General features: G+C 71.6%; 44 protein-coding genes. 15 read left to right on the top strand and 29 right to left on the bottom strand.

Annotation, left to right across the window (positions count from 1 at the left end):
* Nucleotides 1-308 precede the first annotated feature (308 nt).
* Complete coding sequence (locus tag AC3WRT_RS09175) at nucleotides 309-572, top strand: GlsB/YeaQ/YmgE family stress response membrane protein (protein WP_492721165.1); 264 nt, start codon at nucleotides 309-311, stop codon at nucleotides 570-572.
* 68 nt (nucleotides 573-640) lie between these two features.
* Here the strand turns inward: AC3WRT_RS09175 and AC3WRT_RS09170 are convergent, their stop codons facing one another.
* Complete coding sequence (locus tag AC3WRT_RS09170; protein WP_492721164.1) at nucleotides 641-1,369, bottom strand: ferritin-like fold-containing protein; 729 nt, start codon at nucleotides 1,367-1,369, stop codon at nucleotides 641-643.
* A 237-nt stretch (nucleotides 1,370-1,606) separates the two neighbouring features.
* Between AC3WRT_RS09170 and AC3WRT_RS09165 the strand changes: the two genes are divergently transcribed.
* Nucleotides 1,607-3,427: a DEAD/DEAH box helicase gene (locus AC3WRT_RS09165; protein ID WP_492721163.1), complete on the top strand. Its 1,821-nt coding sequence runs from the start codon at nucleotides 1,607-1,609 to the stop codon at nucleotides 3,425-3,427.
* A gap of 322 nt (nucleotides 3,428-3,749) precedes the next feature.
* Here the strand turns inward: AC3WRT_RS09165 and AC3WRT_RS09160 are convergent, their stop codons facing one another.
* The 10 genes from AC3WRT_RS09160 to AC3WRT_RS09115 form a co-directional block, all read right to left on the bottom strand.
* Complete coding sequence (locus AC3WRT_RS09160; RefSeq protein WP_492721162.1) at nucleotides 3,750-4,796, bottom strand: NAD(P)-dependent alcohol dehydrogenase; 1,047 nt, start codon at nucleotides 4,794-4,796, stop codon at nucleotides 3,750-3,752.
* A 109-nt stretch (nucleotides 4,797-4,905) separates the two neighbouring features.
* Nucleotides 4,906-5,739, bottom strand: a complete 834-nt coding sequence (locus tag AC3WRT_RS09155) for a ParA family protein (RefSeq protein ID WP_492721161.1) — start codon at nucleotides 5,737-5,739, stop codon at nucleotides 4,906-4,908.
* 90 nt (nucleotides 5,740-5,829) lie between these two features.
* Nucleotides 5,830-7,728, bottom strand: a complete 1,899-nt coding sequence (locus AC3WRT_RS09150) for a glycoside hydrolase family 15 protein (RefSeq protein ID WP_492721160.1) — start codon at nucleotides 7,726-7,728, stop codon at nucleotides 5,830-5,832.
* Nucleotides 7,725-8,621, bottom strand: coding sequence for a glucose 1-dehydrogenase (locus AC3WRT_RS09145; protein ID WP_492721159.1), 897 nt, complete (start codon nucleotides 8,619-8,621; stop codon nucleotides 7,725-7,727). The genes AC3WRT_RS09150 and AC3WRT_RS09145 overlap by 4 nt, the downstream gene beginning before the upstream one ends.
* 158 nt (nucleotides 8,622-8,779) lie before the next feature.
* Nucleotides 8,780-9,664, bottom strand: coding sequence for a RecB family exonuclease (locus AC3WRT_RS09140; protein ID WP_492721158.1), 885 nt, complete (start codon nucleotides 9,662-9,664; stop codon nucleotides 8,780-8,782).
* Between the two features lie 70 nt (nucleotides 9,665-9,734).
* Nucleotides 9,735-10,625 carry a PHP domain-containing protein gene (locus tag AC3WRT_RS09135; protein WP_492721157.1) on the bottom strand — a complete coding sequence of 297 codons (891 nt, stop codon included), beginning with the start codon at nucleotides 10,623-10,625 and terminating at the stop codon, nucleotides 9,735-9,737.
* Nucleotides 10,626-10,833: 208 nt separating this feature from the next.
* Entirely contained in the window at nucleotides 10,834-11,787 is a 954-nt protein-coding gene (locus AC3WRT_RS09130) for a type IV toxin-antitoxin system AbiEi family antitoxin domain-containing protein (RefSeq protein ID WP_492721156.1), read from the bottom strand.
* A 176-nt stretch (nucleotides 11,788-11,963) separates the two neighbouring features.
* Complete coding sequence (locus tag AC3WRT_RS09125; RefSeq protein WP_492721168.1) at nucleotides 11,964-12,578, bottom strand: MaoC family dehydratase; 615 nt, start codon at nucleotides 12,576-12,578, stop codon at nucleotides 11,964-11,966.
* Nucleotides 12,579-12,627: 49 nt separating this feature from the next.
* A complete protein-coding gene (locus AC3WRT_RS09120) occupies nucleotides 12,628-14,193 on the bottom strand; it encodes a threonine/serine exporter family protein (protein WP_492721155.1) in 1,566 nt (521 codons plus the stop codon).
* A 56-nt stretch (nucleotides 14,194-14,249) separates the two neighbouring features.
* The gene (locus tag AC3WRT_RS09115; RefSeq protein WP_492721154.1) at nucleotides 14,250-14,411 is read right to left on the bottom strand and encodes a hypothetical protein; all 162 of its coding nucleotides are present in this window, start codon (nucleotides 14,409-14,411) and stop codon (nucleotides 14,250-14,252) included.
* A gap of 61 nt (nucleotides 14,412-14,472) precedes the next feature.
* On the opposite strand from AC3WRT_RS09115, the gene AC3WRT_RS09110 reads away from it, so the two are divergent.
* Nucleotides 14,473-16,005 (top strand): aminopeptidase P family protein, encoded by a 1,533-nt coding sequence (locus AC3WRT_RS09110; RefSeq protein ID WP_492721153.1) that lies wholly within the window; start codon nucleotides 14,473-14,475, stop codon nucleotides 16,003-16,005.
* On the opposite strand, the gene AC3WRT_RS09105 is transcribed toward AC3WRT_RS09110, so the two are convergent.
* From AC3WRT_RS09105 to AC3WRT_RS09095, 3 genes are read right to left on the bottom strand one after another with little or no spacing between them, the layout of a single operon-like run.
* Complete coding sequence (locus tag AC3WRT_RS09105) at nucleotides 15,908-16,981, bottom strand: ABC transporter transmembrane domain-containing protein (RefSeq protein ID WP_492721152.1); 1,074 nt, start codon at nucleotides 16,979-16,981, stop codon at nucleotides 15,908-15,910. The genes AC3WRT_RS09110 and AC3WRT_RS09105 overlap by 98 nt on opposite strands.
* A gap of 43 nt (nucleotides 16,982-17,024) precedes the next feature.
* Nucleotides 17,025-18,089 carry a cytochrome d ubiquinol oxidase subunit II gene (gene cydB, locus AC3WRT_RS09100; protein WP_492721151.1) on the bottom strand — a complete coding sequence of 355 codons (1,065 nt, stop codon included), beginning with the start codon at nucleotides 18,087-18,089 and terminating at the stop codon, nucleotides 17,025-17,027.
* A gap of 16 nt (nucleotides 18,090-18,105) precedes the next feature.
* Entirely contained in the window at nucleotides 18,106-19,584 is a 1,479-nt protein-coding gene (locus AC3WRT_RS09095; protein WP_492721150.1) for a cytochrome ubiquinol oxidase subunit I, read from the bottom strand.
* 153 nt (nucleotides 19,585-19,737) lie between these two features.
* Here AC3WRT_RS09095 and AC3WRT_RS09090 point away from each other — a divergent pair, with 153 nt between their 5' ends.
* Entirely contained in the window at nucleotides 19,738-20,103 is a 366-nt protein-coding gene (locus AC3WRT_RS09090) for a GntR family transcriptional regulator (protein ID WP_492721149.1), read from the top strand.
* A 46-nt stretch (nucleotides 20,104-20,149) separates the two neighbouring features.
* On the opposite strand, the gene AC3WRT_RS09085 is transcribed toward AC3WRT_RS09090, so the two are convergent.
* The 8 genes from AC3WRT_RS09085 to AC3WRT_RS09050 form a co-directional block, all read right to left on the bottom strand.
* Nucleotides 20,150-20,431 carry a hypothetical protein gene (locus AC3WRT_RS09085; protein WP_492721148.1) on the bottom strand — a complete coding sequence of 94 codons (282 nt, stop codon included), beginning with the start codon at nucleotides 20,429-20,431 and terminating at the stop codon, nucleotides 20,150-20,152.
* Between the two features lie 166 nt (nucleotides 20,432-20,597).
* Nucleotides 20,598-21,380 (bottom strand): DUF402 domain-containing protein, encoded by a 783-nt coding sequence (locus AC3WRT_RS09080; RefSeq protein WP_492721147.1) that lies wholly within the window; start codon nucleotides 21,378-21,380, stop codon nucleotides 20,598-20,600.
* 48 nt (nucleotides 21,381-21,428) lie between these two features.
* Nucleotides 21,429-21,866: a nitroreductase/quinone reductase family protein gene (locus AC3WRT_RS09075; protein ID WP_492721146.1), complete on the bottom strand. Its 438-nt coding sequence runs from the start codon at nucleotides 21,864-21,866 to the stop codon at nucleotides 21,429-21,431.
* 122 nt (nucleotides 21,867-21,988) lie between these two features.
* On the bottom strand, nucleotides 21,989-23,308 hold the full coding sequence (gene paaK, locus AC3WRT_RS09070; RefSeq protein ID WP_492721145.1) for a phenylacetate--CoA ligase PaaK: 1,320 nt from the start codon (nucleotides 23,306-23,308) through the stop codon (nucleotides 21,989-21,991).
* A gap of 41 nt (nucleotides 23,309-23,349) precedes the next feature.
* Nucleotides 23,350-24,234: an amino acid ABC transporter ATP-binding protein gene (locus AC3WRT_RS09065; protein WP_492721144.1), complete on the bottom strand. Its 885-nt coding sequence runs from the start codon at nucleotides 24,232-24,234 to the stop codon at nucleotides 23,350-23,352.
* Entirely contained in the window at nucleotides 24,234-25,211 is a 978-nt protein-coding gene (locus AC3WRT_RS09060) for an amino acid ABC transporter permease (RefSeq protein WP_492721143.1), read from the bottom strand. Before AC3WRT_RS09060 ends, AC3WRT_RS09065 begins: the two co-directional genes overlap by 1 nt.
* Nucleotides 25,208-26,116: an ABC transporter substrate-binding protein gene (locus AC3WRT_RS09055; protein WP_492721142.1), complete on the bottom strand. Its 909-nt coding sequence runs from the start codon at nucleotides 26,114-26,116 to the stop codon at nucleotides 25,208-25,210. The genes AC3WRT_RS09060 and AC3WRT_RS09055 overlap by 4 nt, the downstream gene beginning before the upstream one ends.
* A 202-nt stretch (nucleotides 26,117-26,318) precedes the next feature.
* Complete coding sequence (locus tag AC3WRT_RS09050; RefSeq protein WP_492721141.1) at nucleotides 26,319-27,440, bottom strand: ScyD/ScyE family protein; 1,122 nt, start codon at nucleotides 27,438-27,440, stop codon at nucleotides 26,319-26,321.
* 315 nt (nucleotides 27,441-27,755) lie between these two features.
* Between AC3WRT_RS09050 and AC3WRT_RS09045 the strand changes: the two genes are divergently transcribed.
* Nucleotides 27,756-29,291, top strand: coding sequence for a DEAD/DEAH box helicase (locus AC3WRT_RS09045; RefSeq protein WP_492721140.1), 1,536 nt, complete (start codon nucleotides 27,756-27,758; stop codon nucleotides 29,289-29,291).
* Nucleotides 29,292-29,472: 181 nt separating this feature from the next.
* On the opposite strand, the gene paaI is transcribed toward AC3WRT_RS09045, so the two are convergent.
* Nucleotides 29,473-29,955 (bottom strand): hydroxyphenylacetyl-CoA thioesterase PaaI, encoded by a 483-nt coding sequence (gene paaI / locus AC3WRT_RS09040; RefSeq protein WP_492721139.1) that lies wholly within the window; start codon nucleotides 29,953-29,955, stop codon nucleotides 29,473-29,475.
* Complete coding sequence (locus tag AC3WRT_RS09035) at nucleotides 29,952-31,202, bottom strand: 3-hydroxyacyl-CoA dehydrogenase NAD-binding domain-containing protein (RefSeq protein ID WP_492721138.1); 1,251 nt, start codon at nucleotides 31,200-31,202, stop codon at nucleotides 29,952-29,954. Before AC3WRT_RS09035 ends, paaI begins: the two co-directional genes overlap by 4 nt.
* 103 nt (nucleotides 31,203-31,305) lie before the next feature.
* On the opposite strand from AC3WRT_RS09035, the gene paaN reads away from it, so the two are divergent.
* The 3 genes from paaN to AC3WRT_RS09020 all read left to right on the top strand — a co-directional run bounded on the left by paaN (nucleotide 31,306) and on the right by AC3WRT_RS09020 (nucleotide 35,651).
* A complete protein-coding gene (paaN, locus tag AC3WRT_RS09030) occupies nucleotides 31,306-33,030 on the top strand; it encodes a phenylacetic acid degradation protein PaaN (protein WP_492721137.1) in 1,725 nt (574 codons plus the stop codon).
* A gap of 7 nt (nucleotides 33,031-33,037) precedes the next feature.
* Nucleotides 33,038-34,393 carry an MFS transporter gene (locus AC3WRT_RS09025; protein WP_492721136.1) on the top strand — a complete coding sequence of 452 codons (1,356 nt, stop codon included), beginning with the start codon at nucleotides 33,038-33,040 and terminating at the stop codon, nucleotides 34,391-34,393.
* A gap of 124 nt (nucleotides 34,394-34,517) precedes the next feature.
* Entirely contained in the window at nucleotides 34,518-35,651 is a 1,134-nt protein-coding gene (locus AC3WRT_RS09020; protein ID WP_492721135.1) for a hypothetical protein, read from the top strand.
* Here AC3WRT_RS09020 and AC3WRT_RS09015 read toward each other — a convergent pair.
* From AC3WRT_RS09015 to AC3WRT_RS08995, 5 genes are all read right to left on the bottom strand, one after another.
* Nucleotides 35,648-36,028 (bottom strand): DUF1304 domain-containing protein, encoded by a 381-nt coding sequence (locus AC3WRT_RS09015; RefSeq protein ID WP_492721134.1) that lies wholly within the window; start codon nucleotides 36,026-36,028, stop codon nucleotides 35,648-35,650. The genes AC3WRT_RS09020 and AC3WRT_RS09015 overlap by 4 nt on opposite strands.
* A gap of 44 nt (nucleotides 36,029-36,072) precedes the next feature.
* The gene (locus tag AC3WRT_RS09010; protein ID WP_492721133.1) at nucleotides 36,073-39,066 is read right to left on the bottom strand and encodes an AAA family ATPase; all 2,994 of its coding nucleotides are present in this window, start codon (nucleotides 39,064-39,066) and stop codon (nucleotides 36,073-36,075) included.
* A 1-nt stretch (nucleotide 39,067) separates the two neighbouring features.
* Nucleotides 39,068-40,264 (bottom strand): exonuclease SbcCD subunit D, encoded by a 1,197-nt coding sequence (locus AC3WRT_RS09005; protein WP_492721132.1) that lies wholly within the window; start codon nucleotides 40,262-40,264, stop codon nucleotides 39,068-39,070.
* Between the two features lie 65 nt (nucleotides 40,265-40,329).
* Entirely contained in the window at nucleotides 40,330-40,707 is a 378-nt protein-coding gene (locus AC3WRT_RS09000; RefSeq protein WP_492721131.1) for a phage holin family protein, read from the bottom strand.
* Nucleotides 40,708-40,711: 4 nt separating this feature from the next.
* Entirely contained in the window at nucleotides 40,712-41,800 is a 1,089-nt protein-coding gene (locus tag AC3WRT_RS08995; protein ID WP_492721130.1) for a 6-phosphofructokinase, read from the bottom strand.
* 157 nt (nucleotides 41,801-41,957) lie between these two features.
* Here AC3WRT_RS08995 and hisC point away from each other — a divergent pair, with 157 nt between their 5' ends.
* The 7 genes from hisC (at nucleotide 41,958) to AC3WRT_RS08960 (ending at nucleotide 50,675) form a co-directional block, all read left to right on the top strand.
* Nucleotides 41,958-43,115, top strand: coding sequence for a histidinol-phosphate transaminase (gene hisC / locus AC3WRT_RS08990; RefSeq protein ID WP_492721129.1), 1,158 nt, complete (start codon nucleotides 41,958-41,960; stop codon nucleotides 43,113-43,115).
* A gap of 14 nt (nucleotides 43,116-43,129) precedes the next feature.
* Nucleotides 43,130-44,575: a hypothetical protein gene (locus AC3WRT_RS08985; protein ID WP_492721128.1), complete on the top strand. Its 1,446-nt coding sequence runs from the start codon at nucleotides 43,130-43,132 to the stop codon at nucleotides 44,573-44,575.
* A 457-nt stretch (nucleotides 44,576-45,032) separates the two neighbouring features.
* A complete protein-coding gene (locus AC3WRT_RS08980) occupies nucleotides 45,033-45,218 on the top strand; it encodes a hypothetical protein (RefSeq protein ID WP_492721127.1) in 186 nt (61 codons plus the stop codon).
* 101 nt (nucleotides 45,219-45,319) lie between these two features.
* Nucleotides 45,320-46,708 carry an AAA family ATPase gene (locus AC3WRT_RS08975; RefSeq protein WP_492721126.1) on the top strand — a complete coding sequence of 463 codons (1,389 nt, stop codon included), beginning with the start codon at nucleotides 45,320-45,322 and terminating at the stop codon, nucleotides 46,706-46,708.
* Nucleotides 46,709-47,067: 359 nt separating this feature from the next.
* Nucleotides 47,068-48,222: a pyruvate dehydrogenase (acetyl-transferring) E1 component subunit alpha gene (gene pdhA, locus AC3WRT_RS08970; RefSeq protein WP_492721125.1), complete on the top strand. Its 1,155-nt coding sequence runs from the start codon at nucleotides 47,068-47,070 to the stop codon at nucleotides 48,220-48,222.
* Complete coding sequence (locus tag AC3WRT_RS08965) at nucleotides 48,222-49,214, top strand: alpha-ketoacid dehydrogenase subunit beta (RefSeq protein WP_492721124.1); 993 nt, start codon at nucleotides 48,222-48,224, stop codon at nucleotides 49,212-49,214. Before pdhA ends, AC3WRT_RS08965 begins: the two co-directional genes overlap by 1 nt.
* Before the next feature lie 15 nt (nucleotides 49,215-49,229).
* Nucleotides 49,230-50,675: a dihydrolipoamide acetyltransferase family protein gene (locus tag AC3WRT_RS08960; protein WP_492721123.1), complete on the top strand. Its 1,446-nt coding sequence runs from the start codon at nucleotides 49,230-49,232 to the stop codon at nucleotides 50,673-50,675.
* Nucleotides 50,676-50,733 lie beyond the last annotated feature (58 nt).

The raw sequence follows: 50,733 nt of genomic DNA, 5'->3' as shown, positions 1-50,733 counted from the left end.
CCGGTGTCAGCGACACCAAGGGGATCGACTGGATCTCCGGCCTCATCGGCGTCGTCGTCGCAGCCGCCCTCATCGTCGGCTACGGCATGGTCACCGGCAACCGCCAGACGCGCTGACCCTGTCGGCGAGCAGGCCCCGCGCGGGTCGTCTCGTCACCTTCGTCCCCCAACGGGCGTATCCCGGTGGAAATGACCAGCACCACATCCACCACTCCAGCCCCACCCGGTGAGACATTGGTCTCGTCGCAGATGTTGTCCGCATCCCTCGCGGACCAAGCGGCCGCGACCCGCGGCCAGAAGGAGCGTCACATGATCGGAACAATTATCGGGGCCATCATCGTGGGTGCCATCATCGGCGCCCTCGGCCGCCTCATCCTCCCCGGCAAGCAGAACATCTCGCTCGTGATGACGATCCTCATCGGCATCGTCGCCAACGTCGTCGTCACGTTCATCGTCCGCCAGCTGGGCTACTCCAACAACTCGGGCATCGCGTGGATCCCACTGATCCTCGGTGCGATCGTCGCGGCGATCCTGATCGTCGTGTACGGCCGCATGAGCCACAAGTCGGTCTGACCGCCTCGCTCACCGAAGGGCCCGACCGCACAGGTCGGGCCCTTCGGCATGTCGGGACACCTCCGACCTCAGGCCGACAGGCCGAGGCGCTCCATGCGGCGCGAGTGCTCGTCGGTCAGGCGCGCGAACATCCGGCCGAGCTCCGCGAGGTCGGCACCCGCACGTCCCGGGGCCCCGACGAGGATGCTGGCGAGCGCGTCCCGCTCCACGCCGACGCGCTGCGCCTGCGTGATGGCCTCGCCGACCAGGCGACGAGCCCACAGCGCCAGGCGGCCGGCGAGACGAGGCTCGGCCGCGATGGCCTCGCGCACGACGGTGACGGCGAAGTCGGCCTGCCCCGTGTCCTCCAGGACGCTGACGACGAGCGAGCGGGTGTCCTCGTCGACGTAGCGGGAGATCTCGCGGTAGAAGTCCTGCGCGATCCCCTCACCGACGTAGGCCTTGACCAGGCCCTCGAGGAAGTCCGACGGTGCCGTGCGCTCGTGGAAGCCGTCGACGGCCGGCACGAAGGGCTGCATCGCCGTCTCCGGCTCGACCCCGAGGGACTTCAGCCGCTCGGTGAGCACTGTGTAGTTCTTCAGCTCGTGCGCGGCGAGGACGGCGAGCGCCGACTTGTGGCGCAGGGTCGGCGCGAGCTCGGCGTCCTTGGCCAGCTGGCTGAAGGCGCGCAGCTCGCCGTACGCGAGGGCGCCGAGCAGGTCGGTGACGGCCGCCAGGTAGCCGGGCTCCTCCGGGCCTTCCTCGCCCCGCTCCTCCGCCTGCGCGCCGGCGTCCTGGGGCATCACGTCGTCACTCATGCGACCAATCTAGTGACGGAGTTCGGGGCTTTCGCCCCCTTGCCGGTAGACTGGGGCTGACAACTCGGTGCCCGGTCGGCCCGATGGTTTGCCCAGATGGTGCTCGCGGACTCTCCGCGCACCGGTGGAGCCCGCACTGCGAGAGCCACCCGCCGTCCATGACAGTCTCCGATCGGCCCGTCACGCGCCACTGAGCTCCCGCTCCGCCGGGGTGCTCGTGCCGATCGAGAGATACCCATGACCCAGCCCCACGAGATCCCCGCCGACGCGGGGGTCGCCACGGACGCGCCCGAGCCCACCGTCGCCGAGACGGTCGCGGACACGGCCCCCGAGACCCAGGCAGAGCAGACCCCGGTGGCCGAGCCGGTCGTCCCCGAGCTCACCTTCGCCGACTTCGACGTCCACCCCGAGATCGTCGCCTCGCTGGCGGACCACGGGATCATCCACCCCTTCCCCATCCAGGCGATGACCCTTCCCGTTGCGCTCGCCGGGCACGACATCATCGGCCAGGCCAAGACCGGCACCGGCAAGACCCTCGGCTTCGGCGTGCCGATCCTGAACCGGGTCGTCGTGCCCGGCGACGACGGCTTCGAGTCGCTGGCCCGCCCCGGCAAGCCGCAGGCCCTCGCCGTGGCCCCCACGCGCGAGCTCGCCGTCCAGGTCGCGAGCGACCTCGAGCGGGCCGGCCGCAAGCGCGGCGTCCGCGTGCTCACCGTCTACGGCGGCCGGGCCTACGAGCCCCAGATCGATGCCTTGAAGAAGGGCGTCGAGGTCGTCGTCGGCACGCCGGGACGTCTCATCGACCTGGCCAAGCAGGGCCACCTCGACCTGTCGCAGGCCCGCACGGTCGTGCTGGACGAGGCCGACGAGATGCTCGACCTCGGCTTCCTGCCCGATGTCGAGACGCTCATGGCCCTCACGCCGGCCTCCCGCCAGACGATGCTCTTCTCCGCGACGATGCCCGGCGCGATCGTGGCCCTCGCGCGCCGGTACATGTCCCAGCCGACGCACATCCGCGCCATGGGCGACGAGACCGAGAACGCCCACACGGTCAAGGCCGTCGAGCAGTTCGTCTACCGCGCACACGCCATGGACAAGGTCGAGATGCTCTCGCGCATGCTCCAGGCGACCGACCGCGGCCTGACCATCATCTTCAGCCGTACCAAGCGCACCGCCGCCAAGGTCGCCGACGAGCTGGTCGAGCGTGGCTTCGCGGCCGCGGCGATCCACGGCGACCTGGGCCAGGGCGCCCGCGAGCAGGCGCTGCGCGCCTTCCGCAACGGCAAGGTCGACATCCTCGTGGCCACCGACGTCGCCGCCCGCGGCATCGACGTCGAGAACGTCACCCACGTCATCAACTACCAGTGCCCCGAGGACGAGAAGACCTACCTGCACCGCATCGGTCGCACGGCCCGCGCGGGCAACACCGGCGTCGCGGTGACCTTCGTCGACTGGGACGACCTGCACCGCTGGGCCCTGATCAACAAAACCCTCGACCTGGGCATCCCGGAGCCGCAGGAGACGTACTCGAGCTCCGAGCACCTGTACAGCGACCTCAACATCCCCACCGACGCCAAGGGCCGGCTGCGCCGCTCGCAGCAGAAGCTCGCGGGTCTCGGCGCCGAGGAGATCGAAGACCTCGGCGAGACGGGCAAGCGTCACGGCAAGGCCGGCGCCGGCTCAGGCCGCGGCGACCGCGCCGACCGGGGCGACCGGGGTGGAGACCGCGGGCGCTCGCGCTCCGACCGCGGCCGTGGAGACGCCGGCTCGTCCGACACGGCCGAGTCCGGCGAGGCAGCCTCGGCGGAGGGCGGCGAGAGCCGCCCGCCGCGCAGCCGCAACCGCCGTCGTACGCGTGGTGCCGGGGCTGCGGCCGCTGGTGCCGCCGCCGAGACCGGCGGCGACGAGGCCTCGTCTCGCGCCGACGGTGGGCCGGACCGCGGGTCTGAGAGCGGCGAGGGCGGTTCGCGTACGCCGCGGCGTCGTCGGCGTGGTGGTGCAGGCCGCGGCGGCGCCGGTCGCGGCGAGACCGCCACAGCCACCTCTGCGGCGGAGTGACTCCCGCCTCGCCCTGAGCACGTGACAGGCCCGGGTGGGTCAGCGCCGGCCGGCGCTGACCCACCCGGGCCTTGTTCATCCGGGCCGTCCTGAACCGAATCGGAGCGTGGGTCACGGGAAGGTGCGCTGTCCCTCGACGGCCGACTGCGCGCCGTCATCGAGAGGCAGCCCCTCTTTCTTCGTCGCCACTGCGCCCCGTCGGCCGAGGGGCGCGTCAACGCTCCCCGTCGAGTGGGCACAGCTCCCCCGCGGAACGCGCGACGGCCGGGCCCCGTAGGACCCGGCCGAACGCATACGCCCTCGTCGGACGGTGGCCAGACGGTCAGGCGCTGATCGTGGCGGTGTCGATGACGAAGCGGTAGCGCACGTCGCCGGCGACCACGCGGTCGTAGGCCGCGTCGACCTCGTCGGCGGAGATCTTCTCGACCGTCGCGCCGATGCCGTGCTCGGCGCAGAAGGCCAGCATCTCGGCCGTCGCGGGGATGCCGCCGATGTTCGAGCCGGCGACGACGCGGCTGCCGCCGACGACAGCACCCGGCGCGAAGTCGTAGTTGCCCGTGGGGAGTCCGACGTTCGCGATGACGCCGAGGGGACGCAGCAGGCCGATGTAGGTCTGCATGGGCAGGTCCGCGCTCACGGTGTTGATGATGAGGTCGAACGTGCCTTTGAGGCCCTTGAGCACGCCCTCGTCACCGGTCGCGTAGAAGTTCGTCGCGCCCAGGGCCTCGCCGTCGTCCTTCTTGGCGTCGGTGCGGCTCAGCACGCTGACCTCGGCGCCCAGGGCGGCGGCGAGCTTGACGGCCATGTGGCCGAGACCGCCCAGACCGATGACGGCGACCTTCTTGCCGGGACCGGCGCCCCAGCGCTTCAGCGGCGACCACACCGTGATGCCGGCGCAGAGCAGCGGGGCCGCGACGTCGAGCTCGATGCCGTCGGGGATGGCGACGGCGAAACGCTCCGAGACGACGACCTGCTGGGCGTAGCCGCCCTTGGTGGACTCGCCGTCGTAGCCCTTGCCGTTGTAGGTCATGACGGCGCCCTTGGCGCAGAACTGCTCCTCGCCGTTCTTGCAGAACTCGCACTCACCGCACGAGTCGACCATGCAGCCGACGCCGACGCTGTCGCCGACCTTGTGCTTCGTGACGCCGTCACCGACGGCCGAGACGACACCGGCGATCTCGTGCCCGGGGACCATGGGGAAGTGCGCGCTGCCCCACTCCTCGCGGACCTGGTGGATGTCGCTGTGGCAGATGCCGGCGAACTTGATGTCGATGAGGACGTCGTCGTCACGCAGGTCGCGGTGCTCGACGGTGCGGCTCTCGAAGGCGGCTCCGGCGCTCGGTGCAACCAGTGCGGGCGTGGAAATCAACAGGGTCTCCTTCGTGGTGGGGTTGGCGACGCTCTCGGGTGCAGCGCAGCGCCACCACGGTTCATTCCCGCGCACGATCACCGACCTCACGGAGGCGTTCGGGGCCGGTTCACAGCCTCGCGAGCAGGGAGGCCCCGACGTCGCGGTAGGCCTGCGCGCCCTTGGAGCTGCGGGCCGTCGAGAGGATCGAGCGGCCGACCGCGGGTGCCTCGGCGAATCGCACCGTCTTGGGGATCGGCGGCTCGAGGACGGGCAGGTCGTAGCGCTCCCCCACGTCCGCGAGCACCTCGCGGGCGTGGTTGCTGCGCCCGTCGAAGAGCGTCGGCAGGATGCCCCACACCTCGAGGTCGCGGTTGAGGATCGTCTGGACGTCGGCAACGGTGTCGAGCAGCTGCCCCACGCCGCGGTGGCTCAGCATCTCGCAGGGCATCGGGATGATGAGCGCGTCGGCCGCGGTGAGCGCGTTGAGGGTCAGCACCCCGAGGCTCGGCGAACAGTCGAGCAGCACGACGTCGTATGCCGTGTCGGCGCCTTCGAGGGCCGAGCGCAGGACGTACTCGCGGCCGGGTCGCGGCAGGAGCATGGCTTCGGCACCGGCGAGGTCGATGGCCGAGGGCACGAGGTCGACGCCCTCCTCGCAGGTGATCATGACGTCACCGAGCTCGGCCGAGCCGGTGAGCACGTCGTGGATCGAGCGCTCGACGGTGTCGGGGTCGACGCCGAGGGAGAAGGTCAGGCAGGCCTGTGGGTCGAGGTCGACGAGCAGGACGCGCTGCCCGAGCTCGGCGAGCGCGGCTCCGAGGCTCGCGACCGAGGTCGTCTTGGCGACGCCGCCCTTCTGGTTCGCCAGCGCGATCGTCGTGGGGCCGCCGTCGTGCGTGGGACCTCCTGCGCTGCCACTGGGGGCGGTGGACCGGTCGCTCTTGCGGGTGCGGGGCGCCATGCGGCCAGTGTGTCAGGTCGGTCGCGTCCCCGGACCGAGGGCGTGCTGACCACCCCGACGGCGTGTCCCCTGAAGTGGTCAGCGGGGCGGTCAGCGGGTCCCGGTGTGCACGGTGATGGCGGCGTTGACGAAGGCGAGGTGGCTCAGGGCCTGTGGGAGGTTGCCCAGGAAGGCCCCCGTCGGGGGGTCGATCATCTCGGCGAGCACGCCGACGTCGTTGGGCGTCGCCTGCAGCTCTTCCATGAGGGCGCGCGCCTCGGCGTCACGGCCGACGAGCGCCAGCGCCGAGACCATCCAGTACGAGCAGGCGACGAACGCCCCCTCGACGCCCTGCGCCCCGCTGAAGCGGTGCAGGTGCGGGCCGTCGCCGAGCTCGCGCCTCAGGGCGTCGAGGGTCGACGACATGCGCTCGCCGCGGTCGAAGCCACTGATGGCATGCAGCAGGATCGACGCGTCGAGCTGGGACGTCCCGGGGTACCACGTGTAGGCGCCTTGCTCGTCGTCCCAGGCGTGCTCGTCGACCCACTCCCGGATCCGGTCGGCCTCGGTGCGCCAGCGCTCGGCGCTCCCGGGCACCCGCCCGAGGTCCGCGAGATGTGCGGCCTGGGTGAGCGCCCCCCAGCAGCCGAGTTTCGAGGTCGTGTAGTGGCGCAGCTCGGGGAGCTCCCACATGCCGCTGTCGGGGCGGCGCCAGGCGTCCGCGGCGACGTCGGCGATCTCGGCCAGCAGGCGGCCGGTCGCCTCGTCGAGGATGTTCCCGTTGTCGACGTAGAGCGCGACGATGCTGAACACGTCGCCGTAGACGCCGAGCTGCAGCTGGTCGCCGGCGCGGTTTCCGGTGACGACGGGCCCCACGCCGCGCCACCCCGGGACGTCGTGCGAGCTGACGGTGGAGTCGGGCGGGGACCCGTCGAGCGGGTAGAAGACCGACGGGTCGAGGCCGTGCCGTCGGATCGTCCCGAGCAGCCAGCTGATCGCCGCGTGCGTCTCCTCGCGCTCCCCGAAACGGAAGAGCGCCGTGAGGCTGTATGCCGTGTCGCGCACCCACGTGAAGCGGTAGTCCCAGTTCGCGCCGCCGCCGAGCGACTCGGGCAGCGAGGTGGTGGCGGCAGCCGCGACGGCGCCGGACGGCGCGAAGATGAGCTGCTTGAGCAGCATCGTGCTCCGGATCACGGCCTCCTGCCACGGCCCGTCCCACTCGAAGGCGTCGGACCACCGCTGCCACGCGACGATGGTGCGGTCGATCGCCTTGTCCATGTCCTGAGGCCGAGGCACGAAGACGGGCTCACCCAGGGTGGCGACGAGGCCGAGCAGGTGACGCGACCCGCTCGAGGTCGTGAAGGTGGCTGTGAGGCCACGGTCGTCGATCTCGCACTCCTCGGAGTTGAGGGTGCGAGCCGCCATCGTGAGGCTGCCGACCCGGAGCACCTGGCCATGCACCGTGTCGCCCACCCAGGGCGACACGCTGCCCAGACAGGTCCCCGGGGCGATGACACCGCGCAGGCGCACCGTGCCGGTCACGCCGTCGACCCGGCGGGCCAGCTCCGTCCACGGCAGGCGCCCGGCGACCCCGGTGTTGAGCGAGTCGGTGACGACGGCCCTGCCTGTGGCCGTCGTGAATGTCGTCTCCAGCACATTGGTCCTCGGGACGTAGCGGCGGCTGACGGTGAAGGGCTCGTCCGGGGCGAGGGACAGCTCGCCGCCGTGCTCCGGGTCGACGATGGCCGAGAAGGGTGCGGGGCAGTCGAGGGCCGGGATCGGCAGCCAGTCGATGCGCCCGTCGCGGGCGACGAGCGCGATGGTCCGGCCGTCCCCGATCGTCGCGTAGGTGCGCAGGTCGGCGTACCCGTCGGCGTCGCGTTCGGAGACCTTCGTCTCCACGGGTTCTGCTGCGCGCCAGACGATCTCGTCGCACGCCACCCGAGCCACCGGATGCCGGGCACCAGCGGGGGCACCCGGCATACGGCCGTCCGGACGCGCATCGGTCACAGGACGGGCGTCCCGCCGTTGACGTGGATCGTTGCGCCGGTGACGTAGCTCGACTCTGGCGAGGCGAGGAAGACGAACGCGGGCGCCAGTTCCGCGGGCTGCCCGGGACGGCCGAGTGGCGTCGACGTGCCGAACCGTGGCAGGTCCTCAGGTGGCTGGCCGCCGGCCGTCTGCAGCGGTGTCCAGACGGGGCCGGGCGCCACGACGTTGACGCGGATGCCCTTGGGAGCCAGCTGCTGGGCGAGCGCCTTGGAGAAGGTGTTGATCGACGCCTTCGTCGACGCGTAGTCGAGGAGCGTCTTGGACGGCTGGTAGGCCTGGATCGAGCTGGTGTTGATGATCGTCGAGCCGGGCTCGAGGTGCGCCACCGCCGCCTTGGTGACCCAGAACATCGCGTACACGTTCGTCTTGAACGTCTCGTCGAACTGCTCGTCCGTCAGCTCCTCGATGCTGTCGCAGGTCTGCTGCTTGCCGCCGTTGTTGACGAGGATGTCGAGCCCGCCGAGCTGCTCGACGGCCTGGGCGACGAGGTCGGTGCAGTACTGCTTGTCGGTGAGGTCTCCGGGGAGTGCGACCGCCTTGCGGCCGGCATCCTCGATGAGCCCCAGAACCGCCTTCGCGTCCTCCTCCTCCTCGGGGAGGTAGGACAGTGCGACGTCGGCACCCTCACGGGCGAAGGCGATCGCGGTGGCGGCGCCGATGCCGGAGTCGCCGCCGGTGACCAGCGCCTTGCGGCCCTCGAGGCGGCCCGTCCCGCGGTAGGTGTCCGCGCCCAGGTCGGGCTGGTCCCGCATCTTGGCGTCGAGGCCGGCACCGGGCTGCGACTGCTCCTCGGTGTCGATGTCGGAGTAGAGCTTGGTGGGGTCGGTCAGGGTGTACTGGTCTCTGCTCATGTGGGGTCCTCGGTGGCCGCCTCGCCGAAGCGGCCGCAGCTCGTGGTAGGGGCCGGAGGGTGTCTGCCCGGCTCCCTCTCGCCATGCCCCGCACACCACATCGGCAAACGCCCCGGCGCCATCCATCTCGGACAGCGCGCTCCCCCACGCCTTCGAGGTCAGGCCTCGTCGCGCTCCCGAGGTGCGGCGCCGTAACCGGCGGGCTCGAGGCCGGCCCAGTCGGACTTCTCGGGACCCATCTGCTGGCCCTCGGGACAGTGGGCCCGGAAGTCGCACCACGAGCAGAGCGACGAGGTGCGGGGCGCGAAGCGGGTGGACTCGACGCCGAGCTCCTTGAACTCGGCATCGGCGCGTCGGAGGTCGGAGGCGATCGACTCGGCCTCGGCGACCTTGCGCGCGAGGGACTCGTCGGTGTGCACGTGGGAGGCGACCGTGCCCGACGGCACGTGGTGCAGCTCAACCCGCAGACAGGGGCGGCGGAACATCCGGGACGCCGCGAAGGCATACAAGGCGAGCGGCAGCGACGTGCGCGCGTCGTCGTCGGTGGACACCTGCCTGCCCGTCTTGTAGTCGACGACGACGAGCTCGCCGTCGCGGTCGTCGAGACGGTCGACCCGGCCCGTCAGGGCGACCGCCCCGGTCTTGAGGGAGACGCTGCGCTCGATGCCGACGGGCTGGTTGTCCCGGTCGCTGCGCCGCAGGTAGTCGGTGACGGCGTCGCGGACCCGCAACCGCCACGAGGCGGACTGCTCCGGGTCGCGGAAGCCGACGTCGATCCACGACGAGCGGACGAGCTCGGCCACGCCCGCCGGCGTGCGGTCGCCGGCCGGCAGGTCCCAGAAGTCACGAAGCACGTTGTGCGTCGCGATGCCGACCGACGTGTGCGCCCGCTGCGGACGGGCCTGCGGGCGCGGACGGTCGAGGTACTGCATCCGGTAGCGCCGCGGGCAGTCGAGCCAGGCGAGCAGCCGCGACGGCGAGCCCGAGTAGAGCGGCGTGGGCATGCCGGCGAAGGTCGTCTGCTCCACGGGTCCCGTCGTCACGCCGACACCCTACGGCCCTCGTCCGACATGCGGTCAGCGCCATGCACAGCGGCGGCCGCCCTGCCCGAGCTCAGGGGCGCAGCACCTCCGTGGCCCCGCTCGAGGCGGCCTCGATGGCGTCCAGCACCTCTGGCGCGGTGGTGTTCTCGGCGAGGCGGTTGCGCTTGCCCTCGCCGTGGTAGTCGCTCGAGCCGGTCAGCAGCAACCCCAGCCGCTCGGCGAGCACCGTCGCGCGGGCGACCTCCTCTGGGCCGTGGTCGCGGTGGTACACCTCGAGCCCCACGAGCCCCGCCTCACGCATCGTCTCCACGAGCGCGTCGTCGAGCTCCCCCGAGCGGGTGCGGGTGAACGGGTGCGCGATGACGGGCACGCCGCCCGCCGCCCGGACCAGCTCGACGGCCCGGACCGGGTCGGGCGCGTAGTGACCGACGTAGTACGGCGAGTCGTCGCCGAGCCACGCCCTGAAGGCCTCGTCGCGGTGCGCGATCGTGCCGTTGGCGATGAGCGCGTCGGCGATGTGGGGTCGCCCCGGCGTGGCGCCGGGCCCCACCTGCGCCAGCACCTCGTCGTAGCCGAGCGGTATGCCGTCCGCCGCCATGCGCGCGACCATCCGCTCGAGCCTCGTCGACCGTGACTCACGGGCCCGTGCCAACTCCGAAAGGAGGGGGCCGTCGTCGGCGGAGGGGAGGTAGCCGAGCAGGTGGATCGACGTGTGGCGCCATGCGCACGAGATCTCGATGCCTCGCACGAGCGTCACGCCGAGCTCGCGGGCCGCGGCGGCCGCCTCGTCCCATCCGGCGACCGTGTCGTGGTCGGTGATCGCCATGACGTCGACGCCGGCCGCGGCTGCCTCGGTCACGAGTTCCGTTGGCGTCTGGGTGCCGTCGCTGACCGAGCTGTGGGTGTGCAGGTCGATGACCGGGCGCCTGCGCGCCGCGCCTGCGCTCGCGGTCGGTGTCACGCCCCCAGAGTACGGGCGAGCACGCCGGACATCCGGGCACCGCCACACGGCCCCGCGCGCCCGGGTCGGGGCCGGGCGCCGGGCGTCGAGCGTCGAGCGTCGAGCGTCGCAGCGGCATTCCCCGCAACACACCGTGCACGTCACAACGCACCGGTATCGGACCACGGTGAGTTGTGACCTGCACGGTGTGTTGCGGGATGGCGCGGGGTCAGGCGGGGCGTCGCGCTGTGGCAGCAACCAGCGCCCGGGCAGAGCGGACCCGCGCGCCGAGGAGCCCGGGTCGGTCGAGCTCGTGCCAGATGACCCGCTCGACAGGATGCCCCAGCCGCCGAATGGCGTCCTCACGCCGCTTCTCGAGCCAGACCGCCTCTTCGGGTCCGGGCGCGCCCTCCTCGGCGTCTCGTTGCCGCGAGTACTTCACCAGCCCGTCGAACTCGATGACCACGCCATCCACAACCAGGTCGACCCGCGCTACGAAACGGCCGTCCGCGTCACGGAGCACCACTTGGCTGTCGGGCTCGAAGCCCAGGCGTCGCAGTGCGAGACGGGTTCGGGACTCCCCCACGGACTCGCTCCTGCCGTCCATGAGCAGCACAGCCTCCAAGGCCCGGCCGCGCCCTTGGTGCGGCGATGTGGCCGCCACCTCGATCAGCAGCTCGGCCATGGTGACCACGTTCCGGTGCAGCGCCGCGTCTCCCGCAACCACGGCGCAGTCCTGACCCATCGTCAGTGCCGTTCGCACGAGGGCCCGCGCGGGCGAGACGCAGAAGACGTCCCCGACAGGTGCCAGGGCGACGCCGTCATCGGGGTGAAGCCAGACGGCCCCGCGCCGCACGCCTTGGACCGTGTCGGTCACCAGGTCGATGCGTCCGGCGTCGTGGTCCCAGAGCGGAAGTCCGAGCAGCGCGAGGGCGGCGTGGTGACTCAGGGCGTCACCCGGTCTGGACCTGGCGACCGCGAGGCACGCAAGCCGATAGCGCTCGTCACCGGACGCCTGCTCCCACACGGTCGCGCGCACGTAGGCACCTCGCCGAACCCGAACCAGCGTGCGCGCACGAAGGGCCCGATGCAGATAAGCCTTGGTCAGTCCGGCGGCGATGGCCTCGTGTGCGGCGAAGACCCCGCCCTGTGAGCCCGCCAGCGCCTCGAGTCGTGAGTCCATGCGAGCAGCCTCCGTGGCCCACGGGTGCGCGGTCAGCGTCGCGGCGGCATCTGTGGACAGAGCGGCCACCTGCGCATCGGCTGTGGACGGGCGCAACACACCCAGTAGGTCACAACCCACCGGCATCCGATCGGGGTGAGTTGTTATCTACTCGGTGTGTTGCGAGGGGCTGCTGCTCAGGGCTGCGCGGGCGTCTGGGGCGACGGCGCATCCGCCGGGCCCGGCCAGTTGCGGTCGGGTACCGGCTGCGGTCGGCCGGGCTGCTCGCCGCCACGAGCCTCGAGGTAGTTCTCCTTGGGCACCATGACCTTGCGCCGGAAGACGCACACGACCGTGCCGTCCTGGTTGTAGCCGATCGTCTCGACGTGCACCACCCCCCGGTCGTCCTTCGACGTCGACTCCCACTTGTCGAGCACGGTCGTCTCGCCGTAGATCGTGTCGCCGTGGAAGGTCGGCGCCACGTGCCGCAGGGACTCGACCTCGAGGTTGGCAATGGCCTTGCCCGACACGTCCGGCACCGACATGCCGAGGAGCAGCGAGTAGACGTAGTTGCCGACCACGACGTTCTGCCCGAACTGCGTCGAGCCCGCTGCGTAGTGCGTGTCGAGGTGCAGCGGGTGGTGGTTCATCGTCAGCAGGCAGAAGAGGTGGTCGTCGTACTCCGTCACCGTCTTGCCCGGCCAGTGCCGGTAGACCGCCCCGACGTCGAACTCCTCGTAGCTGCGCCCGAACTGCATTGCCGCTCCTCGTGGAAGTGTTGGCCCGGCCCCGCTGGGACGAGCGGCTCCCAGCCTGCCGGAGCGGACGGCATACGCCCATGGTCGTATGCCGTGTGCTTGCTCACGGTTGCCAGGCGTCCTTCGCGTCGGGCTGGCCCGGCCGCCCGGCGCCGGCCGGCTCGCCGGTGTCGGAGAGGACGGGGGCGCTGCTGCCGGCCGCGTCGAGATCGGGGTCGCTCGGCAAGCTCGCTCCAGCGGCGGGCCGTGGTCGAACCCCGTGCTGCGTGGCCAGCAGCAGCCCGGCGAAGTAGGTGCCGAGTGACACCCCCGCAGCCAGACCCAGCCCGAGCCCGAAGGCCTGCAACAGGGTTGGCACCCCGACCGCGAAACCGTTGCCGTCCGGGTTGGTCACGAGCTCCGAGATGCCTTGGTAGGCGAGGCGCCCGGGCAGGAGCGGCACGATCGCGGCGGTGGTCACCGCGAGCGCGGAGATGGTGAGGCGCCGGGCCACGAGCCGGGCGGTGAACCCGATGACCAGCGCCGCGGTGGCCGAGGCCGTGACGGCGCCGAGCTGCAGCGACCGCTCCCCCGCGGCCAGCACGAGCCAGCCGAGGCCGCCCGCGACCCCCGCCACGACGACGGCCCTCCCGCTCGAGTAGGACAGCACCGCGAAGGCGACCGAGATGACGACGGCGCACACCACCTGGACGACGACGTCGTCACTGAGCTGGGTCTGGGAGCTGATCGCGATGGGGTAGTCGAGGCGCTTGCCGAGCGAGAGCACGACCGAGATGCCCACGGCGATGCCGAGCGAGAGCACGATGACCTCGAAGCCCCGGGCGCCGGCCGTGACGTAGTAGCCCTCGAGCGCGTCCTCGGCGGCCCCGACCACCGAGAGCCCCGACAGCAGGAGCACGATGCCCGACGCGACGACGAGGGAGGGCGACACGTCGCCGATGAAGCCGGCCCCCGCGGACTGCGCCACGACGACGAGGGTCGCCACGGCGGTCGGGATGGCAGCGCCCACGCACTGGGCGAAGAAGGCGGCCACCCCGGCGGAGGTGAGCCAACCGAGGACCCGGCTGACCACAGTCGCGGTGAGGAAGCTGAGCAGGATGATCGCCGGCCCGGCGCCGACCAGCCCGGCGGCGCCCGCGGCGAGGGCGCCGTTCGCGACGGTCACCAGCCAGCGGCGGTAGGGGTGCGGCGCCGTGATGACGGCGTCGAAGCGCACCCGGGCCTCGTGGACGGGGACGGGCTCCTCCCGCAGCTCGACGATGAGGCCGCGGAGGCGCTCGAGGCGGGTGTAGTCCTGCACCCGGAACCGGACGATGCGCATCACCGTGATCGGGTCGGCATTCGGTCCGCGGTGGTAGGAGACGGTCACCGACGTGTAGGTCACGTCGACGTGGACGGAGCTGAGGCCGTACGCCTTGGTCAGGGTGAGCACCGTCGCCGTGACATCGGCCGCCGCAGCGCCCGTCGCGATCATCGCGACGCCAGCCCGCATGGCCAGGTCGATGACGGCTTGGGCGGTGACGGAGTCGACGCCGTCGGGTGTGGTCCAGATCGGGATCTCGTCGGTCGGCGGCCCGCTCGGTCGCATCGCCCTGCGGGTGCTCGCCCGGAGCGACGGAAGGCTCGGGTAGGCGGTGGTCGGCCGGGTGGTTCTGTCGGTGCGGGCCACCCCAGAACCGTATGCCACCCGGTGCTCCGGGGTTGCAGGCGGAGGGGTCGCTCCGGTCAGGTCAACGGCACGTCCAGCGCTGAGTAGACGAGCGTCGAGACGGCGTTGACGGTGGCCCTGCCGTAGGTGAAGCCGTTCGGGCTCCGGGAGAGGATCGCGAGGGAGTACCAGCGGCCAAGGACCAGGGCCCGGCGACCGACCCTGGGTGAGAGTCCCATGAGAAGACGCTACGAGCATCCTTGTTGCGGAGGGGACCGTTCGCCATGACACGATGACGAGATGAGTGAAGAGCAGAAGACCTCTCCGAGCCGCAAGCGGCCGACGACCGACGAGTTCCGTGCCTTCGTCGCGAGCGGCTGGGCTCCTCGCAGCACCGAGGTGACCCCTCGGGCCGAGGTCGCCGACCATGCGGCCCGTCGCCGTGACACCGTCAGCGCCGCCTTCACCGGCCAGCGCCTCGTGATCCCGGCCGGCGGCCTCAAGGTGCGCAGCAACGACACCGACTACGTCTTCCGGCCGCACAGCGCCTTCGCGCACCTCACGGGGCTCGGCAGCGACCGCGAGCCGGACGCCGTGCTCGTCCTCGAGCCGCGCCGCGCTGAGGACGGCGACGCCGATGGGCACGAGGCCGTCCTCTACTTCCGCCCGCTCGCCGACCGCGACACCGAGGAGTTCTTCGGCGACTCGCGTTACGGCGAGTTCTGGGTCGGGGCGCGCCCGACCCTCGCCGACATCGAGTCGGAGCTCGGGCTGACCGCCCGCCACATCGACGAGTTCGCCGACGCGGTGGGCAAGGACGCCGGGCACGTCACGGTCCGCGTCGTGCGCGACGCCGACGGCGAGGTCACCGCGAGGGTCGACCGCGTGCGTGCCGCGGAGACGGAGCAGGACTCCGGGTCCGAGGCTCGGGCCGACGCCCAGCGCGAGGCCGACGAGCAGCTCGCCGCCTTCCTCTCGACACTGCGCTTCGTCAAGGACGAGTGGGAGGTCGAGCAGATGCGGGACGCGGTGGCCGGCACCCACAAGGGCTTCGACGCGGTCATCGCCGACCTGCCCGAGGCGGTTCGCCGCGGCCGCGGCGAGCGTTGGGTCGAGGGCGTCTTCGGCCTGAACGCGCGCCACCACGGCAACGGGGTCGGCTACGACTCGATCTGTGCGAGCGGCGACCACGCCAACACGCTGCACTGGATCAAGAACACCGGCGACATCCACGACGGTGACCTGCTGCTGCTCGACGCCGGCGTCGAGGTCGACTCCCTCTTCACCGCCGACATCACCCGCACGCTGCCGGTGAGCGGCACCTTCACCGACGCCCAGCGCCGGATCTACGACGCCGTGTACGCCGCCCAGGAGGCCGGTATCGCCGCCTGCCGCCCCGGCAACAAGTTCAGCGACGTCCACGCCGCCGCGATCCGCGTCATCGCCGAGCACCTGCACGAGTGGGGCCTGCTGCCGGAGGGCGTCGACGTCGAGGGCACCCTCGACCTCGAGCACGGGCAGTACCACCGCCGCTGGATGGTGCACGGGACGAGCCACCACCTCGGCATCGACGTGCACGACTGCGCCCTCGCCACCCGCGAGGAGTACTCCGACGCCGAGCTGAAGCCGGGCATGGTCATCACGGTCGAGCCGGGGCTCTACTTCAAGGCCGACGACGAGCTGGTGCCCGCAGAGCTGCGCGGCAACGGCGTCCGCATCGAGGACGACGTCCTGATCACCGAGGACGGCTGCGAGAACCTCTCGGCCGCGATGCCGCGCAGCAGCGCCGACGTCGAGCAGTGGATCGCCGACATCTGGGCAGCCCGCGCCTGACCCGTTCCCCCTCACCGAACGCGGCGTTCGGAGCGGGGGTGGTGGGCTCGAGCTGGCCGAGGATGGCGTCGAGGGCGACGGCTCCGTCGGCGGCGGCGTGGTACTCGGCGCCGACCCGGCGCACCGGCCAGTACGCCTCGGGCGCGAGGAGGATCGCCACCAGCGCGGGACCGAGCTCCATCGAGCCCTGCGAGAGGCGCAGCCCGACGGTGACGGCGACGATCGCGACCGAGATCGTCGCGAGCAGCTCGAGCGCGGCGGAGGAGAGGAACGCGATGCGCAGCGTCTCCATCGTCGCGCGCCGGTGCCGGTCGCTGACCTCGCGGACCGTCGTCACCTGGCGGCGCGCCCGACCGTAGGTGACGAGTGTCGGCAGGCCGCGGACGACGTCGAGGAAGTGGCCGGACAGGGCTGCCAGGGCGGCCCAACGGCGCTCGGTCGACTCCGCCGTCGCCCTGCCGATGAGCGCGGCAAAGACGGGCAGCAGCGGCAGGGTCAGCACGACGACGAGGGCGCTCGGCCAGTCGACGACGACGAGTGTCGCGACGGCGAGGGCCGGCACCACGGCGGCGGTGACGAGCGTGGGGAGGAAGCGGGCGGCATACGGCTCCACGGCCGCGGTGCCGGAGGTGGCAAGCGAGACGGCGGCGCCGGGCTCCAGCCGCGCGTCGGCGTCGACGCTCCCCCAGCGGTGCAGCAGGGCCGCGCGCAGTGCCGACGAGACGGAGACGCCGGCCCAGGCGGCCACCCGCTCGGTCATCGAGGCGAGCAGCGCGCGCACCGCGAAGAGCGCCAGCAGCCACGTCAGGGCAGGGCTCAGGTCGGCGCCGTCGACGACCGCCACGACGACCCCCGACAGGGCGAAGGCCGTGGCGATCGTGGCGAGACCGCTCGCGATGCCGGTGGCGGCGAGGACGGCGACGGGCCTCCGGGCGGCTGGGACCGCCCGGAGCAGTCGCGGGTCGAAGGGCTTCACCGCGTCCGGCTCTCTTCGTCAGTCGCTACGGGTGCGGGGCGCATCACTGAGCGACGGTCTCGAGGGGTGCCTCGGGCTCGGGCACGTCCGCCGGGATGTGCTCGGTGGTCAGGCGCTTGCGGAAGACCCAGTACGTCCAGCCCTGGTAGAGCAGCACGATCGGCGTGAAGACCAGCGCCACGATCGTCATGACCTTGAGGGTGTAGGGCGTGCTGGACGCGTTGGCGATCGTCAGGTTCCAGGCCGGGTTGGTCGAGCTGGGCATGACGTTCGGGAAGAGGACGAGGAAGTAGGTCGCGACGGCCATGGCGATGGTGACCGCGGTGCCGAGAAAGGCCCAGCCCTCTCGGCCGGCGCGGTTGGCGGCGAGCCCGCCCAAGAGCGCGGCCGCAGCGACGACGGTCGTGATCCACGAGGCGAGCTTGCCGTCGGTCAGGCCGATCCAGAGGAGCAGGGCGACCGCGAGCACGGCCGCGACGACGCCCACCCGCTCGGCGACCTGGCGTGCCTCGTGACGGATCTTCCCGTCAGTCTTCAGCGCCACGAAGATCGCGCCGTGCGTGAGGAAGAGCGCCACGAAGACGAGGCCACCGAGCAGGCCGGCCGGGTTGAGCAGCGTGAAGAGGTTGCCGGTGTACTCCTTGGCCGCGTCGATGGGCACGCCGCGCACGATGTTGGTCAGGGCGACGCCCCACAGGAGTGCAGGCACCAGCGAGCCCCAGAAGATGGCCAGGTCCCAACGGGCCTTCCACTCGGCCTGGGGGCGCTTGTGCCGGTACTCGAAGCCGAGGTTGCGCACGATGAGGGCCACCAGGATGAGCAGCAGCGGCAGGTAGAAGCCGCTGAACAGCGTTGCGTACCAGTGCGGGAAGGCCGCGAAGGTGGCCCCGCCCGCGGTGATCACCCACACCTCGTTGCCGTCCCAGACCGGGCCGATCGTGTTGAGCAGGACGCGGCGGCGCTTCTCACCGTCAGTGGGGTCGGATGCGTAGCGCGTGCCGCCGAGGACCGGCAGCAGCATGCCGACCCCGAAGTCGAAGCCCTCGAGGACGAAGTATCCCGTCCAGAGAACGCCGAGGAGGATGAACCAGAAGGTGGCGAGATCCATTGCAGCGCAACCCTTCTCAGTAGGCGAAGACGAGGGGTGCGTCCTCGTCCCGGTCGGCGGGGTCCTGCGGCTGCTCGAAGGGGTCGGCCCCCTTGCGGACGTAGTGCAGGAAGAGCTTGACCTCGACGACGGCGAGGGCCCCGTAGAGGAGCGTGAAGACCACCATCGAGGTGATGACCTCACCCATCGAGACGCTCGGCGAGACACCGTGGGCCGTCGTCATCAGCCCGAAGACGATCCACGGCTGGCGCCCGACCTCGGTGAAGATCCAGCCGAAGCTGTTGGCGAGGACCGGGAGGAGCGGAGCGGCCACGGCGGCATACGCCAACCACCTCGCTGTCGGGGTGCGGTCCTTGCGGGTCAGCCAGAGGACGGCGATCGCGATGAGAGACACGGCGATCCCGAGCCCGATCATGAGACGGAACGTCCAGTACGTGGTCGGGATGTTGGGGACGTAGGCGCTTGCGAGGTCGGCGACGCGGGGGTTGCCGCTCGCGCCGTACGTCTGGGCGTACTGCGCCTTGAGGTCGTTGATGCCCTTGACGGCGCCGTCGGCGTTCCCGGTGGCGAGGAAGCTGAGCAGGCCGGGGATCTCGATCAGCGCGTTGGCGTGCGAGCCGTCGAGCGAGCCGACCGTCAGCACCGAGAAGGGTGCTCCCTGGCCCGCCGGCACGGACTCGTAGAGCGCCTCGGCGGCGGCCATCTTCATCGGCTGCACCTCGGTCATGATCTTGCCCTGCACGTCGCCCGTCACGGTGACGCCGATGGCGGCGACGAGCGTGAGGACGGCGCCGATGCGGGTGGCCGTCCGGTACATCGGGGCGTCGGTCCGGGTCGCGTCCTGCGCGTCGTCGACGGCCCGCTTGACCTCGCGGCGCATGAGCCAGAGCGAGACGCCCATGACGACTCCGGCACCGGCCATGTAGGCCGCGGCGATGACGTGCGGGAACGTGACGAGCTGCACCTTGTTGGTGAGCACCGCGACGAAGTCGGTGAGCTCCGCGCGTCCGCTGACCGGGTTGAACCGGTAGCCGACCGGGTGCTGCATGAAGGAGTTCGCGGCGAGGATGAAGTACGCCGACAGCACCGTGCCGATGTGGACGAGCCACATCGTGGCTGCGTGCAGCTTCTCCGGGAGGCGGCCCCAGCCGAAGATCCACAGGCCGAGGAAGGTCGACTCGAGGAAGAAGGCGAGCAGCGCCTCGACGGCCAGCGGGGCCCCGAAGATGTCACCGACGAAGCGCGAGTAGTCGCTCCAGTTCATCCCGAACTGGAACTCCTGAACGATCCCCGTCACGAGCCCGAGCGCGAAGTTGATGAGGAAGAGCCGGCCGAAGAACTTCGCCAGCCTCATCCACTGCGGGTTGTGCGTGCGCACCCAGGCGGTCTGGAAGACGGCCACGATGAGGGACATGCCGATCGTGATCGGCACGAAGAGGAAGTGGTAGACGGTGGTGATGGCGAACTGCCACCTGGCCAGGTCCGTTGCATCCATGGGGGCTCCACGAGGTCGCGTCAGAACTACATGACGTAGTAGATGCTAGACCGTGGACTCGCGAGTCCGGTGCGGATGTCGAGCGTTGAACGCGTGACGCCGCTCACGGACGGGGGCGTTGACACCGCGTTGCGTCGCTGCCTTACTTCCCGGGTGACCCATCTCGACGTCGTCGTCGACGCCAACGCTTCGGAGGCGCCCTTCGAGCAGGTGCGCGCCCAGGTTGAGGCGCGCATCCGCAGCGGCGCCCTCGCACCAGGCGATCGCCTGCCGACCGTCCGGGCGCTCGCGGCCGACCTCGGCCTCGCGGCCAACACGGTGGCGCGGGCCTACAAGGAGCTCGAAGCCGCGGGCCTGGTCGAGACACGCAGTCGCGCCGGCACGGTCGTCGCGTCCGGGGAGCATGCGGCCGAGGCTGCGCTCGGCGTGCTGGCGGCGCGGTACGTCGCTGCGGCCCGTGCGGCGGGCGTCGCGGACGCCGCCGCGGTGGAGATCGTCCGGCGGGCCCAGCGAGGCTGAGCCGTTCCCCTGGTGTCGGACCGCGGGCGTATGCCGTGTGCTCGCGTCAAGCGTGCCGGGCCGGCTTCGTGCCGAGCCGGTTCGGCTCGGCGATGGGGGCCGGGCGGGTCGGCGCCACCGGCGGGTGCAGCGGGTGCAGCGGGTGCAGGATGCGCGCGACCGAGCTGCGGCGCGAGCGGTCTCGACGGGGCTGACGGGGGCTCGGGGCCGGCTGCGCGAACTGGTGCGGCCAGGCGCCGGCGATGCGCGCGACGTGCAGGGGGATGCCCATGACGATGCTCCTGGTGTGGTTGATCCGCTGTGGGTGGGTGCGGTCGGTCGCTCCCACGCATCAGAGCGAGCCGTCACCCCGCTGATACCTCGTGGTGATCGTCGATGAGTCCGGTGTGAGATGACGACCGCGACTTGCCTTGCGAGCGACCCTTGAGTGGCGACATGAACCACCCGGCTCGAGTGGTGGTCGTCATCTGGGACGGGGCAGCGTCCGCAAAGCGTCACTCGACGAGGTCGATGTCCCAACGCTCGTCGTCTCGCAGGCTGGGGGTCGTCCACGCGAAGTCGGGCCGCCAGCGTGTCCACTCGTCGACGAAGGGCCACTCACGGCGCTCGAACGACGCCCGCCCGTGCTCGCCGTTGTGACGGATCGCGCGGGCCTGCTCGGCGGTCGCGCGGCCCTGCTCGACGGCGGCCTCCAGCTCGTCGGCGTCCTTGACGTTGACCGTGCCGTCGGCCTCGATCCACAGGTCGAGCACGTGGTCACCGGTGAAGGTGTCGTGCCCGGAGCGGCGGTGCGCCGTCTCGAGGTTGACGTACCAGCCGGCGAATTCCCAGGCGCCGTGGGCCCTCGGGTCCGCCGGGTCGAGGTCGTCCGGGACGTCCCAGAAGAGCCAGACCGACCACGGGCACTCGGCGGGGGCGATCCGGAGAATGCCGGCGCCGCGCCACAGCGACCGCGCCTGCACGCGCTGCGCGTCCCGGAGGAACCGCTCGCCCATGGGCACGTCGCGCAGGTCCGAGCCGTCGGCATACCTCTTCGTCAGCTGCACCGTGCCCGGTGCGAGCCAGGCCACGAGGCCGCGATCGTCGTCGCGGACCACCCGCATGGGCGAGGCGGTCTCGGGCCGCCCCGGCCGCCAGCCGTGGTCGCGGTAGCGCCACATGACGACGTCGCCGGGGTCGAGGAAGGGTGGCACACCGAGGGCGCGGGCGCCCGGGGGTACCGGCACGGCATACGGCGCGAGGATGGGACCGGAAGCGGGCAGCACGGCGTCGGTCACGCGACCACCCTACGAGCGGCTGCCAGATCGTCTGGACACCTGGGGCGCTCAGCCGGTGGGCGTGAGTCGGGCGACGGCGATCGTGCGCCCAGACTTCGTCTCGTAGTCGGCGAAGAAGGGGAAGGTCGCGACGATGACGTCCTTCCACGCGGCATCACGCTCTGTCCCCTTCAGCACCTCGACGTCGACCGGGTGGGTGACGCTGCCGACCGCGATGGTGGCCCTCGGCGCCCGTCGCAGGTTGCGGATCCACTGCGGGTCGTCCGGGGAGCCGTTGGCGGAGGCGGCGAGGTAGTAGGCGCCGTCGCGAACGACATAGCCGACCGGCACCGTGTGCGGGACCCCGGACTTGCGCCCCGGCACGGTGAGCAGCAGGACCGGGGTGCCTCCCTTCCCCTTGCCGCCGACCCTGCCGCCGGTGCGGCGGTAGAGCCAGACCGCGGCTGCGTTGGCGCCCCGCCAGAGGCGCGCCTTCATGGTGCTCATCGTCGACCTCGCTCATTCCCCGGATCCGCGAAGCTCCGGTCTTTCCGAGTCAAGCACCCCGCGAGCGCGAATGGACGCCGAACGGCGCAATCGGCGCACATGGGGCGGCACGGTGCCGCGTGTCAGGTCGTGCGACGCTCGTCGACGATCCGCCGGGCCTTGCCGATGGACCGCTCGATCGACCCCGGCTCGCGCACCTCGACGCGGCACGTCGTGCCGATGTGGGTCTTGATGGAGTGCTCCAGCGTGCGGGCGATCGACTCGGCGGCGCCGGGCTCGAGGGACGCCAGCGGCTCGACGAGGACGGTGAGCTCGACCATCCGGCCGGGCTGGGTCAGCACGCACTGGAAGTACGGCGACAGCCGTGGCTCCGCGAGCACGTGCTCCTCGATCTGGGTGGGGAAGACATTGACGCCGCGGATGATCATCATGTCGTCGGTGCGCCCCGTGACCTTCTCGATCCGGCGCATCGACGGAACAGCAGTGCCTGGCAGCAGACGAGTGAGATCCCTTGTGCGGTAACGGATCACCGGCATCGCCTCTTTCGTCAGCGAGGTGAGGACGAGCTCCCCGACCTCACCGTCGGGCAGGACCTCCTCGGTGACGGGGTCGATGACCTCGGGGTAGAAGTGGTCCTCCCAGAGGTGCAGCCCGTCCTTGGTCGCCGCGGCCTCCTGCGCGACGCCGGGCCCCATCACCTCCGACAGGCCGTAGATGTCGACGGCGTCCATGCCGGTGCGCCGCTCGATCTCCTGGCGCATCGACTCGGTCCACGGCTCGGCCCCGAAGATCCCCACCTTCAGGCTCGTGGTGGCCGGGTCGATGCCCTCGCGCTCCATCTGGTCGAGCAGGCTCAGGAAGTAGCTCGGCGTCACCATGATGACGCGTGGCTGGAAGTCGCGGATGAGCTGCACCTGGCGCTCGGTCATGCCGCCGCTCACCGGCACCACGGTCGCGCCGAGCCGCTCGACGCCGTAGTGGGCGCCGAGCCCGCCGGTGAAGAGGCCATAGCCATAGGCGACATGGATGACGTCGCCGGGACGGCCACCAGCCAGCCGGATCGAGCGGGCCATCAGGTCGGCCCACGTGCCGATGTCGGCCTTCGTGTAGCCCACCACGGTGGGACGCCCGGTGGTCCCCGAGCTGGCGTGCACGCGTACGACCTGCTCGCGCGGGACGGCGAACATCCCGAAGGGATAGTTGGCCCGCAGGTCCGACTTGGTGGTGAACGGCATACGGCTGAGGTCGTCGAGCGAGCGCACGTCGTCAGGGTGGAACCCTCTGGCGTCAAAGGCTTCTCGGTAGTGCGGGACGTTGTCGTATGCCGTCCGCACCGTCCGGTGCAGATGCTCGAGCTGCCGGGCGCGCAGCTCGTCGACCCCCAGGGTCGGGATCTCGTCGTCGGGCAGCGCCGGTCGACTCGCAGGTGACTCCGTCGTCATGGCCCCATTCTGCCCACCCGACCGCCACCCGTCCGCCGGGGTCAGGTCCCGAGGGACTCGGCGTCGGCCGCGGCCTCATCGTCCTCGGTGCGCATCCGCTTGAGGAACGACCTCGTCCGCTCGTGCTGCGGGTTGCTGATGACCTCCTTCGGCTTGCCCTCCTCGACGACCACCCCGCCGTCCATGAAGACGACGTGGTCCGCGACGTCGCGGGCGAAGCCCATCTCGTGCGTCACAACGATCATCGTCATTCCCTGGTCGGCCAGCTCCCGCATGACGCGCAGCACCTCGCCGACGAGCTCGGGGTCGAGGGCCGACGTCGGCTCGTCGAAGAGCATCAGCTTCGGATCCATGGCCAGGGCTCGCGCGATGGCGACGCGCTGCTGCTGGCCACCGGAGAGCTGCGCGGGGTAGGCGCTCGGCTTGTCGCCGAGGCCGACCTGCTCGAGCAGCTCGAGCGCGCGCGCCCGAGCCTGCTTCTTGCCGACGCCCTTGACCTGGACGGGCGCCTCCATGACGTTATCGAGCGCCGTCATGTGCGGGAAGAGGTTGAAGCGCTGGAACACCATGCCGATCTCCCGGCGCTGCGTGGCGACCTGCTTGTCGGTGAGGTGGTGCAGGTGCTCGCCGTCCTCGCGGAAGCCGACGAGGTCGCCGTCGACCCAGATCCGGCCGCCGTCGATGGCCTCGAGCTGGTTGATGCAGCGCAGGAACGTCGTCTTGCCCGAGCCGGAGGGCCCGAGCAGGCAGACGACCTCGCCGCGGTGCACATCGAGGTCGATGCCCTTGAGCACCTCGACGCCGTGGAAGCTCTTCATCACGTTCACCGCGTGGACGAGCGGCCGGTCCTCACCCGTGCGGGACCGCTCGTGCGGCTGGGGTTGTGGCTGCGACTGCGGCTGCGGCGTGGTGGTGGTCTCCGACATCAGGCGCCTCCTGCTCCGGCGGGCCGTGCGGCCCGCTTGTTCGGGGCACCCGTGCCGAAGCCGCGGCCGAAGCGCCTCTCGAGGAAGTACTGCCCGACCATCAGGACCGAGCCGACGAGGAGGTACCACGCGGTGACGGCGACGAAGGCCGGCATGATCAGCAGCGTCCGGTTGCCGATGGCGCTGGTCTGGTAGAAGAGCTCGGTGATCACGGGGATCGCCGACAGCAGCGAGGTGTCCTTGACCATGGCGATGGTCTCGTTGCCCGTCGGGGGCACGATCACCCGCATCGCCTGCGGCAGCACGACCCGGCGCATGGCCTGGCCGCGGTTCATGCCCAGAGCCGCTGCGGCTTCGGCCTGGCCCTTGTCCACCGACAGGATGCCCGCGCGGGCGATCTCGGCCATGTAGGCAGCCTCCGACAGACCGAGGCCGATGATGCCGGCGAGCAGCGTGCTCGAGAACTGGTTGACGTTGAGGGTGAAGAACGTGAAGTTGCTCGACAGGCCCATGAACGACGCGATCTGCTGGCCGAACGGCACGCCGAAGTCGACCTTGCTGTAGAGGAAGCCGATTCCGCTGCCGATCATCGCCAGCAGCACGAGTCGCGGGATGCCGCGGAAGAACCACGTGTAGACGAACGAGACGCCGCGCAGCACCGGGTTCTCCGACAGGCGGAGCACGGCGATGATGACGCCGCCGACGATGCCGATCGCCATCGCCCCGATCGTGCCGATGATCGTGCCCTTCCAGAGCCCCTCGAGCACCGGGGTCTGCTGCATGATCTCGAGCGCCTTGGAGAAGTCCCAGCGCGGGTTGGTCACGAACGAGCTGATCATCATCCCGATGAGCAGGAGGATCACGGCCAGGGCGACCCACCGGCCGGGGTGGCGCACCGGCCGGGCATGGATGACGCCCGGCCGTTCTGCGACGGCAGGCGGCCGGTCGGTCGTCGTGCTGCTCACCGGGTGGCTCACGGGTTGACGGCGAAGTTGTCGATCCCGCCGGCCTCGACGTTGTACTTCTTCAGGGCCGCCTCATAGCTGCCGTCGGCCTTGGCGGCCTTCAGTGCGTCGACGAGGAGGTTGGCGAAGTCGGTCTGGTCCTTGGGCACGACGTAGCCGTAGGGAGCCGAGTCGTAGATCTTGCCGAGCGCCTCGAGCGTGCCGGTCTGCTTGATGGCGTAGAGCCCGATGGGAGAGTCGGCGAGCATCGCGACGGTCTTGCCGCTGGCGACGTCGGCGGTGACCTGGTCCTGACCGGTCTGGATGACCTGCGTGATGGCCGGCTTGCCGGCGTCGGTGCACTTCTTGCTGCGCGCCGCGAGGTCCTCGGCCTGCACGGTGCCCTTCTGCGCGCCGATGCTCTTGCCGCAGGCGTCGTCCATGTTGACGTTCTCGGGGTTGCCCTTGGCGACGACCCACTGCGTGCCGGCGCTGTAGTAGCTCACCATGTTGACCTCCTTCTTGCGGTCGGGGTTGATGGTGAAGCTCGAGACGCCCATGTCGTACTTCCCGCCCGTCACGCCCAGGATGATCGTGCCGAAGCCGGCCGGGACGTACTCGGTCTTGAGGCCGAGCTTGGCGGCCACCGTGTCGAAGAGGGCGACGTCCCACCCCTCGACCGTCTTGCCGTCCGTCGCGAGCATCTCGTTGGGCGCGTAGGTGGGATCGGTGCCGACGACGATCTTGCCGGCGGACTTGAGCTTGGCCGGAACCTTGGCGGCGAGGGCCTGGTCGACGCCGCCGCCTGCCGCGCTCGCCGACCCCGCAGGGGTACCGCCCGCGGCGGGCGAACCCGACAGCGAGTTCGAGCCGCAGGCGGAGAGCGTGAGGCCGGCGGCCACGAGACCGGTGACGGCGATGAGGGACATGCGACGCATCAGGAGGGTCCTTCCGGGCGAACAGGTCGAACGAGTCGATCAGACGCGACGGTATGCCGGCTGACTCGTCGATCCTTCCACCTTTCCGTGCGCGTTCGCACAGATGCAGCCGAACCGTTAGCCAGCGCACAGAAGGCGCCCCGGGCAGACCCGCCCGGAGCGCCTCCAACCGCTCAACTGCGCGTGTATGCCGTGTCCCCGGCTAGCGCTTGAAGCGCACCACCGAGCCGGGGGAGCCCGTTTCGAGGTCGGCAAGCTGTCCTACGTAGAGGTACCCGCCGTGGACCTCGACAGCGAGCGGTCGGTCGAAGGAGACCGTCGTAGACCTGGTGCCGTTCCTCAGCTGTGTGACCCTGTTGCCGAACAACTCAGTGGCGTACAGGGTTCCGTCCGGCGCGACGGCGACGTTCGTGGCTCCGAGCAGGCCTCCCAGCTCCTGCTTCATGGCGTGTGTCGTCGCGTTGATGCCGTAGACCTTTCCTCGCGCCCCGAGCGCCGGGCTCTCCGGGCCTCCCGGCAGGATCGACACGTGGAGCGCCCCGTGCTGGTCCACCTCGACGTCGGTCGGGACCGGCTCGAAGGCGTACGTGACCCCGGCGAGGCAGTCGAAGGCGCCAGCGGGGGCGCCGGCCTCCTTCGCGATGCTGTCGGCCATGGCCTTGGTCAGCGTCACCGGCTGCGGCGGCAGGACCGCGACGGTTGACACGTGACCGGCCCGGTCCACCTTGACCACGGCGTTCATGCCGGCGTCGGCGACGTACCAGCCCGAGGGGCTCCAGGCGACCGAGTAGGGGTGCGAGTCGATAGCGCCGGTGTATGTCGCGGCCCCACCCGTCAGCTGACCGAGAATCTGCTCGGCGCAGGGGTTCCCGCCCGCCACGATGCCGTAGGTGTTGACGCTGTCCGGGTTGTGGCTCGCCTCGTAGCCGACGAGGTTTCCGAACACGTCTGGCTTCCCGGCGGCGTGGATGGTGAGACCGCCCACGGTGTGCTTGTCGTTGCTCCATGCGTACGCGTACGACTTCCCGTCCGGGGAGAAGTCGACGCCGGCGAGTCCGGGGGCCTGCGCCAGAGGCTTCTCCGACCCCACCTGTGTGAGCGTGCCGGGGAATCCGTCGGCGACGTAGACCTTCTGCTGGTTGACCGCGAGGTTGAACGGCCCCATCTGGGAGTCTGACAGGACCTTGTGCCAGTTCTTGCTGTCCGCCGACGCCTGTGGCGCGCCGACCGCGGCGACGATGCCCAGAGCGACGGCGCATGCGGCCGTCGCGGCAAACCTGGGACGTGTCAGTGTGGTGCTGCTCCTTCGGGTGCCCTGTGGCATGTGTGTTCCCTTTCGATGTCCAGGGAGGGGCCCGCCCCGAGACCGCGCCGCCCCCAGCGGCGTCCTCGACGTCGTGCCATCGACGGTAGGAGAGGACCGGCTGGGTTGTCCGCGAAACGGGCTCGGTTAACGCGTTCGCCGCCCACTCCGGTACGCTTTGTCCAGTGGCCCGCCCAGTTCTGCCTCGGGCCGCTTCTTCTTGGCCTGGCGGAGTGTCGCCGGCCCCGTCGATTCGCTCTTGCGCCGCGACCCCTCACCGATGAGGCCCGTCGCGCCGGGCAGAACGACCGTATCCACTTTTTGGAGTAACCACCTGTGTCCACTGACACGACCTTTTCCGCTCTCGGCGTCCCGTCGCACCTCGTCACCGTTCTCGACGACCTCGGCATCACCGTCCCGACCCCGATCCAGGCAGCGACCCTGCCCGACTCGCTCGCGGGGCGCGACGTGCTCGGCCGCGGCCGCACCGGCTCCGGCAAGACGTACGCCTTCCTGCTCCCACTGCTGACGCGACTCTCGCAGTCCGGGCAGCGCCGTCAGGCGCGCCGCCCGCGCGCCCTGATCCTCGCCCCGACGCGTGAGCTCGTCGCCCAGATCGACTCGGCCATGGCGCCCCTCGCCAAGGCCCTCGGCCTCACGTCGCAGACGATCTTCGGCGGCGTCGGGCAGAACCCCCAGGTCCAGGGCCTGCGCAGCGGCGTCGACGTCGTCGTCGCCTGCCCCGGCCGCCTCGAGGACCTCATGCAGCAGGGTCACGTCATCCTCGACAGCATCGAGATCACGATCCTCGACGAGGCCGACCACATGGCCGACCTCGGCTTCCTCCCAGGGGTGCGACGGATCATGGACAAGACGCCCCGTGACGGCCAGCGCCTGCTCTTCTCGGCCACGCTGGATGGCGCCATCAACGTCCTCGTCAAGCGCTTCCTCACCAATCCCGTGACGCACGAAGCCGATTCGGCGCAGTCGCCGGTCTCGACGATGAGCCACCACGTGCTCCACGTCGACAACGGCTCCCACCTGCCGGTGCTCCTGGACCTGACGGCCGCCCCCGGGCGCACCGTCGTCTTCACGCGTACGAAGCACCGCGCCAAGAAGCTCGCCAAGCAGCTCAACGCCTCGGGAGTTCCGGCCGTCGAGCTGCACGGCAACCTCAGCCAGGGTGCCCGCACGCGCAACATGGACGACTTCCACTCGGGCCGCGCGCAGACGCTCGTCGCCACCGACATCGCCGCCCGCGGCATCCACGTCGACGACGTCGCGCTCGTCATCCACGCCGACCCGCCGGTCGAGCACAAGGCGTACCTGCACCGCTCGGGCCGCACGGCGCGCGCCGGCAACGACGGCACCGTCGTCACGATGATGCTCGACGACCAGGTGCGCGACGTACGCGACCTGACGCGCAAGGCCGGCATCAAGCCGACCACGACGCGCGTCCAGCTCGGTCACCCGCTCCTGACGGAGCTCGCCCCCGGCGAGCGGTCGTATGCCGGTGGCCTCGTCCGCGAGGCCGCTCCGTCCGGCTCGGGTGACGGCTCCAGCCGTGGCAGCGGTCGTGCGCGCAGCCGTGCTGGCAACGGCGGTGGTCGCGGTGCGGGCTCTGCTCGTCCGGCTGCCGATGCCGGCCGTTCCGGCGGCCGCAGCTCGGGTCGCGGCGGTGCTGGTGCGGGTCGTGGCCGCGCGGCCCAGGGCGGCGAGGGCCAGACCGGCGGTCGTCGCTCCGGTGGCGCCGGGAGCGCCGGCGGTTCGGGCCGTCGCGGCGGCTCCTCGACCGTGTACTCGACGAGCAGCGGCGGCAGCGCCGCGGCGTTCTCCGCCGGCACCCGTGCCGGTGGCCGCCGCTCCCGCTGACCCTCTCCTCTCGTCCCTTCTTAGACCGTCCTTGAACCGTCGAGAGGCCACAAACCGGGCGCACGCTCCCCGGTTTGTGGCCCTTCGACGTCAGGGGCGCCCGGTTCGTGGCCTCTCGACGTGTGTGCGGGCCGCGGTTTGTGGCCCTTCGACGGTGGAGTTGGGGTGGCGGGCAGCGAGGTCAGGGGCGGGTGAGGGTGCGGCTGCGGCCGCGGAACTCGGCGATGACCTGACCGTCCGACTCCCGCGTGACCGTCACGTCGGTGATGCCGCTGCGTCCGAACGCCGACCGCACCTGGCCCTCGGCGACGAGCACGTCCCCGAGCCGTCCCGGCGCGGTGAAGGAGATGTCGGCCCCGGCCGCCACCGTGAGGCGCCCCCGCGAGTTGCAGGCGAGCGCGAAGCACGAGTCGGCCAGGGTGAAGATGAAGCCGCCGTGGCAGATGGCGTGGCCGTTGACCATGTCGTCGCGGATCGCCATCCGCACGACGGCTCGGTCCTGCTCCACGACGAGCGCTTCCATCCCGAGGCGCCGGGACGCCTCGTCGTCGGCCCACATCTGCCGGGCGAAGGCGATCCCCGCCGCCTGCTCGTTCGAGGTGTTCGAGTCATCCGCGTGGCTCTCGTGATCACCTCGAACGGACGGGCCGTCCGCCTGGTTCACGCCAGCGTCCCGTCGGTCAGGGCCGGGCTCGGCCGGTAGCGACCGCCCGGATAGGCCTCGTCGAGCTCGGCGAGCTGCCGTGCGACGACGTCGAAGCCGATCTCGCGCCCCCACTCGATGGGCCCCTTGGGGTAGCGGGTGCCGAGCCGCATCGCCGTGTCGACGTCGTCCGGGCTCGCCTCCCCGCGCGCAACGAGGTCGACGGCCTCGTTGACGAGCATGGCGAGGGTCCGCGCGAGCGGGTCCGTCGCGACCGGCCCGCCGACGAGGCGCTCGGCCAGCTGGAGGTCCGGCTCGGGCCGCTCGAGCGAGCCGTCCGCGGCATACGCGTAGACGCCCCGGCCTGCTTTGCGCCCGAGCCGCCCGGCCTCGACAAGAGCGCGCTGGAATTCCGTTGGGGCATAACGCTGGTCGTGACCCGTCTGCTCCCACACCGACGTGCCGACGGCGAGGTTGACGTCCTGCCCGATGAAGTCGGTGAGCTCGAGCGGGCCCATCGGGAAGCCGCCGCGCTCGCGCAGGATCCAGTCGACGGTAGACGGGTCCGCCACGCCGCTCCCGACGATCCGCTGCGCCTCGCCGTAGAAGGGGCGGGCGACCCGGTTGACGATGAAGCCCGGCGTGGAGCTGCACCGCACCGGCGTCTTGCCCCAGGCTGCCACGAGGGCGGCGGCGTGCTCGACGAAGGCCGGGGCCGTCCGCTCGCCGTGCACGACCTCGACGAGCTCCATGACGGGCGGGGGGTTGAAGAAGTGCAGGCCCAGCACGCGCTCCGGGTCGGCCACGTCCGCGGCGATGTCGTCGATGCCGATGCTGGACGTGTTGGTGGCGAGCACCGTCGTCGACGGCTGGCGCTCGGCGAGGTCGGCGAAGATGCGGCGCTTGAGCGCGAGGTCCTCCGGCACGGCCTCGATGACGAGTCCGCAGCTGGGCAGCTCGTCGAGCGACTCCGCGGCCCCGATGCGACCGAGCGCCGCAGCGGCCTCGTCGGCCGTGAGCCGGCCCCTGTCGACGAGCCGTGAGAGGGCTGCGCCGACCTTCTCGACCGCCCGACCGGCAGCCCCGGGGACGGCGTCGACGAGTGTGACCTCGTGCCCCGCTGCGGCCGCGACCTGCGCGATCCCGGCTCCCATCGCGCCTGCCCCGACCACCCCGACGGGGCCGAAGGGCGACGCGCCCCCCGCCTCCGGGTCGGTGCCGCCGTCGGGGCTGCTCGGCTGGTCGGGCTCGGTGACGTCCGTGTCCATGCCCGCCATCCTGCCCGGTCGCCCGCCACACGTCCGCGGGGGAGCCGCCGGAGCGCGTGTCACGGCATACGACCGCCGCGACCGCCGGGTCTAGCATCGACGCGTGACTGCACCGGCAACGACGCCCACCCACCCCCTGCTCGACGCGCACGCGGGAGTCCTCGACGAGATCCGTCAGGCCCTGACGAGCCGCTCCTGGTACTCCCGGTACCCCGAGTCGCCGAGCCCGCGCGTCTACGGCGAGACCGCCGCCGCCGAAGGGCTGAGTGCCCACGAGGCCCACCTGGACAGGGCGTATCCCGCCCTCTCCGGCCAGCCGAGCGACGGCACCTTCGTGGGCAGCGAGGTCTCGCCCTACGGGCCGAGGCTCGGCGTGACGTACCCGGCGCTCGACATCGACGCGGGGCTCGCGGACGCGCGTGCCGCCATGCCGGCCTGGCGAGACGCCGGCCCCCAGGTTCGGGCGGCGGTGTGCGTCGAGATCGTCGACCGCATCAACCGGCGCAGCTTCGAGCTGGCCAACGCCGTCATGCACACCTCGGGCCAGCCCTTCGTCATGTCGTTCCAGGCCGGCGGGCCGCACGCCCAGGACCGCGCCCTCGAGGCCATCGCGGCCGGGCTGGTCGAGCAGGAGCGCGTGCCGGCGTCGGTGGTCTGGGAGAAGCCGGGCCGCGACCGCGAGGGCAACCCGGCCCCGACCCGGATGCAGAAGGACTACCGACTCGTGCCGCGCGGGGTCGCGCTCGTCATCGGCTGCAACACCTTCCCGACGTGGAACGCCTATCCCGGCATCTTCGCCTCCCTCGTCACCGGCAACGCCGTGGTCGTCAAGCCGCACCCGCGCGCCGTGCTGCCGCTCGCGATCTCCGTCGAGGTGGCTCGCGAGGTGCTGGCCGAGGCGGGCTTCCACCCGGCGCTCGTCCAGCTCGCGGCCGAGGCCGACGGGCAGGGACTGGCTAGGACGCTCGCCGAGCGTGACGAGATCGCGATCATCGACTACACCGGCGGGCCGTCCTTCGGCGCGTGGCTGGAGCAGTCGGCGGCCGCCCACGGCAAGCTCGTCTACACCGAGAAGGCCGGCCTCAACTCGATCGTCGTCGACTCGACCGACAACCTGCGGGGGATGCTCGGCAACCTCGCCTTCAGCCTGACGCTCTACTCGGGCCAGATGTGCACCGCGCCGCAGAACGTGTACGTCCCCGCGACCGGGATCGACACCGACGAGGGGCACCTCTCCTTCGACGACTTCGGCGACCGGCTCGGGGGAGCCGTCGGGCGGCTCACCGGGGACGACGCCAAGGCCGTCGAGCTGCTCGGCGCGACCGTCAATGACCAGGTGCGGTCCAACGCCGAGTCGCTCACCTCGATCGCCGAGGAGGCCGACGGGCGGGTCGTCCTCGACTCGCGGCGGGTCACGCACCCGGCGTGGGCGGACGCCGTGGTGCGCGCCCCCGGCCTCGTCGCCGTGGACGTCGCCCGCGAGGACGTCTACGGCCAGGAGTGCTTCGGCCCGGTCGGCTTCCTCATCCGAACGGCCTCCACGGAGCAGTCGCTCGCGCAGCTCGCCAGCACCGTTCGTGAGTACGGCGCCATGACGGCGGCCGTCTACTCGACGAGCGACGCGGTGCTCGAGGCGGCGCGGGACGCGGCCGCCGAGGGCGGCGTCGCGCTGTCCGAGAACCTCACGGGCCAGATCTTCGTCAACCAGACCGCGGCCTTCTCCGACTTCCACGGCACCGGCGCCAACCCGGCCGCCAACGCGGCCTACACCGACGCGGCGTTCGTCGCGAACCGGTTCAGGGTCATCACCTCGCGTCGCCACGTCTGAGGCTCGGGTGGTCCTCGCTCCTGCCTCGCTCGACCGAGCCACCTTGCAGCGCAAGGTGGTCCGGACGCTCATCGGGTCACAAGTACTCAGCGGGGTCGGCATGGCGTCGGGGATCGCCGTCGGGGCGCTGCTCGCCGAGGACCTCAGCGGCACGGAGGCACTGGCCGGCGTCGGCACCACCGCGCAGGTGCTGGGCACGGCGCTGCTGACGATCCCGGTTGCCCGCGCGACGGCCCGGCGCGGGCGACGCATGGGGCTGCGTCTCGGCCTCACGCTCGCCTTCGTCGGTGCCGCCGTGGTGGTGGTCGCGGCCGTCGTCCGGTCCTTCCCGCTCCTGGTCGTGGGCATGTTCCTCTTCGGCGGTGGCACCACCGCCAACAACCAGACGAGGTATGCCGCAGCCGACCTCGCCGCCCCTGCTCACCGCGGACGGGACCTGTCGATCGTCGTCTGGGCCACGACGATCGGGTCCGTCGTCGGGCCCAACCTCGTCGGTCCCGGCACAGCGGTCGCGCGCGCCCTCGGACTGCCCGTGCTGGTGGGAACCTTCATGTTCTCCCTCGTCGGCTTCGCGCTGGCGTGGCTCGTCATAGACCGCCTGCTGCGACCGGACCCCTTGCTGACCGCCAGGCAGCTCGACGCCGCTGACCGGGAAGCCGACCGTGGTGCGGCTGGCTCCCGGACGGCGGCCGACGGACTGCCGGGGACCGGCGCAGTGGCCGAGCCCGCCTCCGGCGGTGTCGTGGATGCACCGAACCACGACGGCTCGATGCGCCGCGGCCTGGCGGTGGTGCGCGCGAACCCGCGTGCCCTGCAGGCGATGCTCGTGATGGCGCTCGGTCATCTCGTCATGGTCAGCGTCATGGTGATGACGCCGATCCACATGAAGCACGGCCACGCCGAGCTCGAGGTCATCGGCTTCGTCATCTCCGTGCACATCCTCGGCATGTTCGCGCTGTCGCCGCTGGTCGGCGCTGCCGTCGACCGCTGGGGAGCCACGCCTGTCGCCTCGGCAGGCGGGGTCGTGCTCACCGTCGCCTCGCTGCTCGCGTCCCGTTCGCAGGCCGGCTGGTCAGGGCTGTTGCTCGTCGCGCTCTTCCTGCTCGGCGTGGGCTGGTCGTGCACCCTCGTGTCCGGGTCGACGCTGCTGACCTCCGTCGTCACGACCGACGAACGGCCCGCGACGCAGGGCCTCGCCGACGTGCTCATGGGTCTGGCGGGGGCGGCCGGCGGAGTGGCGGCAGGCGTCGTGGTGGGCTCGCTCGGCTACTCGGCGCTGGCCTCCGGGTCGGCCGTCGTCGGTGTCGTCATCCTCGTCGTCGGTGCTGCCCGGGTGAGGCGCGCGACGGCCGTCGTGGGCTGAGCCGCTGCCTCGAACGCTCGGCGGGGCGGCCCGGATCTGCGCTGTCGGCGACGCGGGGGCGAGTACGGTGCGAGCACGGCCCATCGCTGCCGTCCGGCAGCGGGGGCAGCAACGGGAGGCTCAGATGCCGGCGAGCCGCGTCACGGTGGTGACCGCCCTGCGTCTCGGGTGGGCGGTCGCGGAGGTCCGTGGGCGGCTCTGGCCGCACGGTCCACGCACCCGGTCGACACCGCTGCCACCGCAGCCCAAGGACGTGCTGCCGTTGCGCTCGCAACGCCTCGGGTCTGCTTCACGCCAGGAGGCGGTGGCCTCGCTCCTCTCCCTCGCCAAGGCCATGGAGCTCGACGACGCCGGCACGCTGGCGCTCGAGGTCGCCGACGTCCTCGAGGCGCTGGACGCCGCCGCTGATCCCCGCAAGGACGCCGTGTGGAGCGAGGCGGCCACCTTCTTCCTGCGCTGGGACGCGCACCTGCAGGACGAGCTGACGGGCCGGTCCGAGGCGCTCGCCAACGGCTACCTGCTCGGGCGGGGACTCGCGGAGTGCTTCTGGGGACTCGGACCCGAGACCGAGTGGGTTCTGGAAGGAGGCGTCAGTGCCGTCGCGCCGGCCTTCCTGCTCGGGGTGGACCGGCGCAGGGAACTGACGCGGATGCTGGGTCGCCTGGACGCGGGGGTCACGCACGAGATGACGCCGGCGGCCGTGGCGGGAAGCCTCGAGGCCTGGGGCGTCGTGGTCGCCGACGATGCGTGGTCGCGCGACCCCAGCCTGCGCGACGCGCTCTATGAGCAGGTCCGCCGGTGGTACCAGCTCGTCGTGCTGGCGCAGGACCCGACAACGCTCATCAGGCCGTACGCGCGACTGGCCAACCCGACGAGCCTCGCCAGGTCGGTGCGCATGTTCTGGCCGCAGATCATCCTGGCCCTCGTGTCGGTGGCGCTGGTCGCGGCGTTCTTCACGCTGGTGGTCGGGGCGGGTCCCACCGAGGCGCCGGTCTGGCTCTCGTCCCTGCTCGCGACCGGCGGCTTCGGCGCCTTCGCCGCGGCGGGACTGCTGGCGAGGGGAAAGAGCGCGGCCCAGCGCTTCGTCACCCGGCTCCGGCAGGACGCCTACACCGACCTCGTGGCGGTGAGCGTCACGTCTGTGCCGTCGACTCCCGCGTCGGCGGGCGAGAGGCAGCGGGGGCTGGGACGACGTCTCGTCGAGGCCGCGGTGCGGCGTCGCAGGCTCACCCCGCCGACGCCACCGCCGTCGAGCTAGGCCAGCACCGTCAGGACGAAGCCGAGAAGCGGCAGCGTGCCCTGCGTGAGCGCGGCCCGAAGATGGCTGCGCCCGGTGGTGACGAGCACGGCCGCGGCGGCCACCATGGATGCGGTGCAGAACAGGGCGAGCGTGCGACCCGCGGTGTCGTGGCCGGTCCACCAGAGCACGAGCCCCAGTGCCGCCCCGAGGCCGAGGAAGAGGTTGTAGAAGCCTTGGTTGTATGCCATCGGCCGGGTCACCTCGGCAGCGCCCTGGTCGGCGACGCCGAAGCGCTTCCACACCTCCGGGCGGGTCCAGCCGACGCTCTCCATCCAGAAGATGTAGGCGTGCAGCAGGGCGGCCAGTCCGACGAACACGCTCGCGGCGACTCTCATGCCCGGATCGTAGGGCGTCGGATTCGTCTGGGTGCCGGTGTCGCTCAGGCGGTGATGCGCAAGGTGCTGGTGCGGTCGGGCTTGACGATGACCTCGATGCGGTCGGCCACTCGCGACTTCAGCTCGGTGACGTGGCTGACGATGCCGACGGTGCGGCCGCCCTCGCGCAGGCCCTCGAGGGTGTGCATGACGTCGTCGAGGACGTCGGGGTCGAGCGTGCCGAAGCCCTCGTCGACGAAGAGGGTGCCGAGGTCCACGCCACCGGACTCGGCCCGCACGACCTCGGCCAGGGCCAGCGCCAAGGACAGGGAGACGTAGAAGGTCTCGCCGCCGGACAGCGTGCCGACCTCGCGGACCTGGTTGGTGTGCATGTCGTGGACCCGGACGCCGAGGCCGGACTTGGCATTGCCCTTCTTGGCGTCGGTGTGCTCGAGCGTGTATCGGCCACCGGAGAAGCGACCGAGCTCGGAGTTGGCGGCCGAGAGCACCTCGGTGAAGCGCCTGATGAGGACGTACTTCGCGAGGTCGAGGTTGAGCTGGTTGTCGCCGTTGCCCGCCACGAGCTGGCCCACCCGCACGGCGTCGGCAGTCTCGGCGATGACCGCCGCGTTGCGCGTCATGGCCTCTCGGATGTCGGTGACCCGGCGCTTGGTGCGGGTGACCTGGTCGCGGAGGCTGCCGTGCTCGTTGCTGGCCGCCTCCATCTCCTTCTTGGCGGCCGCGGCGAGGGCCTCGAGCTGCTCGATGTCGTCGAAGAGGGCGTCGAGCTGGACGTCGGCGAGCTCAGGGCCGGTGAGCCCGGCGCGCACCTGCGTGCACGCTCGCTCGAACTCCGCGATCTCCCGCGTCTTGTCGTTGATCCACTCGGCGCCGCGGTTGGCCGCCATCCACTCCGCGACGCCGGCGAAGCCGAACTGGGCGAGGTCGGCGTCGCGAGCGGCGGTGTCCTCTGCGACGGCAGCCGCTGCGACGTCGCGCTGGCCGAGCGCGTCGACGAGGGCGTCGATGCGGGCCGCCCCCGCCACGAGGTCGTCGCGGCGGGCGGAGACGCTGGGGTGGCCGTCTCGGGCCTGCTCGACGACCGCCACCTCCTCGGCGACGCGAAGGTCGAGGTCGGCGACGGCCTGCTCGTGGCGGCCGAGCTCGGCGCCGAGCCTGCTCGTCTGGGCGGAGAGGTCTTCGACGCGGGCCCGCAGCTCGGTCAGCCGCGCGGCGCCGACCTCGACGTCGGCTCGGGCTTGCACCGACTCGCCGAGCTCTCGGGCGGCCGCCTCGGCACGGGCGCGCGCCGAGGCGACGTCGAGCCCGTCGCAGCGCGCCGCGAGCTCGCGCACTTCGGAGCGGACCGCGCCGAGCGCCTCGGCGGACCGGCTGGCCTGCTCGCGCAGTCGGACGACGCTCGCCTCCTCGGTCTCGATCTGCTCGGGCGTCACCGCGTCGAGCGTGGGGTGCGCCGGGGACGGGTGCTCGAGCGAGCCGCACACCGGGCAGGGGTCGCCCTGGACGAGGGCCAGCCCCAGCTCGCCGGCGATCCCCTCGATGCGGGTCCGGCGCAGGGCGGCGAGCGAGGTCTCCGCCGTCGCCACCGTCGACAGTGCTGCGCTGGCCGCGGCCTCAGCAGCGGGCACGCGAGCCGCCGCGGCCTCGTGGGCGACGGCGGCCTCGAGACGCTCCTTGGCGCGCGCACCCTCGGTGGCCCGGCCGTCGAGCAGGGCTGCGAGGCGGCGTGCCTCGGTCAGGGCGCGGTCGTGCTCGGCGATCGTGGCCGGCAGCACCTCGAGCTCACGGGTCACCGACGCGGTCGAGCGGATGGTGGCTTCGAGCCGCTCGCGCAGGCGCCGCAGCTCCTCGACGCGACCGGGCAGGGCCGCCTCGAGCGCGATCGCCCCGGTCAGGGAGCCGACGACCTCCCGAGCCTGGGCCGCCGCCTCGCGCAGCGCCGCAGCCCCCCGGTCGCGAAGCTGCGGCTCGACGGCCTCCCGGGCTCGTCGCAGGCGGGTCTCGGCGGCGCGCAGGTGACCCTCGGACAGGGCGAGGGTGCGCACCGCCCCGGCGACGGGCTGGGCCTCCTGCGCCCGGTCGACCTCCTTGCGCAGCTCGGCGAAACGCACCGCCTGCTTGCCGAGGTCGTGGTCCTGCTGCTGCAGCTGGACCAGTCGCTCACGGCGCTGCGTGCGCAGCCGTGCGTCGCCCACCATGTCGGCCATCTGCCGGTGGCTCTCGATGGCCTCGCGGCTCGCCTTACCGGCGTGGCGCTCGCGCGTGGTGAGCTCGTCGACGACCTGGGTGAGCTCGGCGTCGAGGGCCTCGGGCGCCGTGCGGCTCAGCGTCTCCAGGACCTCCCGGCGCTGGGGGTCGAGGCCGGCCGAGACCGCCAGGGCGTGCACGGCGAGGCGGATCTCGTCGACCGCGGACTGGCGCCGCGCCTGGGCGGCCCGCCCCGCCTCGACGATCTCGTCCTGGACCCGGCGGAAGAAGGCCGTGCCGAAGACCTTCTCCAAGAGCTTGCCCTTGTCCTCGGACCGCGCCCGCAGGAAGGTCGCGAACTCGCCCTGCGGGAGGATCACGGTCTGCACGAACTGGTCGCGCGTCAGCCCGACGGCGCGGGTGATCTCGTCGTCGCAGTCGCCGATGTTGGCCGAGAGCAGCTCGCCGCCCTCGAGGTCGTCGGGCGTCTGCAGCCGCCAGAGCTTGATCGTCGGCTGCTGCACCGTGGTGCCGGCGCCGCGCGACTTGGGCCGCTCGAAGCGGGGCGTGCGCTGCACCCGGTAGAGCCCGGACTGGGTCTCGAAGACGAGCACGACGACCGGCACGGTGCGCGGGTCGGCGTGGTGGGAGTGGATGCGCTCGACGTCGGCGGAGGCCTGCGCGACCTTGCCGTAGAGCCCGAAGGTGATGGCGTCGATGATGGTCGACTTGCCCGCGCCGGTGGGGCCCTCGAGCAGGAAGAGGCCGGCGCGCCCGACGGTGGTGAAGTCGATGACCTCGGTGCCGGCATACGGCCCGATGGCCGTCATGGACAGGTGGTGCAGCTGCACGTCAGGCCACCTCCTGCGCCTCGGCGAGCTGCTGCGCCTTGACGGCCGCCTCGTAGCCGGCCTCGAAGACGTCGACCTCGCCGCCGCTGGCCTCGCCCTTGGTGACGTAGGTGATGAAGTCGGAGCCGAGCTCGCGCGGGTCGCGCTCGCTGACGGCGGTGGTGCCCGCCCGGCCCCGGTCGGTCGCCCCGTCGGGCTCGTGGAAGACCTGGAGGGCGTGCGGGAAACGGGACTTCAGGCGGTCCATGAGGGAGTCGGGCCGCACCCGGTCGGTGACGGTGACCCGCACCCACGCGGTCTCGGCGTCGGTGAAGTCCGGCGACTGCAGCAGGTTGTCGAGCCGGCCGCGCAGTGTCGCCATCGCCCGTGGCTGGGCGACCTCGACGGGGGTCACTCGCGCCGGCCCGGACGCGTCGAGGTCGACGATCAGCACGACCTTCTGCTGCTCCTGCTCGGAGAAGGAGTAGCGCAGCGGCGAGCCGGAATAGCGCACGCACGACCCCTCGGCCGACTCGGGCGCCTGCGGGCCGTGCAGGTGACCGAGGGCGGCGTAGTCGATGCCGTCGAAGACCGTGCCGGCCACCCGGTCCACGCCGCCGACCATGATCGAGCGCTCGGAGTCGCTCGGCTCGGCGCCTGCCACGAACGCGTGCGCCAGCACGACCGACCGGACGCCCGCCCGGCCAGCGAGGTCGGCGCGGATGCGGTCGCACGCCGCCCCGACGACCGCCTGGTGCGACCGTGGTAGCGGCGACCCGCCGCCCGCCAGCGCAACTCGCGCGTGGTCGGGGTCGAGGTAGGGGATGCCGTAGACCGCTGCGTGCACCCCGTCGCTGCCCTCGAGCAGCAGGGGCAGGTCGAGCTGGCCGAGATCGGTGACCATGCGGATGGTGTCTCGGAAGAGTCCTGCGCCGTAGCCGAGCCGGATGGCGGAGTCGTGGTTGCCCGACGTGACGACGACGGTCGTGACGGCTGACAGCCGCGAGAGCGTCCACTCGAAGAGCTGGACCGACTCGACGGGTGGCACGCCGCGGTCGTAGACGTCGCCAGCGAGGAGCACGGCGTCGACCGGGATGCCGTCGGGCGGGTCCTCGACGAGCTCGCAGATGCGCTCGAGCACGGTCGACTGCGCCTCGTGGAGGTTCACGCCGTGGAGCGTGCGCCCGAGGTGCCAGTCGGAGGTGTGGAGCAAGCGCATGCCACGACGGTAGAACCCCGCGCCGACACCCTCCCAACCGACACCCCGAGAGGAGGCGCGCCGGCTCAGTCGGTCTTGATGAAGCTGAGGATCATCGACACGAAGGTCACGATGAGCGCGCCGAAGATGGCGTCCCAGAAGAAGTGGTCGACGTGGAAGGCGAGGTCGAGCTTGCCTGCCAGCCATGACGTGAGCTGGAGCATCAGGGCATTGACGATGAAGACGAAGAGCCCCAGCGTCAGGATGATGAGCGGCAGCGAGATGAGCTTGAGCAGAGGCTTGATGAAGGTGTTGAGGATGCCGAAGATCAACGCCACGAGGACGACGGTCCAGACGACCCGGCCCGTCGAGCCGCCACCGAACGTGATGCCCGGGATGGCCCACGCGGCGACCCACAGGGCGACGGCGTTGATGACCGTCTGAAGCGCCAGGTTGAGGAGCATGCGGTCAGTGTTCCACGGGGGTGGGCGAGTCGGCGGGAAGGCCGGGATGCTCGTCCCCGGGGATACGTGGCTGGAACATCGCGTTGAGCCGCAGCAGGTCCGGCTCGACCATCTTGAGCGAGCCGATGGCCTCGGCGACGGGCACGCGCTCGATGCGTCCCTTCTGCAGCGCGACCATCTGCCCCCACGCGCTGTCGAGGGCGGCCTCGACGGCGGCGACCCCGAACCGCGTGCCGAGGACGCGGTCGAACGCGACGGGGGAGCCGCCGCGCTGGATGTGCCCGAGCGCCGTCATGCGGCTCTCGATGCCGGTGCGTCCCTGGATCTCCCGAGCCAGGATCGAGCCGATGCCGCCGAGGATCTGGTGTCCGTACTTGTCGACCTCAGGGGCGGGGATCTCGATCGTGCCCTCCCGCGGCAGGGCGCCCTCCGCGACGACGACGATGGTCGCGAAGCGGCCCTTCTTGTGCCGGTGGACGATCCGCTCGCACACCTCGTCGATGTCGAAGGGCTCCTCGGGCACCAGCGTGATCGCGGCGCCGCCGGCAAGACCCGACCAGATGGCGATGTGGCCGACGTGGCGGCCCATGACCTCGACGACGAGGACACGGTGGTGGCTCTCGGCGGTCGTGTGGAGGCGGTCGATGGCGTCGGTGCAGATCTGCACGGCCGTCTGGAAGCCGAAGGTCATCTCGGTCAGGGAGATGTCGTTGTCGATCGTCTTGGGCACGCCGATGACGGGGAAGCCGTTCTCGTGCAGGCGGTTGACGACGCCCATCGAGCCCTCACCGCCGATGCCGATGATGGCGTCGAGGCCGTGCCGGTCGTAGGCCTTGCGGACCCGCTTGAGTCCGTCCTCGTAGGCGAAGGGCTGGTCGCGGCTCGTGCCGAGGATCGTGCCACCGAGCGGCAGGATGCCGCGGCACCGGTCGACGTCGAGGATCTCGTAGTCGTTGTCCATCACCCCGCGCCAGGAGTTGCGGAAGCCGATGACGGTGCTGTCGTACGTGACCTCGGCGGCGCGGGTCGCGCCCCGGATGACGGCGTTGAGGCCGGGACAGTCCCCGCCCCCGGTGAGGATGCCGATGCGCATGATCTGACTTTCGGGAAGAGGTGGCGTGCAGCTGGCACGAGCAGGTGTCGAGGCGGCGCTGGCGCGACGCTGTGAGCCTAGCCACAGTCGGGGGGAAGCGTCAGGGGAGCGTCCATGGGGCGGTCGCCGGCGTGGACACTGCCTCTACAGTTCGGATATGAGCGAGAGCACGGAGACCGTCAGCGAGAGCGTGACCGAGAGCGCCACCCCGCAGGAGGCGTATGCCGCCACGGACGTCCCGGAGGCCACGGTCCGCCTGCGCGAGGTGCTCGCGCAGATGCCCGACTACAAGCCGGGCAAGGCTGCGGCGGCGCCGGCCGGCGTCACGGCCTACAAGCTCTCGTCCAACGAGAACCCCTACGGTCCGCTGCCGTCGGTCCTCGCCGCGATCGACGACGCGGCGGCGACGGTCAACCGCTACCCCGACATGGCTGTGACGGCGCTGACCGAGCGGCTTGCCAAGGCGCTCGACGTGCCGGCCGAGTGCATCGCGACGGGCACCGGCTCCGTCGCGGTCCTCGCCCAGATCGTCAACGCCGCGTGCGACGCCGGCGACGAGGTGGTCTTCGCGTGGCGCTCCTTCGAGGCCTATCCCATCGTCACCCAGCTCGCCGGCGCGAAGCCGGTCATGGTCGGGCTGGACGAGCAGGCCCGCCACCGTCTCGACGCGATGTTCGCCGCCATCACCGACCGCACCCGCGTCATCCTCGTGTGCACCCCGAACAACCCGACCGGTCCGTGCGTCCACCAGTCCGAGCTCGAGGCGTTCCTCGACAGGGTCCCGAGCGACGTCGTCGTCGTCGTCGACGAGGCCTACGTGGAGTTCGTCCGAGACCCCGAGGCCGTGCGCGGGCTCGACGTGTGGCGCCACCGCCCGAACGTCGTCGTCCTGCGCACCTTCTCCAAGGCGTACGGCCTCGCCGGCCTGCGGGTCGGGTATGCCGTCGCCCACCCTCCCGTTGCCGCGGCCGTGCGCAAGACGGCCACGCCGTTCGGGGTGAACTCGGTCGCGCAGGTGGCCGCCATCGCCTCCCTCGACGCGTTCGACGAGCTGAGCGAGCGGGTGGAGTCGCTCGTCGCCGAGCGCGACCGCGTGGTGCAGGCGCTCGCCGACCAGGGCTGGCGGCTGCCGCAGTCCGACGCGAACTTCGTCTGGTTCCCGCTGGGCCCGGACTCGACGGCGTTCTCCGATGCGTGCCAGCAGGCCGGTCTGACGGTGCGGCAGTACGGCGAGGACGGGGTGCGAGTCACGATCGGCGAGGTCGAGGCCAACTCGCGCCTGATCGAGGTCGCCGATCGGTTCGGCGCTCGCTGACGATGAGGTGACGCGTGGGGCTTCAGCGCGAACGGGTACCGGCCGGCGTGGCCGCGCTCGTCGCCGTGCTCCTCACGCTCCCGTCGGTCGTGGCGCCGACGTGGCAGCTCACGACGCTCGACAGCCAGAGTGGTGTGGCGCTCTTCGACCAGCAGTTCTGGAGCTGGGGCCGCTCACGGGCGCTGGGTGCCGGTGGCGCCGTGGTGCAGGACCTCTGGAACCCCTTCGGGCTCGTGGCGTTCCTCCTTCTCGTCGCGCTCGCGGCCTTCGGTGCGGTGGCGTGGATGCTGGGAGAGGCGCCGTGGGTCTCCGTCGTCGCGCTCCTGTCATGGGCCGGGCTTCTGGGCCACCTCGCGTCGACCGCCGCGGACCGTCTCGGCCGGCCGGTCCGTGACGACGTGCACGGCCTGGCGGCCAGCGGCACCTCGACGACCGTCGGTGCCCTGGAGTCGGTGGCCGTCCTGGCCCTCGTCGTGGCGGTGGCGCTCCTCGTCCTCTCGCTGGCTGGCCTGCGTATGCCGTCGGCCTGGGTCGCGCGCGTCCGCGCGCTCGTCGCACCGGACGAGGAGGACGACCCGACCCGGAAGCACCGGGGTGGCCCGGGGGAGCTCTCCCCGCCACCGCCGCTGGAACGGCCGGCTCCGGCCGCCGCCATGAGCGAGGGTGTCCCCGGTGACGTGGCTGTGCCCGGTGGCGCGGTCGCTCCCGATGACGCGGCCGCCTCCGCGCCCAACAGCCTGCGTCTGCGTGTGCCCGGCGCCGTCGTCGGCGCTGTCGGGGTGCTGCTGGCGGCGTCGACGACCGTCTGGCCGACCACGGTTCTCGCCGTGCAGGTGCCCGAGGTCGGCGACTTCACCAAGGGCTACGAGCAGCGGGACTGGTCGTGGGGCCGGCAGGTCGTCTACTCGTCGGACGGCGTGCTGCTGGACGCGTTCACGGGCCCGAACCCGGTGCCCCGGCTCGTGCTGCTCGCCGCCGTGCTGCTGCTCGCGGTGGCCGGGATCGTCGCGTGGGTCGTCGTGCCGGGGAGGCGCGGTGAACTGCCCGCCGCGGTGGGGATCGCTGCGGCGCTCGCACTCGTCGCCGCGTCGGTCGCGGAGCGTCTCTCGTTCGACGAACAGTCGATCGGCATCGAGCCCGGCCAGGTCCGGATCACGACGGTGGCCGGCTGGCTCGAGACGGTCTCCCTGGTGGTGCTCGCCGCGGCTCTCGCGCTCGTGGTGGCTGCGGTGCTTCCGGGCCCGTCAGCGGTCCTTGCCACCTGGCTGTCGGCCGTCTCGGCACGTCTCGCCCGGACCCGGCCGGCTGTCGATGTCTCCCGCCCGGGCACGGGCAGCGCCACGGAGGAGCCGTCGAGCGGGCGCCTCGCGATGCTGCGGGACTCCATGCCACGCGGCAGGACGCACACGACCTCGGTGGGCTTCACCGACGACGACGAGCCGGAGCGCGGGCCCGGGTGAGCGTCGCCGGCTGCTCCGCGGCTTGCTGTCCGAGACGGCCGGCCCACCCGGCGAAGGGCACCGCAACCCGCGTAGGGACCCGCGACCGCGAAACGGTTCCCGTTGTGGATGCGCCGCCTGATCGCACCGCTGCTCGCCGTCGGAGCAGCCCTCCTCGTCGCGGCCCTGATCTGGCCCACCGAGCGGATCGAGACGGCCGCAGCCCAGGGGAGCGTCCCGCTGCTCGACATCTGGCTGTGGGGCCGCGTCCGGTCGCTGTCCGAGATGACGTCCACCGACCTCGACGGCTCCTTCGGCACGCTCGCGGTCCTCGCCCTCGCCGCCGCACTCGCGCTGGTCGCCGCTGCCGCGTGGCTGTCGGCCGTTCGACGTCCTCGCGCGGGGCGCCGGTGGGGGGACGGTCGCGGCGGCCGCCGTCGGTGCGGCGCTGGCCGCAGCCGCGGTGGGGCTCACCGTCATGAGCGCCGGACTCGGCTTCGGTTGGTACTCGTACGGCGTGCGGACGTCCACGCGCACCGCTGTGACCCCGCTGCCGTCGGTCGCCATCGGCGCGTGGGCCGTTGCCCTCATGCTCATGGTGGCTCTGCTCCTGCGCGGCCGTGGTGGTCCGGACGAGGCGTCCGACGGCCCCTCGGACAGCTGACCCGGCGGTCCGGGCGGGGCGCCCTGAGCATGCCGGCACAGGTCCCGGCACAGGTCCCGGCACAGGTCCGGGTGTCGGAGGCCGGACCTATCGTCGAGGGCATGCTCACTGCCGTCGCTGTCTCCGGCTACCGCTCCCTGAGGGACGTCGTCGTGCCGTTGCACGGGCTCGACGTCGTGACCGGCGCCAACGGCAGCGGCAAGTCCAGTCTCTACCGTTCGCTTCGCCTGCTGGCTGGTTGCGGCCGCGGTGACGTGGTGGGCGCGCTCGCCCGCGAAGGCGGCCTGGATTCGGCGCTCTGGGCGGGTCCGGCAACGCTGGGTGGCGCGCGCGAGCGTGGCCACGCGGTCCAGGGCACCCGCCGCCAGGGGCCCATCAGCCTCCGGCTCGGCTTCGCCTCCGACGACTTCGGCTACCTCGTCGACCTCGGGCTCCCGCAGCAGTCGTCCGGCGGCGAGGCGGGCACGCCGTCGGCCTTCCTGCGTGATCCCGAGATCAAGCGCGAGGTGGTGTGGGCGGGGCCGGTGATGCGTCCCGGCGCGGTCCTCGTGCGCCGTCGCTGGGGCGTCGTCGAGACCCGGTCGGCCGCAGGTGGAGCCGACGGCTGGGAGCAGGAGTGGGGCGGCTCCGACGGCGATGCCGCCGAGTGGGAGTCCGACCCGGTCGAGGCGCCCGGATCGCGAGCCGGATCACGGTCGGCCGCCTACCGCTCGTCCGGCACGGCGCCGCCGAGGGAGGCCGCGCGGGCGGACCGTCCGGGCTGGAGCGAGCTGACCCGGTCGCTGCGTCCCTGGGAGAGCATGCTCACCGAGCTCGCCGATCCCGAGCGCGCACCCGAGCTGCTCCGGGTGCGCCGGATGATCCGGGGCTGGCGCTTCTACGACAGCTTCCGGGCCGACGCCGAGGCCCCCGCTCGGACACCCCAGGTCGGCACCCGCACGCCGGTCCTGGCCGACGACGGACGGGACCTTGCCGCGGCGCTGCAGACGATTCGAGAGGAGGGGCGCCCGGAGCTCGATCGGGCCGTGGCGGACGCCTTCGACGGCGCGATCCTCGACGTCACGGCCGAGGGGGGCCGGTTCGACGTGGCCCTCCACCAGCCCGGCATGCTGCGGCCACTCGCCGGTGCCGAGCTCTCCGACGGCACCCTGCGCTACCTGCTCCTCGTCGCTGCCCTGCTCACCACCGACCCACCTCCGCTGATGGTGCTCAACGAGCCCGAGACCTCCCTGCACCCCGACCTGCTCCCGCCGCTGGCCCGACTCATTCGCGCCGCAGCGGAGCGCAGCCAGGTCATGGTGGTCTCGCACTCCGAGGCGCTGGTCCGCGAACTCGGCGTGCAGGACCCGGCCGACGAAGAGGACGAGGCGCCGGTCGGCCTCGGCTCACCCGCTCGCGGCACCACCCTCGTCAAGGATCTCGGCGAGACCCTCGTGCAGGGCCAGGGACTGCTGTCCACCCCGCCCTGGACGTGGGGCACCCGCCGCTGACCGCGCCGGGCCGGGCTACCCGGGCACACGGCATACGCCAACGGACGCCGCCGCCGACGCCACTCCCTGCGTCACTGCTCCACGAGGCGGCGCAACACTGTCGCAGCGCCGCGCCGGGACCGGCCGAGCGGCGATCGCCCAGCCCTCTCCGCGGCGTCCGCGCAGGTCAGCCGTGCCTGTGTGGCGGCTGACCGTCCCGCATTGTGAGATTCGCAGGGCTCTCCGGTAAGTTCCGGTCCGAGGACCAAGCACGTGTCCGTCGTCACGAACGGCGGCCTGCGCCCCCAGAAGCCGACGAGCGGGTGACCCCCGCTTGCGGGCCGAACGAGTAGGCCGGTCTCACCGGCGAAGGAGCCCCAGTGAGCGACAAGGTTGTCGCCGAGCTGCAGGAGCCGACCCCCGCGGTCGGCGACGGTGGCCCGGACATGATCCAGCTGCTGACCCCCGAAGGTCAGCGTGTGTCCCACCCCGACTACGACAAGTACGTCGCGGACCTGACGCCCGAGGACCTGCGGAGCTTCTACCGCGACCTCGTCCTCATCCGCCGGCTCGACGCCGAGGGCTACGCCCTCCAGCGCCAGGGCGAGCTGGGCCTCTGGCCGAGCCTCCTCGGCCAGGAGGCCGCGCAGGTCGGCTCCGGCCGGGCCCTGCGGCCCCACGACTTCGTCTTCCCGACCTACCGCGAGCACGGCGTCGGCTTCGTGCGCGGCATGGACCCCCAGAGCTCGCTGCAGCTCTTCCGCGGCGTGAGCCAGGGCGGCTGGGACCCCAAGGAGCACAACTTCCACCTCTACACGATCGTCATCGGGGCCCAGGCGCTGCACGCCACCGGCTACGCGATGGGCGTGCGGATGGACGGCAACGTCGGCACCGGCGACCCCGACCGCGACACCGCCGTCATCTGCTACTTCGGCGACGGCGCCTCCTCGCAGGGTGACGTCAACGAGGCGTTCGTCTACGCCGCGAGCTTCGACGCCCCGGTCGTCTTCTTCTGCCAGAACAACCAGTGGGCCATCTCTGAGCCCGTCGAGAAGCAGACCCGCATCCCGCTCTTCCAGCGCGCCGCCGGCTTCGGCTTCCCGGGCGTCCGCGTCGACGGCAACGACATCCTCGCCACGTATGCCGTGACGCAGCACTGCCTCGACGAGGCCCGTAACGGCAACGGCCCGCTGCTCATCGAGGCCTTCACCTACCGGATGGGTGCGCACACCACCGCCGACGACCCGACGAAGTACCGCGTGTCGGCCGAGGTCGAGGAGTGGAAGTTCCGCGACCCGATCCTGCGGCTCAAGACCTACCTCGCGCACGAGGACATGGCCGACGAGGCCTTCTTCACGCGCATCGACGAGGAGGCCGACCAGTTCGCCGCCGAGCTGCGCGAGGGCTGCGTCACGATGAAGACGATGGCCGGCGAGACGATGTGGGACCACGTCTACGCAGAGGACCACCCCGTCATGGAGGCGGAGCGCGCCGCCTACCTCGCCTACAAGGCGAGCTTCGAGGAGGCGAACTGATGGCTGCCCAGTTCGAGAAGGTCACGCTCGGCAAGAGCATCACCAACGGCCTGCGCAAGGCCATGGAAGCCGACCCGAAGGTCGTGCTCATCGGTGAGGACATCGGCAAGCTCGGTGGCGTCTTCCGCATCACCGAGGGCCTGCAGAAGGACTTCGGCGAGGACCGCGTCATCGACAGCCCGCTCGCCGAGTCCGGCATCGTCGGCACCGCGGTCGGCATGGCGCTGCGCGGCTACCGCCCGGTCTGCGAGATCCAGTTCGACGGCTTCGTCTACCCGGCGTTCGACCAGATCGTCAGCCAGGTCGCCAAGATGCACGCCCGCGCCCTCGGCGCCGTCAAGATCCCGATGGTCATCCGCATCCCGTTCGGCGGCGGCATCGGCAGCCCGGAGCACCACTCCGAGAGCCCCGAGGCGTACTTCGCCCACACCGCGGGCCTGCGCGTCGTCGCGTGCAGCAATCCCGAGGACGCCCACTGGATGATCCAGCAGGCCGTCGCGTGCGACGACCCGGTGATCTTCTTCGAGCCGAAGCGCCGCTACCACGACCGGGCCGAGTACGACACCGCCGCGACGTCCGCACCTCGAGAGCTCTTCGAGGCCAACGTGATCCGCGAGGGCACCGACGTGACGCTCCTGGGCTACGGCCCGGTCGTCAAGACGATGCTCGAGTCTGCTGCGGCCGCCGAGGCGGAGGGCACGAGCATCGAGGTCATCGACCTGCGCTCGCTCTCGCCCCTGCCGATCGAGGCCATCGTGAAGTCCGTGCGCAAGACGGGCCGTCTCGTCGTCGTCCAGGAGGCGAGCAGCTACCTCGGCATGGCGTCGGAGATCTCGGCTCAGGTCACGGAGCAGTGCTTCTACGAGCTCGAGGCCCCGGTCATCCGGGTGGCCGGCGCGAACATCCCCTACCCGCCGAGCCGGATGGAGGAGGAGTTCCTCCCCGACCTCGACCGCATCCTCGACGGCGTCGACCGCGCGCTCGCGTACTGAGAAGGGCTGCCACACATGGCGATCAAGACATTCAACCTGCCCGACCCCGGTGAGGGCCTCGTCGAGGCCGAGATCGTGGAGTGGAAGGTCTCGCCCGGCGACACCGTCAAGGTCAACGACATGGTGCTCGAGATCGAGACCGCCAAGTCGTTGGTCGAGCTGCCCATCCCGTGGGCCGGCACCGTCAAGGAGCTGCTCGTCGAGGTCGGCCAGACCATCGACGTCGGCACGCCGATCATCTCGATCGACGACGGTCTGGGTGGCGATGAGACCCCCGCGGCCGCGCCGTCGATCCCGGGCGAGAAGGCCGCCCCGGCAGCGCAGGAGGCGATCCTCGTCGGCTACGGCGCCAAGGCAGGCGCCACCGCACGCCGTGCGCGCAAGGGCTCGGGTGCCCCTGCACCGGTGGCCGCAGTGCCGACCGAGACCGAGCAGATCGCTGCGGCATCGCCCGTCGCCAAGCCGGTTGCCCCTGCCCCTCGCGCCGACTCGCCGGCTCCGGCCGCCCACGGCGCGGGTCCGGCCGCCGGCCGCCCGAAGGCGAAGCCCCCGGTCCGCAAGCTGGCCAAGGACCTCGGCATCGACCTCGCGTCGGTGACCCCGACGGGAGCCGACGGCATCATCACGCGGGATGACGTCACCAGCTACGCGAGCGGCGGCGGCGCCGTGAACGGCGTTGGAGCGCAAGGTGGCTCGGCGCCGACGGCGGCCGTGACGGCATACCGTGTGCCGTTCGGCGCGGGCGAGCGCGAGGAGCGCAGCCCGATCAAGGGCGTGCGCAAGATGACGGCGCAGGCCATGGTCGGCTCGGCCTTCACCGCGCCGCACGTCACCGAGTGGATCACCATCGACGTCACCAAGACGATGGAGCTCGTCGACCGGCTCAAGGGCAGCCGGGAGTTCAAGGAGGTCAAGGTCACCCCGCTGCTCGTGCTCGCCAAGGCGCTCGTCCTCGCGATCAAGCGCAACCCGGGCATGAACGCGACGTGGGACGAGGCCGCCCAGGAGATCGTCCAGAAGAACTACGTCAACCTCGGCATCGCCGCGGCGACTCCGCGTGGCCTGATCGTGCCCAACATCAAGGACGCCCACGCCCTGACGATGCTCGAGCTGGCGCAGGCGATCGGACAGCTGACGGCCACGGCCCGCGAGGGTCGCACCCAGCCGGCCGAGATGTCGGGCGGCACGATCACGATCACCAACGTGGGCGTCTTCGGCGTCGACAGCGGCACCCCGATCATCAACCCTGGGGAGTCGGCCATCGTGTGCTTCGGAGCGATCCGCAAGCAGCCGTGGGTCGTCACCGACGCCGACGGCAACGACGAGATCGCGGTTCGCCACGTCACGCAGCTTGCGGTGAGCTTCGACCACCGGCTCATCGACGGCGAGCTCGGCAGCCGCTTCCTCAGCGACCTCGCTGCCATCCTGCAGGACCCGGCCCAGGCCCTCGTCTGGGGCTGACCGCGCCATGGACGCGATCATGAAGCGCACCCTCTCCGCCTGACCCACGTCCCCACAC

The organism is Terrabacter sp. FW104-15G4B (genome assembly GCF_058790095.1).
The sequence above is the reverse complement of the archived record's forward strand: the minus strand, read 5'-3'. Positions and strand labels throughout refer to the sequence as shown.

Coding starts and splice junctions, on each gene's coding strand:
- AC3WRT_RS09000 (WP_492721131.1), bottom strand. CDS start 40,707: ATGCTCCTCAACCTGGCGCTTCAGACGGTCATCAACGCCGTCGCCCTG.
- AC3WRT_RS09035 (WP_492721138.1), bottom strand. CDS start 31,202: ATGGACACGGACGTCACCGAGCCCGACCAGCCGAGCAGCCCCGACGGC.
- AC3WRT_RS09110 (WP_492721153.1), top strand. CDS start 14,473: ATGAGTGAAGAGCAGAAGACCTCTCCGAGCCGCAAGCGGCCGACGACC.
- AC3WRT_RS09005 (WP_492721132.1), bottom strand. CDS start 40,264: ATGCGCTTGCTCCACACCTCCGACTGGCACCTCGGGCGCACGCTCCAC.
- AC3WRT_RS08965 (WP_492721124.1), top strand. CDS start 48,222: ATGGCTGCCCAGTTCGAGAAGGTCACGCTCGGCAAGAGCATCACCAAC.
- hisC (WP_492721129.1), top strand. CDS start 41,958: ATGAGCGAGAGCACGGAGACCGTCAGCGAGAGCGTGACCGAGAGCGCC.
- AC3WRT_RS08960 (WP_492721123.1), top strand. CDS start 49,230: ATGGCGATCAAGACATTCAACCTGCCCGACCCCGGTGAGGGCCTCGTC.
- AC3WRT_RS08995 (WP_492721130.1), bottom strand. CDS start 41,800: ATGCGCATCGGCATCCTCACCGGGGGCGGGGACTGTCCCGGCCTCAAC.
- AC3WRT_RS09170 (WP_492721164.1), bottom strand. CDS start 1,369: ATGAGTGACGACGTGATGCCCCAGGACGCCGGCGCGCAGGCGGAGGAG.
- AC3WRT_RS09015 (WP_492721134.1), bottom strand. CDS start 36,028: ATGAGAGTCGCCGCGAGCGTGTTCGTCGGACTGGCCGCCCTGCTGCAC.
- AC3WRT_RS09145 (WP_492721159.1), bottom strand. CDS start 8,621: ATGAGCAGAGACCAGTACACCCTGACCGACCCCACCAAGCTCTACTCC.
- AC3WRT_RS09055 (WP_492721142.1), bottom strand. CDS start 26,116: ATGCGTCGCATGTCCCTCATCGCCGTCACCGGTCTCGTGGCCGCCGGC.
- AC3WRT_RS09050 (WP_492721141.1), bottom strand. CDS start 27,440: ATGCCACAGGGCACCCGAAGGAGCAGCACCACACTGACACGTCCCAGG.
- AC3WRT_RS09155 (WP_492721161.1), bottom strand. CDS start 5,739: ATGGCGCCCCGCACCCGCAAGAGCGACCGGTCCACCGCCCCCAGTGGC.
- AC3WRT_RS09095 (WP_492721150.1), bottom strand. CDS start 19,584: ATGGATGCAACGGACCTGGCCAGGTGGCAGTTCGCCATCACCACCGTC.
- cydB (WP_492721151.1), bottom strand. CDS start 18,089: ATGGATCTCGCCACCTTCTGGTTCATCCTCCTCGGCGTTCTCTGGACG.
- AC3WRT_RS09020 (WP_492721135.1), top strand. CDS start 34,518: ATGCCGGCGAGCCGCGTCACGGTGGTGACCGCCCTGCGTCTCGGGTGG.
- AC3WRT_RS09130 (WP_492721156.1), bottom strand. CDS start 11,787: ATGGACTCACGACTCGAGGCGCTGGCGGGCTCACAGGGCGGGGTCTTC.
- AC3WRT_RS09165 (WP_492721163.1), top strand. CDS start 1,607: ATGACCCAGCCCCACGAGATCCCCGCCGACGCGGGGGTCGCCACGGAC.
- AC3WRT_RS09115 (WP_492721154.1), bottom strand. CDS start 14,411: ATGGGACTCTCACCCAGGGTCGGTCGCCGGGCCCTGGTCCTTGGCCGC.
- AC3WRT_RS08980 (WP_492721127.1), top strand. CDS start 45,033: ATGAGCGCCGGACTCGGCTTCGGTTGGTACTCGTACGGCGTGCGGACG.
- AC3WRT_RS09075 (WP_492721146.1), bottom strand. CDS start 21,866: ATGAGCACCATGAAGGCGCGCCTCTGGCGGGGCGCCAACGCAGCCGCG.
- paaK (WP_492721145.1), bottom strand. CDS start 23,308: ATGACGACGGAGTCACCTGCGAGTCGACCGGCGCTGCCCGACGACGAG.
- AC3WRT_RS09175 (WP_492721165.1), top strand. CDS start 309: ATGATCGGAACAATTATCGGGGCCATCATCGTGGGTGCCATCATCGGC.
- AC3WRT_RS08975 (WP_492721126.1), top strand. CDS start 45,320: ATGCTCACTGCCGTCGCTGTCTCCGGCTACCGCTCCCTGAGGGACGTC.
- AC3WRT_RS09065 (WP_492721144.1), bottom strand. CDS start 24,234: ATGTCGGAGACCACCACCACGCCGCAGCCGCAGTCGCAGCCACAACCC.